Annotated in this window: 57 protein-coding genes (2 of these 57 cut by a window edge); 33 read left to right on the top strand and 24 right to left on the bottom strand. The window is 60.2% G+C overall.

What is annotated here, in order from left to right; translation table 11 throughout:
- A protein-coding gene (locus Q1B27_RS20695; protein WP_299850665.1) for a multicopper oxidase family protein crosses the window boundary here: on the top strand, positions 1–184 show its 3' portion. The gene continues 1,193 nt to the left of window position 1, outside the view; 184 of the gene's 1,377 nt are visible here — the last part of the coding sequence; its start codon lies beyond the left edge, outside the window; its stop codon occupies positions 182–184.
- A 67-nt stretch (positions 185–251) separates the two neighbouring features.
- Positions 252–614: an STAS/SEC14 domain-containing protein gene (locus Q1B27_RS20700; protein WP_299850667.1), complete on the top strand. Its 363-nt coding sequence runs from the start codon at positions 252–254 to the stop codon at positions 612–614.
- Here the strand turns inward: Q1B27_RS20700 and Q1B27_RS20705 are convergent.
- Genes Q1B27_RS20705 through Q1B27_RS20715 form a run of 3 tightly spaced genes read right to left on the bottom strand, consistent with a single transcriptional unit; the run spans position 611 to position 2,693 of the window.
- Positions 611–1,339, bottom strand: a complete 729-nt coding sequence (locus tag Q1B27_RS20705) for a VOC family protein (protein ID WP_299850669.1) — start codon at positions 1,337–1,339, stop codon at positions 611–613. The two genes, Q1B27_RS20700 and Q1B27_RS20705, sit on opposite strands and share 4 nt — an antisense overlap.
- Entirely contained in the window at positions 1,339–1,947 is a 609-nt protein-coding gene (locus Q1B27_RS20710; protein ID WP_299850671.1) for an enoyl-CoA hydratase/isomerase family protein, read from the bottom strand. Before Q1B27_RS20710 ends, Q1B27_RS20705 begins: the two co-directional genes overlap by 1 nt.
- Positions 1,944–2,693, bottom strand: coding sequence for an SDR family oxidoreductase (locus Q1B27_RS20715; protein WP_299850673.1), 750 nt, complete (start codon positions 2,691–2,693; stop codon positions 1,944–1,946). Before Q1B27_RS20715 ends, Q1B27_RS20710 begins: the two co-directional genes overlap by 4 nt.
- Positions 2,694–2,821: 128 nt before the next feature.
- On the opposite strand from Q1B27_RS20715, the gene Q1B27_RS20720 reads away from it, so the two are divergent.
- The 5 genes from Q1B27_RS20720 (at position 2,822) to Q1B27_RS20740 (ending at position 10,457) form a co-directional block, all read left to right on the top strand.
- Complete coding sequence (locus tag Q1B27_RS20720) at positions 2,822–4,345, top strand: DUF2125 domain-containing protein (RefSeq protein ID WP_299850675.1); 1,524 nt, start codon at positions 2,822–2,824, stop codon at positions 4,343–4,345.
- 104 nt (positions 4,346–4,449) lie between these two features.
- Positions 4,450–5,979 (top strand): DUF2125 domain-containing protein, encoded by a 1,530-nt coding sequence (locus Q1B27_RS20725; protein ID WP_299850676.1) that lies wholly within the window; start codon positions 4,450–4,452, stop codon positions 5,977–5,979.
- Positions 5,980–6,060: 81 nt separating this feature from the next.
- A complete protein-coding gene (locus Q1B27_RS20730) occupies positions 6,061–7,407 on the top strand; it encodes a TldD/PmbA family protein (protein ID WP_299850677.1) in 1,347 nt (448 codons plus the stop codon).
- Positions 7,394–8,173 carry a 3'(2'),5'-bisphosphate nucleotidase CysQ gene (locus tag Q1B27_RS20735; RefSeq protein ID WP_299850678.1) on the top strand — a complete coding sequence of 260 codons (780 nt, stop codon included), beginning with the start codon at positions 7,394–7,396 and terminating at the stop codon, positions 8,171–8,173. The genes Q1B27_RS20730 and Q1B27_RS20735 overlap by 14 nt, the downstream gene beginning before the upstream one ends.
- Before the next feature lie 256 nt (positions 8,174–8,429).
- Entirely contained in the window at positions 8,430–10,457 is a 2,028-nt protein-coding gene (locus Q1B27_RS20740) for an NADPH-dependent 2,4-dienoyl-CoA reductase (RefSeq protein WP_299850679.1), read from the top strand.
- 50 nt (positions 10,458–10,507) lie between these two features.
- Here the strand turns inward: Q1B27_RS20740 and Q1B27_RS20745 are convergent, their stop codons facing one another.
- Entirely contained in the window at positions 10,508–10,948 is a 441-nt protein-coding gene (locus Q1B27_RS20745; protein ID WP_299850680.1) for a DUF4399 domain-containing protein, read from the bottom strand.
- Between the two features lie 108 nt (positions 10,949–11,056).
- On the opposite strand from Q1B27_RS20745, the gene Q1B27_RS20750 reads away from it, so the two are divergent.
- From Q1B27_RS20750 to Q1B27_RS20765, 4 genes are all read left to right on the top strand, one after another.
- Positions 11,057–11,548 carry an RNA polymerase sigma factor gene (locus Q1B27_RS20750; RefSeq protein ID WP_299850681.1) on the top strand — a complete coding sequence of 164 codons (492 nt, stop codon included), beginning with the start codon at positions 11,057–11,059 and terminating at the stop codon, positions 11,546–11,548.
- Positions 11,545–12,297 carry a hypothetical protein gene (locus tag Q1B27_RS20755; RefSeq protein ID WP_299850682.1) on the top strand — a complete coding sequence of 251 codons (753 nt, stop codon included), beginning with the start codon at positions 11,545–11,547 and terminating at the stop codon, positions 12,295–12,297. The genes Q1B27_RS20750 and Q1B27_RS20755 overlap by 4 nt, the downstream gene beginning before the upstream one ends.
- A 137-nt stretch (positions 12,298–12,434) precedes the next feature.
- Entirely contained in the window at positions 12,435–13,340 is a 906-nt protein-coding gene (locus Q1B27_RS20760) for a LysR family transcriptional regulator (protein ID WP_299850683.1), read from the top strand.
- A 355-nt stretch (positions 13,341–13,695) separates the two neighbouring features.
- Positions 13,696–14,244, top strand: coding sequence for an NADPH-dependent FMN reductase (locus Q1B27_RS20765; protein WP_299850685.1), 549 nt, complete (start codon positions 13,696–13,698; stop codon positions 14,242–14,244).
- Here the strand turns inward: Q1B27_RS20765 and Q1B27_RS20770 are convergent.
- Positions 14,235–14,633, bottom strand: a complete 399-nt coding sequence (locus Q1B27_RS20770) for a VOC family protein (protein WP_299850687.1) — start codon at positions 14,631–14,633, stop codon at positions 14,235–14,237. The two genes, Q1B27_RS20765 and Q1B27_RS20770, sit on opposite strands and share 10 nt — an antisense overlap.
- A gap of 42 nt (positions 14,634–14,675) precedes the next feature.
- Here Q1B27_RS20770 and Q1B27_RS20775 point away from each other — a divergent pair, with 42 nt between their 5' ends.
- Positions 14,676–15,470, top strand: coding sequence for a MaoC family dehydratase N-terminal domain-containing protein (locus tag Q1B27_RS20775; RefSeq protein WP_299850689.1), 795 nt, complete (start codon positions 14,676–14,678; stop codon positions 15,468–15,470).
- A gap of 463 nt (positions 15,471–15,933) precedes the next feature.
- Here Q1B27_RS20775 and Q1B27_RS20780 read toward each other — a convergent pair whose 3' ends face one another.
- Entirely contained in the window at positions 15,934–16,965 is a 1,032-nt protein-coding gene (locus Q1B27_RS20780) for an FAD-binding oxidoreductase (protein ID WP_299850691.1), read from the bottom strand.
- A 64-nt stretch (positions 16,966–17,029) separates the two neighbouring features.
- On the opposite strand from Q1B27_RS20780, the gene mnmD reads away from it, so the two are divergent.
- Positions 17,030–17,710: a tRNA (5-methylaminomethyl-2-thiouridine)(34)-methyltransferase MnmD gene (gene mnmD / locus Q1B27_RS20785; protein WP_299850693.1), complete on the top strand. Its 681-nt coding sequence runs from the start codon at positions 17,030–17,032 to the stop codon at positions 17,708–17,710.
- A complete protein-coding gene (locus Q1B27_RS20790) occupies positions 17,707–18,582 on the top strand; it encodes a DMT family transporter (RefSeq protein WP_299850695.1) in 876 nt (291 codons plus the stop codon). The genes mnmD and Q1B27_RS20790 overlap by 4 nt, the downstream gene beginning before the upstream one ends.
- Before the next feature lie 12 nt (positions 18,583–18,594).
- Here the strand turns inward: Q1B27_RS20790 and Q1B27_RS20795 are convergent, their stop codons facing one another.
- Positions 18,595–20,571, bottom strand: coding sequence for a lytic transglycosylase domain-containing protein (locus Q1B27_RS20795; protein ID WP_299850697.1), 1,977 nt, complete (start codon positions 20,569–20,571; stop codon positions 18,595–18,597).
- 165 nt (positions 20,572–20,736) lie between these two features.
- On the opposite strand from Q1B27_RS20795, the gene dapA reads away from it, so the two are divergent.
- The gene (gene dapA / locus Q1B27_RS20800; RefSeq protein ID WP_299850699.1) at positions 20,737–21,612 is read left to right on the top strand and encodes a 4-hydroxy-tetrahydrodipicolinate synthase; all 876 of its coding nucleotides are present in this window, start codon (positions 20,737–20,739) and stop codon (positions 21,610–21,612) included.
- 72 nt (positions 21,613–21,684) lie between these two features.
- Here dapA and Q1B27_RS20805 read toward each other — a convergent pair whose 3' ends face one another.
- On the bottom strand, positions 21,685–23,118 hold the full coding sequence (locus Q1B27_RS20805) for a sodium:alanine symporter family protein (protein ID WP_299850701.1): 1,434 nt from the start codon (positions 23,116–23,118) through the stop codon (positions 21,685–21,687).
- 180 nt (positions 23,119–23,298) lie between these two features.
- On the opposite strand from Q1B27_RS20805, the gene Q1B27_RS20810 reads away from it, so the two are divergent.
- Positions 23,299–23,706 carry a VOC family protein gene (locus Q1B27_RS20810; protein ID WP_299850704.1) on the top strand — a complete coding sequence of 136 codons (408 nt, stop codon included), beginning with the start codon at positions 23,299–23,301 and terminating at the stop codon, positions 23,704–23,706.
- Between the two features lie 4 nt (positions 23,707–23,710).
- Here the strand turns inward: Q1B27_RS20810 and Q1B27_RS20815 are convergent, their stop codons facing one another.
- Positions 23,711–24,184, bottom strand: coding sequence for an Lrp/AsnC family transcriptional regulator (locus Q1B27_RS20815; protein ID WP_299850706.1), 474 nt, complete (start codon positions 24,182–24,184; stop codon positions 23,711–23,713).
- 88 nt (positions 24,185–24,272) lie between these two features.
- Between Q1B27_RS20815 and Q1B27_RS20820 the strand changes: the two genes are divergently transcribed.
- The gene (locus tag Q1B27_RS20820) at positions 24,273–24,953 is read left to right on the top strand and encodes an AzlC family ABC transporter permease (protein ID WP_299850708.1); all 681 of its coding nucleotides are present in this window, start codon (positions 24,273–24,275) and stop codon (positions 24,951–24,953) included.
- Complete coding sequence (locus tag Q1B27_RS20825; protein ID WP_299850710.1) at positions 24,950–25,252, top strand: AzlD domain-containing protein; 303 nt, start codon at positions 24,950–24,952, stop codon at positions 25,250–25,252. Before Q1B27_RS20820 ends, Q1B27_RS20825 begins: the two co-directional genes overlap by 4 nt.
- On the opposite strand, the gene yghU is transcribed toward Q1B27_RS20825, so the two are convergent.
- The gene (gene yghU / locus Q1B27_RS20830) at positions 25,249–26,121 is read right to left on the bottom strand and encodes a glutathione-dependent disulfide-bond oxidoreductase (RefSeq protein ID WP_299850712.1); all 873 of its coding nucleotides are present in this window, start codon (positions 26,119–26,121) and stop codon (positions 25,249–25,251) included. The genes Q1B27_RS20825 and yghU overlap by 4 nt on opposite strands.
- 263 nt (positions 26,122–26,384) lie before the next feature.
- Here yghU and Q1B27_RS20835 point away from each other — a divergent pair, with 263 nt between their 5' ends.
- Positions 26,385–26,732 (top strand): hypothetical protein, encoded by a 348-nt coding sequence (locus Q1B27_RS20835; protein ID WP_299850714.1) that lies wholly within the window; start codon positions 26,385–26,387, stop codon positions 26,730–26,732.
- Positions 26,733–26,828: 96 nt separating this feature from the next.
- Here Q1B27_RS20835 and Q1B27_RS20840 read toward each other — a convergent pair whose 3' ends face one another.
- Entirely contained in the window at positions 26,829–27,941 is a 1,113-nt protein-coding gene (locus Q1B27_RS20840) for an S-(hydroxymethyl)glutathione dehydrogenase/class III alcohol dehydrogenase (RefSeq protein WP_299850716.1), read from the bottom strand.
- Positions 27,942–28,076: 135 nt separating this feature from the next.
- Between Q1B27_RS20840 and Q1B27_RS20845 the strand changes: the two genes are divergently transcribed.
- A complete protein-coding gene (locus Q1B27_RS20845) occupies positions 28,077–28,349 on the top strand; it encodes an I78 family peptidase inhibitor (protein ID WP_299850719.1) in 273 nt (90 codons plus the stop codon).
- Between the two features lie 27 nt (positions 28,350–28,376).
- Here the strand turns inward: Q1B27_RS20845 and Q1B27_RS20850 are convergent, their stop codons facing one another.
- On the bottom strand, positions 28,377–28,973 hold the full coding sequence (locus Q1B27_RS20850) for a VPLPA-CTERM sorting domain-containing protein (protein WP_299850721.1): 597 nt from the start codon (positions 28,971–28,973) through the stop codon (positions 28,377–28,379).
- Between the two features lie 177 nt (positions 28,974–29,150).
- The gene (gene mazG / locus Q1B27_RS20855) at positions 29,151–29,966 is read right to left on the bottom strand and encodes a nucleoside triphosphate pyrophosphohydrolase (protein WP_299850723.1); all 816 of its coding nucleotides are present in this window, start codon (positions 29,964–29,966) and stop codon (positions 29,151–29,153) included.
- A 63-nt stretch (positions 29,967–30,029) separates the two neighbouring features.
- Here mazG and Q1B27_RS20860 point away from each other — a divergent pair, with 63 nt between their 5' ends.
- Genes Q1B27_RS20860 through Q1B27_RS20870 form a run of 3 tightly spaced genes read left to right on the top strand, consistent with a single transcriptional unit; the run spans position 30,030 to position 32,654 of the window.
- On the top strand, positions 30,030–31,193 hold the full coding sequence (locus Q1B27_RS20860) for a M20 aminoacylase family protein (RefSeq protein WP_299850725.1): 1,164 nt from the start codon (positions 30,030–30,032) through the stop codon (positions 31,191–31,193).
- 54 nt (positions 31,194–31,247) lie between these two features.
- On the top strand, positions 31,248–32,207 hold the full coding sequence (gene speB / locus Q1B27_RS20865) for an agmatinase (RefSeq protein ID WP_299850727.1): 960 nt from the start codon (positions 31,248–31,250) through the stop codon (positions 32,205–32,207).
- 24 nt (positions 32,208–32,231) lie between these two features.
- Entirely contained in the window at positions 32,232–32,654 is a 423-nt protein-coding gene (locus tag Q1B27_RS20870; protein WP_299850729.1) for a DUF1499 domain-containing protein, read from the top strand.
- Here the strand turns inward: Q1B27_RS20870 and Q1B27_RS20875 are convergent.
- Positions 32,589–32,873: a hypothetical protein gene (locus Q1B27_RS20875; RefSeq protein WP_299850731.1), complete on the bottom strand. Its 285-nt coding sequence runs from the start codon at positions 32,871–32,873 to the stop codon at positions 32,589–32,591. The two genes, Q1B27_RS20870 and Q1B27_RS20875, sit on opposite strands and share 66 nt — an antisense overlap.
- A gap of 63 nt (positions 32,874–32,936) precedes the next feature.
- Here Q1B27_RS20875 and prfA point away from each other — a divergent pair, with 63 nt between their 5' ends.
- The 4 genes from prfA to Q1B27_RS20895 all read left to right on the top strand — a co-directional run bounded on the left by prfA (position 32,937) and on the right by Q1B27_RS20895 (position 36,314).
- Complete coding sequence (prfA, locus tag Q1B27_RS20880; RefSeq protein ID WP_299850733.1) at positions 32,937–33,983, top strand: peptide chain release factor 1; 1,047 nt, start codon at positions 32,937–32,939, stop codon at positions 33,981–33,983.
- Between the two features lie 2 nt (positions 33,984–33,985).
- Positions 33,986–34,816 (top strand): peptide chain release factor N(5)-glutamine methyltransferase, encoded by an 831-nt coding sequence (gene prmC, locus Q1B27_RS20885; RefSeq protein ID WP_299850776.1) that lies wholly within the window; start codon positions 33,986–33,988, stop codon positions 34,814–34,816.
- Between the two features lie 240 nt (positions 34,817–35,056).
- Positions 35,057–35,626 carry a DUF4167 domain-containing protein gene (locus Q1B27_RS20890; protein ID WP_299850735.1) on the top strand — a complete coding sequence of 190 codons (570 nt, stop codon included), beginning with the start codon at positions 35,057–35,059 and terminating at the stop codon, positions 35,624–35,626.
- 136 nt (positions 35,627–35,762) lie between these two features.
- Positions 35,763–36,314 carry a hypothetical protein gene (locus tag Q1B27_RS20895; protein WP_299850737.1) on the top strand — a complete coding sequence of 184 codons (552 nt, stop codon included), beginning with the start codon at positions 35,763–35,765 and terminating at the stop codon, positions 36,312–36,314.
- 42 nt (positions 36,315–36,356) lie between these two features.
- On the opposite strand, the gene rsmA is transcribed toward Q1B27_RS20895, so the two are convergent.
- From rsmA to lptF, 6 genes are read right to left on the bottom strand one after another with little or no spacing between them, the layout of a single operon-like run.
- Complete coding sequence (rsmA, locus tag Q1B27_RS20900) at positions 36,357–37,193, bottom strand: 16S rRNA (adenine(1518)-N(6)/adenine(1519)-N(6))-dimethyltransferase RsmA (RefSeq protein WP_299850739.1); 837 nt, start codon at positions 37,191–37,193, stop codon at positions 36,357–36,359.
- Entirely contained in the window at positions 37,190–38,161 is a 972-nt protein-coding gene (pdxA, locus tag Q1B27_RS20905) for a 4-hydroxythreonine-4-phosphate dehydrogenase PdxA (RefSeq protein ID WP_299850741.1), read from the bottom strand. The genes rsmA and pdxA overlap by 4 nt, the downstream gene beginning before the upstream one ends.
- A complete protein-coding gene (locus tag Q1B27_RS20910; RefSeq protein ID WP_299850742.1) occupies positions 38,158–39,399 on the bottom strand; it encodes a peptidylprolyl isomerase in 1,242 nt (413 codons plus the stop codon). Before Q1B27_RS20910 ends, pdxA begins: the two co-directional genes overlap by 4 nt.
- 5 nt (positions 39,400–39,404) lie before the next feature.
- Positions 39,405–41,585 (bottom strand): LPS assembly protein LptD, encoded by a 2,181-nt coding sequence (locus Q1B27_RS20915; protein WP_299850744.1) that lies wholly within the window; start codon positions 41,583–41,585, stop codon positions 39,405–39,407.
- The gene (gene lptG / locus Q1B27_RS20920; RefSeq protein ID WP_299850746.1) at positions 41,582–42,673 is read right to left on the bottom strand and encodes an LPS export ABC transporter permease LptG; all 1,092 of its coding nucleotides are present in this window, start codon (positions 42,671–42,673) and stop codon (positions 41,582–41,584) included. The genes Q1B27_RS20915 and lptG overlap by 4 nt, the downstream gene beginning before the upstream one ends.
- Positions 42,670–43,809, bottom strand: coding sequence for an LPS export ABC transporter permease LptF (gene lptF / locus Q1B27_RS20925; RefSeq protein WP_367181376.1), 1,140 nt, complete (start codon positions 43,807–43,809; stop codon positions 42,670–42,672). Before lptF ends, lptG begins: the two co-directional genes overlap by 4 nt.
- A gap of 127 nt (positions 43,810–43,936) precedes the next feature.
- On the opposite strand from lptF, the gene Q1B27_RS20930 reads away from it, so the two are divergent.
- Both Q1B27_RS20930 and Q1B27_RS20935 read left to right on the top strand, forming a co-directional pair.
- A complete protein-coding gene (locus tag Q1B27_RS20930; protein WP_299850748.1) occupies positions 43,937–45,409 on the top strand; it encodes a leucyl aminopeptidase in 1,473 nt (490 codons plus the stop codon).
- Position 45,410: 1 nt separating this feature from the next.
- Positions 45,411–45,869, top strand: a complete 459-nt coding sequence (locus Q1B27_RS20935) for a DNA polymerase III subunit chi (RefSeq protein WP_299850750.1) — start codon at positions 45,411–45,413, stop codon at positions 45,867–45,869.
- A 180-nt stretch (positions 45,870–46,049) separates the two neighbouring features.
- Here the strand turns inward: Q1B27_RS20935 and Q1B27_RS20940 are convergent, their stop codons facing one another.
- Positions 46,050–47,021: an asparaginase gene (locus Q1B27_RS20940; RefSeq protein ID WP_299850752.1), complete on the bottom strand. Its 972-nt coding sequence runs from the start codon at positions 47,019–47,021 to the stop codon at positions 46,050–46,052.
- A gap of 352 nt (positions 47,022–47,373) precedes the next feature.
- Here Q1B27_RS20940 and pnp point away from each other — a divergent pair, with 352 nt between their 5' ends.
- Both pnp and Q1B27_RS20950 read left to right on the top strand, forming a co-directional pair.
- Positions 47,374–49,515, top strand: coding sequence for a polyribonucleotide nucleotidyltransferase (pnp, locus tag Q1B27_RS20945; RefSeq protein ID WP_299850754.1), 2,142 nt, complete (start codon positions 47,374–47,376; stop codon positions 49,513–49,515).
- Between the two features lie 140 nt (positions 49,516–49,655).
- A complete protein-coding gene (locus Q1B27_RS20950; RefSeq protein WP_299850756.1) occupies positions 49,656–50,687 on the top strand; it encodes an SGNH/GDSL hydrolase family protein in 1,032 nt (343 codons plus the stop codon).
- Positions 50,688–50,963: 276 nt separating this feature from the next.
- Here the strand turns inward: Q1B27_RS20950 and Q1B27_RS20955 are convergent, their stop codons facing one another.
- A complete protein-coding gene (locus Q1B27_RS20955) occupies positions 50,964–51,422 on the bottom strand; it encodes an Lrp/AsnC family transcriptional regulator (protein ID WP_299850758.1) in 459 nt (152 codons plus the stop codon).
- A 140-nt stretch (positions 51,423–51,562) separates the two neighbouring features.
- On the opposite strand from Q1B27_RS20955, the gene ald reads away from it, so the two are divergent.
- Positions 51,563–52,681 (top strand): alanine dehydrogenase, encoded by a 1,119-nt coding sequence (gene ald, locus Q1B27_RS20960; RefSeq protein ID WP_299850760.1) that lies wholly within the window; start codon positions 51,563–51,565, stop codon positions 52,679–52,681.
- Positions 52,682–52,684: 3 nt separating this feature from the next.
- Here ald and Q1B27_RS20965 read toward each other — a convergent pair whose 3' ends face one another.
- Both Q1B27_RS20965 and Q1B27_RS20970 read right to left on the bottom strand, forming a co-directional pair.
- On the bottom strand, positions 52,685–54,226 hold the full coding sequence (locus Q1B27_RS20965; protein WP_299850762.1) for a trimethylamine methyltransferase family protein: 1,542 nt from the start codon (positions 54,224–54,226) through the stop codon (positions 52,685–52,687).
- On the bottom strand, positions 54,223–54,867 hold the full coding sequence (locus tag Q1B27_RS20970; protein ID WP_299850764.1) for a TetR/AcrR family transcriptional regulator: 645 nt from the start codon (positions 54,865–54,867) through the stop codon (positions 54,223–54,225). Before Q1B27_RS20970 ends, Q1B27_RS20965 begins: the two co-directional genes overlap by 4 nt.
- A 77-nt stretch (positions 54,868–54,944) precedes the next feature.
- Here Q1B27_RS20970 and Q1B27_RS20975 point away from each other — a divergent pair, with 77 nt between their 5' ends.
- Positions 54,945–55,261 carry the 5' portion of an ethanolamine utilization protein EutQ gene (locus Q1B27_RS20975; RefSeq protein ID WP_299850766.1) on the top strand. The gene runs 37 nt beyond the window's last position, so only the first 317 of its 354 coding nucleotides appear in the window; the start codon lies at positions 54,945–54,947; the stop codon falls past the right edge of the window.

Consider the following 55,261-nt stretch of genomic DNA (forward strand, 5'->3'; position numbering starts at 1 on the left):
CACGCATTTCCGCGAGGTTCTGCCGGGCGGCGGAATGGGACCGTGGCGCGATACGCTGCTGGTCAATCTTGGTGAGAGCCGCGAGATTGCCTTTGCTGCGGAAAACCCCGGCGACTGGATGTTCCATTGTCATATGCCAGCGCATCAGATGTCTGGGATGATGAACTGGATCCGCGTGGTGTAACCATTGATCCAGACCGTTGCCGCACCCATCTGAAAAGGGACGCGCTGCAATGAACGGAGGGGCAGAGATGGCCATCACCTATGCAGAAGACGACGACACCAAAACCTTTGAAATCGCGGTATCCGGCAAGATCACCAAGGACGATTACGACACGGTGATCGGGCCGATTCAGGCTTTCATTGATCGACATGACACGGTGAAATTGATCGAGGTGGTCGAAAGTTTCGAGTGGTTCGAGCCGTCGGTTCTGTGGCCGGGAATCAAGTTCGACATCCAGAATCTGCGCCATATCAGCCATGTGGCGATTGTGTCGGATATTGGCTGGATCAGCCCGATTTCCAAGGCCGCAGGCGCGATCATGTCTACCAAGCTGCGCACCTTCGAGATGGCCGATCTTGAGGCCGCAAGAGCGTGGACCAAGGCGGTTTAGAGACTGATTTCGTCGCGATCACCATTGGTAAGCCCCGCAATCTCAAGCCCGGCATAGCCCGGGTTCCGGGTTGGTGTCAGATCGTCGACATGTTGGATTTCAAGCGTGGTATAGGGCCGTTTCCAAAGCCATTCGCGGTTTTCAACGGCGAGAAGGTCGCGAACCGGCGGGCGATCTTCGGTGAAGGCCCAGAAATAGAGGGTGAAGCCGAAATCCGCGACCGGCTGGATTGAAAGGAGTCGCATTCCAAGCGCATCGATGCGTTTGCTGATGGCCGCGACATCGCCGCAGCGCAATGTGATCTGCCCGATGCGGGCACCGCCGCCCAGGGGTTTGTCCGGATCGCCAGCGTCAGGAGGCCGGTTACCCGCGAAATCCTGTTGCAGAAGCTCAATCTGGAAACCTTCGGGGTCGCTGAGATGGCACATGTAACCGATATCGCGGAACTGATGGGGCTTGTTGACCGCGATACCCGCGGCGCAGAGCTGCGCATAAGCGATATCGACATTGGGCAGGGTGATGCCGATTTTCCAGTACCGATCACTGCGGGCGGCGCGATACGTCCCACCGCCCGGTTGCAGCAGGATATCGGCGTCACTGCCGGTATATCCGACGCGGCAGCCCTCGGGCGTCTCAGCGGCCGTCATGCCAAGATGCGTCATGTAGAAATCGGCAAGTTCAGCAGGATTAGAGACGGATAAGCGTAGTCCGGACAGGCGGGGCATCAGCGGCAAAGCTCCTTGATGCCTGATACATGTTCCTTGGTTGCGCCAAGCGTGTCGGCAGCCATGTCCCGGGCGGTTTGCAGAAGTGTGTCGGGTGTGACCACGCGGTCGAAAAGACCCCAGGCCAGTGCGTCATCCGTGGAAATCTTTTGCCCGGCCATCAGGATCAGTTTAGCGCGGGAAGGGCCAACAAGGCGTGTCAGGCGCGCAGGGTCTGACGGTTGCGGCAGGAAGCCCAGCTTCATCACCGGATAGAACGCTTTGGCGCCCGGTACGGCGATGCGCAGATCGCAAGCCAGCACCATGCCCATCGCGCCGCCCGCCACGGTGCCGTTCAGCGCCGCTATGCTGAGGCCCGGCAGCGCGGCGATGGCCGACGAGAGCCGTTCCCATACGGGAGACGTAGGCAGGCCGGATTTCGCTGCCTCAAGATCCATGCCAGCGCTGAAGGCGCGGCCCGCGCCGGTCAGGATCAGCACGCGCGCCTCCTGTGCCGCCTCGGCGATTTCGGCAAGTTCGGTCAGCATTGCTTCGGTCAGCGAATTGGCCTTTTCCGGTCGGTTCAGGGTCGCAATCCAGAGGCCGCCGTCCTTTTCCAGCTGGATCATACGAGGCCTACGCGCTTGCGGATATCTTCGTTACGCAAGGAGATTTCCTGACCGACAAATTCATCCGCTTCGGGGCTGCACATCCACAGCAGGGTCCTGGCGGGCCATTCCGGCGGGATGTGATCGGACCAGTCAAGCTGCGCCACGGGGTTCATGCCGCTGGCCTTGATCTCGCGCTGCATCTGGGTGGCGACGGTGCCCGGGGACAGGCCCATGACACGAAGCCCATGTTCGCGGCCTTCCTTGTCGGCGCACATGGTCAGCATCGCCGCCCCGGCTTTTGAGGCGCAATAATGGCTCCAGCCTTCGAGCGCGCTGTGCGCGGCACCGGAACTGATGGTGATGATCGTGCCACCACCCGCCGCCTGCATCACCGGCATGGCCGCGCGCATCCCGTAGAACACGCCTTTGAGGTTGATGTCGATTACATGGCCCCAGGCGTCGGGATCAGCCTTGGAGAGATGGGAAATAGGCTCTAACGCACCGGCATTGCCGATCAGAACGTCCAGCCCGCCAAATTCGCTGACGGCGGTTTGAAGTGCCTTCTCAACCTCCCAATAGCGGCTGACGTCACAAGGTATGGCGATGGCCTTTTCACCGATTTCGGCGGCCAGATCACCGATTGCATCGGAATTACGCGCAAGAAGCGCCACTTTGGCGCCCGCGCCTGCGAATTCACGGGCGCTTGCGGCGCCGATGCCGCGACTTGCACCTGTGATTACCACGGTCTTGCCTTGTAAGTTCATAATCTCGCCCTTTTATTGATAGAGAAGTCGTAGCTGCCCACGGGGCGCGGGTCCAGTCAGATCACCACTTGACCGCGTCTGAGCATGGGCAGAAGTTAGTGCCGAATTTCAAATCGAGAGGGCTTATAATGGCGCAGTGGAAAACCGCCGCAACATCGGCGGCAGCCATCAGCATTTTCATGACGGGATCGGCGGCCTATGCCGATGTGACCGCCGAACAGGTGTGGCAGGACTGGCAGGATTACATGGCCGGTTTCGGCTATCAGATGGCGGCTGACGAAAGCGTGTCGGGCGATGTCCTGAAGGTCGATAATCTGGTGATGACGCTGGAAGCCCCGGACAATCAGGGCACGATTACCATGTCGCTGGGGCAGTTCAGCTTTACCGATATGGGTGACGGCACGGTGTCGATGTCGATCCCGTCCGAGATGCCGCTGATGCTGAGCATGGACCCGGCTGAGGGTGAGGCGGTCGATGCCAAGATCGACTATAACACCACCGGTTATTCGGTCATCATTTCGGGCGACCCCGATGACATGACGTATAATTATGCGGTCGCGCAGATGGAAATTGCGCTGGCCGAGCTGGTAGTTGACGGTGAAAAGGTAGATCTGGGACAGATTGATCTGGCGATTGCCGATATCACCGGGTCATCGAACATCAAGGGTGGTGACCTGCGTACCACCAAGCAGCGTTTGAATTCGGGTCCGGTGACGTTCAATCTGAATGTGGCCAATCCCGAAGATGACAACAAGGCGAATATCAGTGGCAACTATGACAGCCTGAGCTTCGAGGGTAGCGGCAGTTTTCCGAAAGATATGGACACCAACCAGATGGCCGAGATGCTGAAGGCGGGTTTTGCCTTTGACGGAACGTTCAATCTGGGCAAGGGCGGTGCGGATTTCAGTTTTGACGAGGCCGGCCAAGTGGTTCAGGGCAACAGTCTGACCGGAGGCGGCACGTTTGATATGGCGTTGAATGACGGTCAGATGAAATATACCGGGGCGGCCCGGGATTATCAGATCAACATTTCCGGTGGAGAGCTGCCCTTTCCGGTCGAAATGGCGATGCAGGCGGCTGGGTTCAACCTGATGATCCCGGTGTCGAGCAGCGATGAAGAACAGGATTTCGCTTTTGGCCTCAACCTGGGTGATTTCGAGATGTCTGACATGATCTGGGGCATTTTTGATCCCGGCGCGCAGTTGCCGCGTGACCCGGCAACGATCGCACTTGATCTGAGCGGGAAGGTCAAGATGCTGATCGATCTGATGGACTTCGACGCGAGGGAAGCCGTCAAACGCGGCGAGACCGTGCCTGGAGAACTGAACGCGCTTGACCTCAATTCACTCAGGATCAACTTGGCGGGAACCGAGCTTACCGGCGAAGGCGGCTTTACCTTCGACAATACCGACACCGCGACTTTCGGCGGCATGCCTGCACCTACGGGTGGGGTCGATTTGAAACTGGTCGGCGGCAATGGCTTGCTGGACAAGCTGGTCGCCATGGGTCTGCTGCCCGAGGATCAGGCCATGAGTGCCCGGATGATGATGGGCGTGTTTGCCGTGCCCGGTCAGGAAGAAGACACGCTGACCTCGAAGATCGAGGTGACGGGCGATGGTCAGGTCAAGGCCAACGGTCAACGCATTCGCTAGGCGTTTTAGATAAATATCACGGGGGTCGCGGGTTTTGCCTGTGGCCCTTTTCTTTTGCGTCATGATAGATGTTGGGCGCACACATTTTGCTAAAGGTTTCCGATATGTCGATCTCTCCAAGGCTTTCTCTGGTTGCAGCTCTGATGCTGTCTGTTGCGGGTTCTCCCGCGCTTGCCGATTTGACGGTTGATGATGCATGGAATGTCTGGAAATCGCAGATCGGGGCGTTGGGCCTGACGATTGATGCGGAAGAGGCCCGCGATGGCGACGCGCTGCAAATCGGTCCGATCAATATGTCGTTTAACCTGCCGATGGAAGCGGGCGTCTTCACTGGCAGCTTTCCCGGCCCAAGGTTTGAGCCGTTGGGTGATGGGACGGTGCGGGTCAGCTATCCCGAAGAAAGCCAGTTCGTCTTTGGTGGAGAGATCGAGGGCGAGGCCAGCATGAACGTGGTTGTGGATGCCACGCTTGAGGGGCAGGACATGGTGATGTCCGGCATTCCGGACCGCGTGGTCAGCACCGGTGGCTATGATGCAGTACGGATGCGCCTGGCCGACCTGACGATTGATGGTGAAAAGCTGGGGCAGGCCGAGGGTACGATGACGGTTCTGGGCGGTCAGTATGAGCTGACGTCGACCCTTGGCGGTGATCTGATCACGATTGACGGCACGAACGCCTATGATCGCTATGACCTGTCCTATGGTTTCGAGATCGGCGAGGACGAGGCGCAGACCGGAGTTGCGGTCAGCGGGTTTGCCGAAGACGTGAAGATGACCCAGAGGATCGCGCTTCCGGCGGCGGGCTTGGATTTGCTGAACCTGCACACACAGTTGCGCGAGGGCATGACGATGTCGGTCTTGGCGCATTCCGCCCGCTATGGCAGCAGCGAAGAAACCACGCAGAATGGCGAAGTGCTGGCGCTGCAGAAATCCGAGATCAACGATTATGATGTCTCCTTCGTTCTGGACACCAAGGGGCTGTCTTCCGAAATCGGCACCGGGCCTTTTACCGGCGACATCCAGATTGCCGAGCTTCCCTTTCCGATTTCGCTGGCCTCGACCAAGGGCGCAGGCCGGTTCGTTGTACCGCTGTTGTCGACCGGCGCGCCGCAGCCCGGGCAAGTCATGATGGATATGCAGGGGCTGACCCTGAATGAAGACCTTTGGGCGCTGGCCGACCCCGAGGGACAATTGCCGCGCGATCCGATCGCGTTGCGTTTTGATCTGACTGGCGAGGTTGATGTGACCTTCGATCTGCTGGATATCAACAGGCTGATCGAAGGTGGGGCGCCAAATCCGTTTGTGCCGGTTTCTGCCAATCTTAAGGGGCTGTTCCTGTCGATGGTCGGGGCCGAGTTGACCGGTGATGGTGCGTTTACCTTTGATGCGGAAGACACCGAGACCTTCCCCGGCCTGCCACGCCCGGAGGGAACACTTGATCTGAATCTGACCGGCGCAAATGCGTTGATCGACCGGTTGGTCGCGATGGGGTTGATCCCTGAAGAACAGGCGATGGGCGCGCGCATGATGATGGGGATGTTTGCGGTTCCGGGTGAGGGTGAGGATACGCTGACATCTCAAATCGAGATCAACGAACAGGGTCACGTGCTTGCCAATGGTCAACGCCTGAGGTGACATTGATGCAGGGCGGGCCACGGCTTGCCCTTGCGCCCTCTGGCTGCACGCTCTACCTGTTTCCTCAACAGGAGACCGAGCATGTCGCATAATCTGCAAGATCTGACACAGGCGTTGTTGGAGGCTGCCCGTACGGCGGGAGCCGAGGCGGCGGATGCGATGGCGGTGCAGGGCACGTCGCTGTCGATAGATGTGCGGGGCGGCAAGCTGGAACAGGCCGAACGGTCTGAGGGTGTGGATATCGGGTTGCGGGTGTTGCTGGGGCAGCGGCAGGCCAATGTCTCGGCCTCGGATACACGTCCGGCAACCCTGACAGCGCTGGCCGAACGGGCGGTTGCGATGGCGCGTGAAGCGCCCGAAGATCCGCATATCGGGTTGGCGGACCCGGGCGAACTGGCGCAAAGCTGGGATGTTGCGGCGCTTGAATTGTCCGACCCGACGGCCGAGCCATCCCCCGCCGATCTGCAACGCGACGCAGAGGCGGCCGAAGCGGCAGCATTAGATGTTGCGGGGGTCAGCCAGGTGCAGGCGTCCTCGGCCGGATATAGCAGCAGGCATATCCATATCGCGGCCAGCAACGGTTTTTCGGGTGGTTACGCGCGCACCGATCGCGGCCTTTCCTGCGTGGCGATTGTCGGGGAAGGCACTGGGATGGAGCGTGATTACGATGGTGACAGCCGCATCTTTCAGTCCGATTTACGCGATCCGCAGGAGATCGGACAGCGTGCCGGCGAACGGGCGGTCGAGCGCGTGGGCGCACAAAAGCCGCCCACGGGTACTTACCCGGTGCTCTTTGATGAGCGTATCTCCTCCACGCTGCTTGGGCATCTGCTGGCGGCGGCGAACGGCATGTCGGTGGCGCGCGGGTCATCCTGGCTTTTGGGCAAGCTGGGTGAACAGGTATTGCCCGAAGGGCTGTCGGTGACCGAAGACCCGCATCGCGCGCGGGTGCCCGGATCGCGCCCTTTCGATGCCGAAGGGCTGCCGACGCGAACACGCCATATTGTCGAAAACGGTGTGCTGACCGGCTGGACCCTTGATCTGGCAACGGCGCGCAAGCTGGACATGGCTTCGACCGCGAATGCGAAACGTGGAACGTCAGGCCCGCCTTCGCCCGGGGTATGGAATACGGCGCTGACCCAAGGCGAGGCGACGCGGGATGATTTGCTGGCGCAGATGGGGACAGGGCTGTTGGTCACGTCGATGATTGGGTCAACGATCAACCCCAATACCGGCGATTATTCTCGGGGGGCGGCGGGGTTCTGGGTGGAGAACGGCCAGATCAGCCATCCGGTCAATGAATGCACCATCGCCGGATCGCTGCCGGAAATGCTGCGCCGGATCGTGCCGGCGAATGATGCGCGGCTGCACCTGTCTCGGGTGGTGCCGTCGCTGCTGGTCGAAGGGATGACCCTTGCCGGAAACTGATCTGGAACTTCTGATCCGGGCGGCACGATCGGCGGGCGAAATTGCCACCGGTTTCAGCGGTCAGACCGCGCGACGCTGGGACAAGGAAGGCGGGGCCGGTCCGGTGACCGAGGCCGATCTGGCGGTCAACGAGATGCTGGAGAGTGAGCTGCGCGCGGCCCGGCCGGACTATGGCTGGTTGTCAGAAGAGACCGAAGATGACCCGGTGCGCCTGGACTGCGATAGGGTCTTTATTGTCGATCCGATCGACGGCACACGCAGCTTTATCGAAGGGTCGCGCACCTGGGCGCATGCGCTGGCGGTGGCGCATAAAGGTGTGGTGACGGCGGCAGTGGTCTATCTGCCCCAGCGCAACAAGCTTTATGCGGCGGCTGCGGGCAAGGGCGCGCATCTGAACGATGCCCCGATCCGCGTGACCGGACGGGAGGATCTGTCCGGGTCATCGATGTTGGCGGCAAAGCCGAACTATGCGCCAGAACATTGGCGCGGCACCGTGCCGGATGTGTCACGGGTGTACCGACCATCACTGGCCTATCGTACCTCGTTGGTGGCCGAGGGCCGGTTTGACGCGATGCTGACCCTCAGGCCGACATGGGAATGGGATGTGGCCGCCGGGGACCTGATCCTGCGCGAGGCCGGGGCGATGACATCAGACCGGGCGGCACGGGCGTTGCGGTTCAACAACCCGGTGCCGCAGCTCAATGGTATTCTGGCGGCCAATCCGGTTCTGCACCATGAAATCGCCGCGGCGCTGTTACCGGAATGAGTGCGCTGGCGCGCACGCTTTATCTCTCGTCATTCGCGCTCCGCGCTGCTTCCTCGGGCCGCCTGCGTCCAGTGTTGCGATCCCGGTGAGGGTGGGGCTTGGGGGCATCCCCAAGGGCTGCGTGCCCTGAACGCGAACTGAAATGCGTGAGCGAAGCGAACTCCTTTTGGCAACCGCGCCCTCGTAACGCAGCGTTCCGGGGTGACATTCCGTTGCACGCGCGGCATTTTGGGCAGGGATTTTCCGGAGATTTGCCATGACCAATTACCCGCACCTGCTGGCCCCGCTCGATCTGGGCCATGTGACCTTGCCCAACCGGGTATTGATGGGCTCGATGCATACCGGGCTGGAGGAGACCAAGGACTGGAACCGGGTGGCCGAATTCTATGCCGCGCGGGCGCGCGGCGGCGTTGGCCTGATGGTCACCGGCGGGATGGCGCCCAATCGCGAGGGTGGGGTGTTTCCCGGTGCGGCGGGTCTGTTCAACGATCAGGACATTGCCAACCACAGGGTGATCACCGACCGCGTGCATGACGCGGGCGGGCGGATCGCCATGCAAATCCTGCATGCGGGCCGCTATGCCTACGGGCCTGAATGCGTCAGCGCCTCGCCGATCAAATCACCGATTTCACCGTTTCCGCCAAAGGAGCTGGACGAGGACGGGATCGAAAAGCAGATCGCCGACATCGTCACCTCGGCCACGCGTGCCCGCGAGGCGGGCTATGACGGGGTCGAGATCATGGGCAGCGAGGGGTATTTCATCAACCAGTTCCTGGTGACCCATACCAACAAGCGCGAGGACCGCTGGGGCGGCTCTTATGAAAACCGGATGCGGTTGGCCATCGAGATCGTGCGGCGCACGCGCGCGGCTGTGGGCGATGATTTTATCATCATCTATCGTCTCAGCATGATTGATCTGGTGCCGGGTGGATCGACCTTTGACGAGGTGATCCAACTGGCGCAGGAGATTGAGACCGCCGGGGCCAGCATCATCAATACCGGCATCGGCTGGCACGAGGCGCGGATTCCGACGATTGCCACCTCGGTGCCGCGTGCGGCCTTTGCCTGGGTCACGAAAAAGCTGATGGGCAAGGTGGGCATCCCGGTCATCACCTCGAACCGGATCAACACGCCGGAGGTGGCTGAGGATGTGCTGGCCTCCGGCGCGGCGGATATGGTCAGCATGGCGCGGCCGTTCCTGGCGGATGCGGATTTCGTGCGCAAGGCGGCCGAGGGCAAGGCCGAGACGATTGCGCCCTGCATTGCCTGCAATCAGGCCTGTCTGGACCACACGTTCAACGGCAAGATCAGCACCTGTCTGGTCAATCCGCGGGCCTGCCACGAGACCGAGCTGACAATCACCCCGACCGAGGCGGCCAAATCCATTGCCGTTGTCGGCGCGGGCCCGGCGGGCCTGTCGGCGGCGATGACAGCGGCAGAGCGCGGACATAAGGTGACGCTTTTCGACCGAGCGGAACAGATTGGCGGTCAGCTTAACATGGCGCGGGTGATCCCCGGTAAAGAAGAGTTTCATGGGCTGGTGGATTGGTTCGGAACCCGGGTGGGCGATCTTGATATCGCGCTGGAACTGGGCCGCGACGTTTCTGCCGATGATCTTGGAGAATTCGACGAGGTGATTATCGCAACCGGTGTGGTGCCGCGCGATCCGGGCATTCCCGGTCAGGAGGGTTCCAATGTACTAAACTATATCGACGTGCTGCGCGGCAAGGCGCCGGTTGGGGAGCGCGTGGCCGTCATTGGTGCTGGCGGGATCGGGTTCGACGTGGCGGAATATCTGGTGCATCAGGGCGAAAGCCCGACCGAAAACCTGGATCTCTGGCGTGAGGAATGGGGGATTGGCGATCCGGCGGAAACCCGCGGCGGCCTGGCGCCCGAGGGGCCGCAGCCCGAAGCCCCGGCACGTCAGATCACCCTGTTGCAGCGCAAATCCGAGGCCCCCGGCAAGCGCTTGGGCAAGACCACCGGTTGGATCCACCGCGCGGCGTTACGGATGAAAGATGTCAAAATGATGGGCGGCGTGAATTATGAGCGGATTGATGCCAGAGGCATTCATATCAGCCAGGGCGAAGCGCGTGAAAACCCGACGCTGATCGAGGTTGACACCGTGGTTCTGTGCGCCGGGCAGTTGCCCGAACGCTCGCTGGCCGATGCGCTAGAGGCCAGGGGAATAACGCCCCATGTCATCGGGGGGGCAGATGTCGCGGCAGAGCTGGATGCCAAACGGGCCATAAACCAGGGCACCCGGCTTGCCGCGACGTTGTGAAAAAAGCAGGGCGCATAAGCGCCCCGATACTCGTTACCGTACCAAACAGGTTATTCGACGGTGATGGTGATCACCTCTGACATGACTGGCTCGTCATGCGGAGCGTGGTTGAGATCGCCAAGCAGCAGCTGCAACGTGTGTTCCCCCGCGCCCAGATCGACGGTGGTTTCGGTCTGGCCCTTGCCAAAATGCACGTGGTTATCATCGGCGTAGATGCCGTATTCCAACATTTCGGTATCATCCGCCCCTTCGCCAAAGGGTGCGCGGTTGATCAGCAGGTGATGGTGGCCGGTATTTTCGGCCTCGGTGCCAGCGGGGGCCACGCCCATGCCTGAGAGGCCAAACACCACCTTGACCGGTCCCTTGACCGTATCGCCATCCTCAATATTCACAAAATAAACCGCTGCGCCGGGGGCAGAAGGTGTCTCACCCGCGATCAAAGGTCCTGAAATTGCCGTGAGGACCGCCAGTGCTGCAATGGTTTTTTTCATTTCCGTCTCCTATCGTTTATCAATGCGCAGCTTAGGCCGCGATATTTGGGAAACACGGTTGGGGGTGGATCTATTCGGATCTTTGCGAAAAAAAGTTCAGACAGGGCGGTGCGTGAGGGGCTGCCCGAGTGCTTCCCCCGGCTGTGGCGGTTTTGCCTTTCACTGACCGGGCGGCGCGATGCGGCGGATGATCTGGCGCAGATGACCTGCGCGAGGGCGATAGAGAAGGCGCAGCATTTTGAGCCAGGCACGCATCTGGATCGTTGGCTGTTTGTCATGGCCCGTCGTTTGTGGCTGAATGAGCTGCGCCGGGATTCGATCCGTGGATCGGCGGGTTTCGTATCTGCGGACGAAATCGAAATTTCTGATAATTCTGCACCGATGGAGACGAATATTTTCGCGCGTCAGGTGTTAAGTGAGTTGAACAGGCTTCCGGAAGCGCAGCGCGTTGCCGCATTGCTTGTGTTTGTTGAGGGTTGCAAATATGCGGAGGCGGCTGAAATTCTGGAAATACCGATTGGCACAGTGATGAGCCGCATTTCCGCTGCACGTGTTACATTGGCGCGGCGGGTGGCCCAGGCGACAGGAACCAACGAATGACGGATCGCAACGTTTTTTCGGATCAGGACCTGAGCTGTTATCTTGACGGCGAAACCTCTGGCCCGATGTCAGAGGCGATTGACCGTGCCTTGGCCACGGACCCGGCGCTCAGGCAGCGCTTGGCGGAATTGAAGGCCGGCGAAGAGGCGTTTGCAGCGGCGATGGTTGCCGCAGCGCAAGCGGCCCCTGCCATGCCCGAGATTGCACAATCCTTGCCCGTCCCGGCCAATAGGCCGTTGCGTGCCGGTCTGGCCGGGGTTGCGGTTGGTGCCGTGGCGGCGATCGGTCTGGCCTGGAACCTGTGGCAGACACCAGAGGCGGATTGGCATGATGTGGTGGCCAACTATCAGTCGCTTTATGTCACCGAGACACTGGCGCAGGTTGATCTGTCACCAGCGGCGCAGAAGGCCGATCTGGACCGGCTGTCCAAAGGATTGGGCATAGACCTGACGGTGTTGCCGCAGGTGGCGGGCCTGTCGTTCAAGCGCGCGCAGCAACTGGGCTATCGTGGGAAGCCGCTGGCGCAGCTGACCTTTCTGACTGCCGATGGCGGGCCGGTGGCGTTATGTATTATCGAAACCGGGTCCGAGACCAGCGACGCGATCAATGCCGCGGTGCTGAGCGGGCTGGACACGTATAGCTGGACCGATAACGGTTTTGGCGTGCTGCTGGTGGGCCCCAAGGGTCAAAAGGGTCTGGAAAATGCGGCAGAAATGTTTCGATCCGCGCTGAAAGATGCGGCTGTTTAGCCAAGGAAACAGGCGTTTCGCTGTTTACGTGACATCAACGATCCGTGAGAAAACCAAGATATTGTCCGTCATGCGCCGCAGTTGTGCCCGAATTGTCCCCGATAACGTTTGGAGATTTTGAAGCACGAGGTATGAGTATGGACCGCTTGACGGAAATGGAAGCCTTTGCCACGGTAGTGGATCAGGGAGGCTTCACAGATGCCGCCCGCAAAATGGGGATTTCCAAATCCGCTGTGTCCAAACACGTGTCCTCGCTTGAGGCGCGTCTGGGCGCGCGTCTGCTGAACCGTACAACCCGTCGTGTCAGCCCCACGGAGATCGGTCTGGCCTATTACGACCGTGCCTTGCGGGTGCTGAATGATGCGGGCGAGGCGGATGCGCTTGTCAGCTCGATGCAATCCGATCCGTCTGGCCTGTTGCGCATATCGGTCGCGACCGATTTCGGGGTCAATCACCTGAGCCCAGTTCTGGGCGAATTTCTTGATGAATTTCCGGACATTACGGTCAACATGGTGCTCAATAACCGCTATGTCGAACTGATCTCTGAAGGGTTCGATATGGCGATCCGCATTGGTGAGCTGGAAGACAGCACGCTGCGCGCCCGCAAGCTGACCGAGACCACCAAGCGCATGATCGCCAGCCCGGCCTATATCGACAAACATGGCCGACCGATGAAGATCGACGACCTGAACGATCACAAGCTTCTGCATTATTCCAGCCAGGCCAATGGTTCGGTCTGGAAACTGACCGCACCGTCGGGAGAAAAGCGCCAGGTGCGCACGGCCGGGGGACTGTCTGTCAATGACGGGCAGTCGCTATTGAATGCGGCCATCTCGGGGCTGGGTATCGCCTATCTGCCCAGCTTCCTTTACGCTAAAGCCCTTGAAGATGGGCAGGTCGTGGACGTGATCCCCGATCTGCCGGTCGAAACCCAGGGCATCTACGCAGTTTACCCTCCGGGCCGGTTCACCCAGCCCAAGGTTCGCGCTTTTATCGATTTTCTGGTCCACGCCTTCGCCGAGAAAGGGCCAACGGACTGGTAATGTTTTCCCCCTCAGCCTGAACAGGCTACTTGCCCCGGATGCGCCAATCATCCGGGGTTTTTCTTTGGCCTTTGCCGGGCCGTCGATGCGTGTCGGTGCAAAAAACGCGATTCGAGGGTTAACGCGCTGAAAAAAATGAAAAATACCAGTCGGTAAAACGTCGGTATTACGTCGGTATTTTGTCGGTGCGAGGATCGGTACCTAGCCGGATTAACGGGGCGTACGGATATGGAAAACGGCATTTTCGCACGTTCTGGAAAAATTGCGCATGATCTGTGCGCCCACGCATATTGCCAGAACCTGTCAACAGAACCAGATTACCGGCAACGGAATTTGGATTTGAAAGGTAGATCATATGTCCACGCCGAAACTGCTGACGATTTCAGGATCTTTGCGCAAAGGATCGTTCAACCGGATGCTTCTGAAAGAGGCGGTCAAGGCCTTTGGCGATGCCGAGGTGGCCGAGGCCGATCTGAACCTGCCACTATATGATGGCGATCTGGAAGCGGCCGAGGGCATCCCGGCATCGGTCCAGACCCTTGCCGACCAGATCAAGGCGGCGGATGGTATCGTGATCTCGTCCCCGGAATACAACAAGGGCATCCCCGGCGTGCTGAAAAACGCGCTGGACTGGATCAGCCGGGTTGACGGCGCGGTGCTGAAGGGCAAGCCGACGGTTGTCGTCTCGGCGGCGGCGGGCCGCACCGGCGGGGAAACGGCACAGTTCATGGTCGGGCATTGCCTGACGCAGTTGCAGGTGCACCTGCTGCCCGGCCCCTCGGTTCTGGTGGCATCGGCGGGTAATGAGTTTGACGATAATGGCAATCTGGACAATGAGATTTACCAGAAAGCGCTAGCCGCGCGGATGAACGGGCTGCGCAGTTTCCTGACCCGCTACGCCTGATTGGCGATCTCGATCAGGTTGCCATCGGGATCACGGATATAGATCGAATTGAGCGGCCCGGTGGCACCTGTGCGTCCCACCGGGCCTTCTTCGATCGCAATATCGTTGCCGTCCAGATGGCGTGCCCAGTCCACCAGCGGCGTATCGCTGAGAAAACACAGATCGGCGGAACCGGGCCGGGGGAGAGCCGCTTTCGGGTCAAATTCGGCCCCTTTCTGGTGCAGGTTGATCTTCTGCGCGCCGAACTTGAGCGCCAAGCGGGGAGTGCCGCCCGCAGGTGTGAAACGGATCGCGCGCATGCCCAGCACCGTTTCATAAAAGCCCACCGTCTTGTCGATATCTGCGACGGTCAGGACCAGGTGATCAAGCGCATTGATGGTCGGGGTCATTTCAGGATTGTCCCTAGATTGGCTTGCGACTAGCGTGCCCGCATGGCCGAGAATGTGCAAATCCTGAATGACGTGATGGACCCGGCACGCGCCCGCGCGACGCAGGTGATGCTGGGCTGTGTGGGGACGATTGCGGCTGGGGATCCTCTGCCGCCGTTCTTCCACCAGCTTTATTTCTGGGACCCGCAACGGCCCGAGCGTCTGGGCCGGGATGGACACCCGAAGCTGGGTGGACTCATCCCTGATATGGGTCTGCCGCGCCGGATGTGGGCCGGGGGGCGGCTGGAATTCGCAGCGCCATTGCGGGCCGGGCTGGACGCTGAGCGACACACGGTTCTGGAACAGGCCGAACGCAAGGACGGGCGCACCGGGCCGCTGGCTTTTGTCACCCTGCGGCATGAAATCTGGCAGGGCAGGCAGCTATGCCTTACCGATTGGCAGGATCTGGTCTATCGCGAAGATCCTGACGCAACCGCCCCGGAGCCCGTTCCGCCCGAGGCGCGGCGCGACGAGGCCGTGAGCGAACAGGCGTCGTTCAATTCCACGTTGCTTTTTCGGTACTCGGCGCTGACCTTCAATGGCCACCGGATACATTATGACAGCGAATATGCACGAACGGTCGAAGGCTATAACGGTTTGGTGGTGCATGGCCCGCTTTTGGCGCAACGCCTGATTTTACTGGCCGAAGCCCAGTTGGGCAGCGTGAAAAATTTTGCCTTTCGAGCCACCGCGCCGCTTCTGCATAGCGAAGTGGCCACGTTCTGCTGGCAAGACGGCACTGCGTGGGTACGTGGTCCGGATGGACGCCAATGCATGATCGCAACCGCCAGTAACTGACCGGGATGAATGTCGGCTGGTAGCGGACCATTGAAAGGGTCTGGCCTAAGTCGGTTCGCGTTTCAGTGTGGCCGCGCGCCTCGCAAAGCCCGCTGTCGATCATCAGTTTGCTGGCTGTCTGTTTCTTTCTTGTGCAATCGACATATTCACCCGAGCCGGTAGGCATGATCCGGCAGGTAATGTGCCGGTTGTTTCTGCTGCCCCCCATAAAGGTGTTCAGCAGCGCCTTCGCCTGACGCCCGTTGTCGGTATCCGGCGCAGGGCAAACCACGCCATGCAGGCGATAGGTCTGACCGTCAAGTTCCACCTTGTCCCCGGATATTGCCCGCCAGACGCGGGGAATGTTGTCGCGGGCGGGGGCCGAGGGGTCGGCGGCCTGCGCGGCAGGAATGCCGACCGCAAAAGTGGCGACGAGCAGAATCAGTAGGAAAGGGTGGCATCGGGCAGGCATAGGGCGAGTGTATCAGAAAGAGGCCTCGGGGCGGAAATCACAAGGGATCGTGTCGATGTCATCAAGGATGAGATCGGCCATGACCTGCCCGACCTTTGGCGCCATGCCGAACCCGATCTTGAAGCCACCATTGGCGATGAAGTGATTTTTGTGCAGCGGATGAGCCCCCAGCATCGGCGCGCGTGAGCGGGTGCGCGGGCGCAGCCCGGACCAGCGTTCGACCACTCGCGCGCCGTGCAGGACCGGCACCGCCTGCATGGCCTTTTCGATCACCGCGTCAAGCTGTTCGTCGGTGCTGGTGGGATCGTCATAGTCGCGTTCACTGGTCGATCCGATGGCCACGGTGCCGTCGGCATGGGGCACGATATGCACCGTGTCGGCGAAGAGTTGCGGCAGGTCGCGGGCGTCGAAATGCAAGAGCGCGCCCTGACCCTTGACGCCATTGCCGACGGTGCGGGTGTGGCTGGCGGTCAGCTCCTCAAGCCCGGCGACGCCGGTGGCGTGGATCACCTGGCCTTGTGGCGTGCCCTCGGCCCGGATCTCACCGCCGCGGGTGGTGATTGCGCCCGCCAGCGCGGCGCAGGCGCGGCGCGGGTGGATGCGGGCGCTGAGCGTGTCATGGATCAGGTAGCCCGTGGGCGTGATCGGCGCCCAGCCGTGATCTGCGGCAGCGGTGACGTTCCAGCTGGCGTTGTCTTGCCAGAGTTCTTTGGCGGCTTCGGCCCGTGCCCGCGCCAATGCCAGCGCTGCGGCGTCCGGGACCGGTTGCAGGCGGCCCAGCCGGGCATAGCCGGGTGAGATGCCCGAAACCGCCTCGACCTCGTGCCAGAAGCTTTCGGCCATCAGCAGGCTGTCGAGTTGAAAGGCCTTCTTATCGTTCCAGTTTTCCGGCACATGCGGGGCCAGTGCGCCAACCACCCCGCCCGAGGCCCCGGCGCCCGGACCGCCGGGGTCGATTACCTGCACCTTTGCGCCGCGCCTCTGGCAGGCCCAGGCAACGGACAGCCCGAAAATGCCAGCGCCCAGAACGGTGATATCAGCCATTGCCAAAGCGATGCCTCCTCTGCATGGTCGGCGCGTTCCGAAACCCTTCCTAAAGGATGCCGCGATGCAGGACCAGCGGGCCGAGATTGACTGGCAGGCCGGTGATGTGCCGGTTTCGACCCGGTTTGACGATCCGTATTTCAGCCTTGAGAACGGGCTGGAAGAAACGCGTTACGTGTTTCTGGATGGCAACGGGCTACCGGGGCGGTTTGCGGATGGATTTCACGTGGCCGAACTGGGGTTTGGCACCGGGCTGAATTTTCTGACGACGGTGCTGGCGTGGCGCGCGTCGGGGGTGAGGGGCAAGTTGCGGTTCACCAGTTTTGAGGCCTATCCGATGGGCGCCGGTGATATGGCGCAGGCGCTGACGGCATTTCCGGACGTGTCGGACGTGGCGGCGCCGCTGATCGAGGCATGGAAAGCGGGGCAGCGCGAGATTGCCTTTGCCGACGGCATTTCACTAGAGGTCATCGGCGGCGATGCGCGGGTCACTTTGCCCGCATGGGATGGCCGGGCCGATGCCTGGTATCTGGACGGGTTTTCCCCGGCCAAGAACCCCGAGCTCTGGGGCGCAGACCTGTTGGCCGCGTTGGGCAGACATACCGCGCCGGGTGGCACGGCGGCGACCTACACGGCGGCGGGGTTCGTGCGACGGGGGTTGGACGCGGCGGGCTTTGACGTCACCCGCAGACCGGGATATGGGCGCAAGCGACATATGAGCGTTGCGGTGCTGAGGGCGACATGAGCGAAGAAAATACCCGGCTGGGCATCCTGTTGATGATCGCCACGACCTTTGTTTTCGCCGTACAGGACGGTATCTCGCGACATCTGGCCGGAGAGTACAACGTCTACATGGTGGTGATGATCCGCTACTGGTTCTTTGCCGCATTCGTGATCACCATCGCGGCGCGCAAGGCAGGGGGCGTGCGGGCGGCGGCGGCGACAAATCAACCGCTGGTACAGGGGTTCCGGTCGCTTTTGCTGGTGACGGAAATCTGCGTGATGATCCTGGCATTCACGCTGTTGGGTCTGGTCGAAAGCCACGCGGTTTTTGCCTGCTATCCGTTGCTGGTCGCGGCCCTGTCGGGGCCGGTGCTGGGCGAACATGTGGGCTGGCGTCGCTGGGCGGCGATTGGCGTGGGGTTCATCGGTGTGATCATCATCCTTGAACCCGGCTTTGGCGTCTTCAAACCGCAGGCGGTGGTGCCCCTTGCCGCCGCGCTGATGTTTGCGCTTTACGGGCTTTTGACCCGCTATGTGGCGCGCAAGGACAATGCCGCCACCAGCTTTTTCTGGACCGGCACCGTGGGGTCGGTGGCGATGACGGCGGTGGGCATCTGGTTCTGGGAGCCGATGACCGGCCCCGACTGGGGCTGGATGGCGGCGCTGTGCGTGACCGGTGCGCTGGGGCACTGGACGCTGATCAAATGCTACGAAGTGGCCGAGGCCAGCGCGGTGCAACCCTTTGCCTATCTGCAACTTGGCTTTGTCAGCATCATCGGGATTTTCGTGTTCAGCGAGACCATTCGGGTGAATGTGGCGCTTGGTGTGGCGTTGATCGTGTCGGCGGGTCTGTTCACGCTGTGGCGTCAACACAAGCTGGATAGTCGCAGCTAAGAAAGGTGCATGTCAGTCGCTGACGATGGTGCGCCAATCGGCCTTGATGGTGGCGCCTTTCAACTCTTCGCTGAAGGGGATTGGCAGCGGATCCTTGCCCAGACGGGCGCGGTAAATCGGCAGGCTTTCCGAGACGCGCATCACGTAATTCCGGGTTTCACGGAAGGGGATATGTTCGATCCAGTCGATGACGTCCACATCGGCGCTGCGCGGGTCGCCCGCGCTTTCGATCCATTGCCGCGCCCGGCCCGGCCCGGCGTTATAGCCTGCTGACATCAGTACCAGATTGCCATCCAGCCAATCCGCCAGCTGTGCCAGATAGGTGGACCCAAGCCGCACATTATAGCGCCAGTCCCTGAGAACCTTGCTGCGGTCATGCGGCAGGCCCAGATCGCCGGCAACCTCTTTGGCGGTGCCGGGCATAAGTTGCATCAGCCCCTGTGCGCCCGCGCCACTGACGACACCCAGGTCAAATTCGCTTTCGCGGCGGGCGATGGTCAGCGCCAGTTCGGTGGGCACGGCCATTTTCTGTTTCGCCATCGGATGCAGGGCGTAATAGGCGGCGGGCAGCACAAGCGCGCGTCGGGCGGCGGCCTTGCCCACCATCACCTGCAAATGTGGCTGTTCCAGTTCTTGCAGCATTTGCGCCAGCTGACCCAGCTGATCGCGGTTCAGAGAATTGGAAAGGTGTACAAAGAAGGTCTCGGCCAGGTTGAGATTGCCGGTGGCCAGCGCCAGAACACCCGCCTGCGCGACTGTGGATTTGGCGAAAGCGGCGTCGCGCCACGGGGCGAATTCCTCGTTTCCGGCGAGGGTGGGATCAATCTCGATACCGCCACGTTCGGCCGCCAGCAGGCCATAGAAACTGGTCTGGTGCAACGCGCCGCGGCCATAGGCGATCTGTGCCGCCTCGTCATCGCCAAGCGCCTCTTGCGCCCGTCCGATCCAGTATCCGGCGCGACCCAGTGAAATCGGCGTTTCGACCGCCGAGCGGAAGCGTTGGAAATGATCCAGTGCCAGGTCGGGCGCATCGAGGAACCGCAGCGCCAGATAGCCCGAGAGCCATTCCAGATCGGCGTATTTGTAGCCTTCGGAAAGCTGATGGCTGGACGCCAGATCATAGGCCAGTTGATGATTGCCCTGCCGCATCTGCGCCCGCGATAGTGAGCGGCGGTTGTTGCCCCAGCGATCCGGCTCGCCCAAGCCGCCCTCGATCCCGCTTTGGCGCAGCATCAGCTTGATCGCCTTGTCGGTCTTGCGCTTGCTCATCAGGTGGTTGAATTCGGCATAGGCGACATGGGCATCGCGGCGCAGCTTTTTGGGCAGATCGGCGATCCACTTGTCCAGCGCCTCGCGCCCGTTTTCGATGGTCTGCCGGGTTTCCACGCGTTTGCGCAGATCGGCCGAGACCAGCGGAAGCATCTTTTTGACATCCTTCAGCCCGCGCCAGAGCGCCATGTGCATCCGCGCCTCGTGATGCGGTTTCAGAAGGTCGGCATAGGCTGCGATGAACGCGTCATGTTCATCATTTGTCAGGTCCATGCTGCGCCAGGCCATGACGATTGTCGCCTCGGCCTCACCGGTCTGGCCGGCGGCGATCTGGGCACTGGCATAGGTCAGTGCGCCGATGCCGGTTTGCGGGGCGTGGGTTTCGTAGAATTTCAGGATGCCGTCGTCCCCGGCGGTGATCATCCGCACCTCGTTCCGGCGACGCAGATAATCAAGGCCAGGCCAGTCGGGGTTGCGGTCGAGAAAAACGAGGATGTCTTCTGGTGTGCCACGGCCCGAGCGTAGGCGGTACCATTCGATCAGAGTGGCGGCGGCAGGTCCGTCGCGTTCGGCAAGCCGCGCTGCGACCTCCCACCGGTCGGCCTTCATCGCGTGCAGGGCACTGGCCAGCGGGCGCGGGGCTATGCGCACGTCTTCCGCCGCCCAACCCGGCAGGGTCAGGGCGATCAGAGCCATAATTTGGGCCACCAAACGTGACATCTCTTGCATTTCCCTCTCTGGCGAAGGATAGACAGCGCCAACCTAAGCACGTGTAGCAAACCCGTCCATGCACAAACTTGGCACCCGGGCGGCATCCCGCTAACCTAGCGTGCGTTTTATGATCAGCCAGTTAAGGCTAAATTAGAAATGTGGAAGGAGCGTGGCATGTTTAAGGGATCTTTTCCTGCACTGGTGACGCCGTTTAAGAACGGTGAACTGGACATTGATACGCTCAAACACCTTGTAGAGTGGCATATTTCCGAGGGAAGTCACGGTCTGGTGCCGGTTGGCACGACCGGGGAAAGCCCCACGCTGACCCACGAAGAACATGAAATTGTGATCGAAGAGGTGGTGAAAGCCGCCAATGGCCGTGTGCCGGTGATTGCGGGCGCGGGCAGCAACAACACTGCCGAATCGGTTCGGTTCATGCAGCATGCGCACCGTGTGGGGGCCAATGCGGCGCTGGTGGTGACGCCCTATTACAACAAGCCCACCCAACGCGGGTTGATCGCGCATTACACCGCGCTGCATGAGTGCTGTGAGCTGCCGATCTTTATCTACAACATTCCCGGCCGGTCTGTGGTGGACATGTCGCCCGAGACGATGGGCGAACTGGCCAAGCTGCCGCGCATCATCGGGGTCAAGGATGCGACCGCCGATATGGCGCGTGTCAGTGATCAGCGCCGCACCTGTGGCACGGAATTTCTGCAATTCTCGGCTGAGGATCCATCGGCGCTGGGTTTCAACGCGCATGGTGGCATTGGCTGCATTTCCGTGACTGCCAACGTGGCCCCGAAACTGTGTTCCGAGTTCCAGGAGGCGACGCTGGCGGGCGATTTCGCCAAGGGCCTGGACTATCAGGACCGGCTGATGCCGCTGCACCGCGCAATCTTTACCGAGCCCGGTCTGGTCGGCGCGAAATACGCCATGTCGCGGCTGGGTCTTTGCAGTGACGAGGTCCGCTCGCCCCTGACAGGCCTGACCGATGAGACCAAGGCGCTGGTCGATGCAGCGATGCGGCACGCGGGTCTGATGAATTAAGACCACGATCAGAGGTTTGAAAATGCAAACGGGCGCCAGAATTGGGCGCCCGTTTCTTGTTGTTGTGCTCGTTTACTCGGCCGGTACCTTTCCGGTCCAGGCGGTGCGGTCCAGATCCAGATCGCTAAAGTCATCCGGGTTCAGCACGGGCCGGGCGACGCCGGCGGCCAGCTGCGCGCGGAAATCCTTGAGCAGCCGCAGGCAGGTTGGCAGCAGCATCATCAGCACCACGAGGTTGACCACCGCCAGGATGCCCATCATCGGATCCGAGAAGAAGAAGACCGATGTCGCACCCGGTGCCGTGGCCCCGAGGAAGACGATGCCGATGATCACGACCCGGAGCACGTTCAGCGCCGCGGGGCTTTTGGTGATCACCGTCAGGGCGTTTTCACCGAGATAGTAGTTGTAGATGATCGAGCTGAAGGCAAAGAGCAGGATCATCAGCGACAGGAAGTATTGCGCCCATTCGCCCAGATGCGAGACCAGCGATTGCTGGGTCAGTGCGATCCCGTCGACGCCTTCGGCGCCCGGCACATAGATATCGCCCAGCAGGATCACGAAGGCGGTGCAGCTACAGATGAAGATCGTATCGATGAAGACCGAAAAGCTTTGCGTGATGCCCTGGCTGATCGGGTGGCGCACATCCGCCGTGGCCGCCACGTTCGGGGCCGAGCCCAGACCGGCCTCGTTCGAGAAGAGCCCCCGGCGCAGGCCCTGTGCGATGGCCGCGCCCATGCCGCCGCCCACGGCCTCTTCCAGACCGAAAGCATTAGCGAAGATCGAGCTGATGACGCCGGGCAACGACCCGATATTCATCACAATGATGACAAGGGCCATCAGGATGTAGCCGATTGCCATGACGGGCACGACCACATCGGCGGCCTTGGCGATGCGGTGGATGCCGCCAAAGACGATGAAACCGGCGATCACGGCCAGAACCGCACCGGTCACAAAGCGGCTGATGCCCATGCTGTCTTCCATTGCGCCGGCAACGGTATTGCCCTGGAACGCGTTGAAGCCCAGACCGAAGGCCGCGATCAGGCAGACCGCGTAGATTACCGCCAACCATTTGAATTCATGCCCTAAACCATGAATGATCGACCGGGCCGGGCCGCCGCGGAACGTGCCGTCGGACTGACGTTCCTTGTAAAGCTGCGCCAGCGAACATTCGACAAGGCTGGTGGCCATGCCGACAAGTGCAATCGCCCACATCCAGAACACCGCGCCGGGCCCGCCCAGCGTGATTGCCACCGCCACACCGGCGATATTACCACCGCCGACGCGCCCTCCGACCGAGATCAGCAGCGCCTCGCGCGCGGAAATCGCGTTGGGGTCACCCGACTGGTTCTTCGAGGACAAGACGCGGAACATCCGCTTGAAAAACCTGAACTGAACAAATCCGGTGAGGGCGGTGATGAAAAGCCCAAAGATCACCAGAAGCGGGATCAGGGACCAACCCCAGGTCAAATCGCCAATCAGGCCGAAAAAACTTTCGATTGTAGACATGCCGCGCGTCCTTTCAAATTGGTTAATAACGAAAACGTTACAGGTTTGATCCATGATGTAAACGACCTGTGGTTGTTTATTGCGTGTCAACACAGTCGTAGGTCGCGGTGCGATTGACATGCGGCACATGCGTGATCACGCTGCCTTGTGGGTCTGGCCGACCACCCCGGAGGAATTTGCATGAAACTCAAGCTGCATCATATCAACCTGAGCACCGAGGACGTGCCGCGAATGGATGCGTTCTACCGCGATGTGCTGGGGCTGGCGCCGCCGACGCGTGATCTGCCGACGCTGGAGAAGAAAGAGGGGTATGCGGGCGATGTTGCCTTTGTTTCAGACGGCGATATCCAGGTGCATCTGGCGCAGAAAGACATCGGCGCGGGGTTCAGGACCGGGCAGATCGTCAACCCCGTGGCGCGGGGTCATATCGCCTATCGCACCGATGATCTGGCGGCGTTCCGGGCGCATCTTGAGGTGCAGAACATCCCCTATTCGGATTGGGGCAATGCTGCCGTTGCCGGTTGGCACCAGATTTTCTTTTACGATCCCGATGGCAATGTGATCGAGGTACATCAGGCGCAGAACTAGGCGCTTATGCCTCCAGCGGCAGGGCCAGCGTGGATTTTTCCCGCGCGACGGCGATAGAGGTGCGGAACTTGCGCACATTCTTGTCGGCAAAGAAAAACCGGTGGGTGAACTGTTCGTAATCCGCCATATCGCGGGCCACGACGACGATGATGAAATCCGCCTCGCCCGCCACGCAGTAGAAATGTTGCACATTGGGGTCGGCCCGCGCCTTGCGCTTGAAGGCATCAATCTGGTCCAGCCGGTCCCGCTCCAGATCGACCGAGACAACCGCCGTGATGCCAAAGCCAAGCCGCACCGGATCAAGCTGTGCCGCCTCGCACAGGATCACGCCGTTTTCGCGCAACCGCCGGAGCCGCCGCTGCACTGAGGCGGTCGAGGCCCCGGCCAGGGCGGCAAGTTCGGCGATGGGGCGGCGCGAATCCTTCTGGATGGCCGACAGTATTTTTCGATCTACCGCATCTAAATCTGCTTCATTCATACGGTATCTCCGATAATATGATGTTATTCGATCATGGCCTGTAGCAGAATGATCTATCGAGATCATGATAATTTCATACAGTCGGGGCATGAAACAGGGTTTTCTTTCCATTCTTCCGCTGGCGGCCGGTGCGGCGCTTTATGGGTTTGCCTTTGGGGTGCTGGCGGCCCAGATCGGGTTTCCGTGGTGGGGTGTGGCGCTGATGAGCGGCGTTGTGCATGCCGGGTCCAGCCAGATCGTGGCAGTAGAGCAATTCGGCAGTCATGGTTTCGTGCTGGGTGCCGTGTTGGCGGGTGCGGCGCTGAACCTGCGGTATCTGGGGATCATCGCGTCGCTTTCGGAGGTGCTGCGCGACGTGCCCTTGCGGGTGAAACTGCTGGCGATTCACATCACCGGCGATGAAAACTGGGCGCTGACCATGGCGCGCCGCGCGCACGATCCGGCCATCGGTGCGCCGTTCCTGATCGGGTCCGGGCTGACGATGATAACGGTCTGGGTCACCTCGACCAGTGCCGGGGCGCTGATCGGTGGCGCGATCCCCGATCTGGAGGGCTATGGGCTTGGCTTTGCCTTTACCGCAGCCTTTATCGCCATGGCCCGGGCGATGTGGCGGGGGCAGCGCATGGTGCTGCCCTGGGCGGTCACATTTGTGGTCACGCTGGGGCTGGTGCAGGCCGGGATGGGGGCGGCCTATGCCATCGTTCTGGGCAGTCTTGTCGGTGTCTTGATGGCCCAGATGCGCCGGGCGCATAGGGGGGAAACCGCATGAGCAGCGCCGAGTGGTTGTTGATCGGATTATTGGCCGTTGCGTCCTACGGCGTGCGGCTGGCGGGCCTGATCGGAGGCCGGGCCATTGCCGTTAACCCGCGGCTGAAACCGTTTCTGGATGACCTGCCGGGATGCCTGGTGGTGGGGCTGGTCGCATCGTCCCTGGCGGGGGCGCCGATGGTGACCTGGCTGGCGGCAATGGTGGCGCTTGCCGTGGCGATCGCCAGCAACAACGTGGTGGTGACGATGGCAGCCGGGCTGGCCGCCATCGTCCTTGGGCACTATCTGGCGGGCCTTTAGGCGTCTTCGCTGATCTTGTCCTGCGTCATGGTTTCGAAATCGCTGGCTTCATGGCGCTCATGTAACTGTTCATGCGGCTCGCCACTGGTTTTGTTGACCATGCGGCCGCGCTGCACCGCCGGGCGGGCGTCGATCTTTTCGGCCCAGGCCAGAACATGCTTGTAGCTTTTCGTATCGAGGAACGTACCGGCCTCACCATAGGCGCGGCCAAGGGTCAGGTTGCCGTACCAGGGCCAGATCGCCATGTCGGCGATGGAATAATCCTCGCCCGCGATATAGGGCCGGTCGGCCAGTTGCCGGTCCAGCACGTCAAGCTGGCGTTTGACCTCCATCGCGAAACGGTCAATCGGGTATTTCCAGTGCTGCGGCGCATAGAAATAGAAATGCCCGAAGCCACCGCCCAGGTAAGGCGCGCTGCCCATCTGCCACATCAGCCAGTTGATCACCTCGGTCCGTTCAGGCCCCGAAGCGGGCAGGAAGGCGCCGAATTTCTCGGCCAGATGCATCAGGATCGAACCGGATTCGAAGACCCGCACCGGGGTGTCGCCGCTGCGATCCACCAGCGCCGGAATTTTCGAGTTCGGGTTGATCTCGGTAAAGCCGCTGCCGAACTGGTCGCCATCGCCGATGCGGATCAGCCAGGCGTCGTATTCGGCATCGTGGCCGGCGGCCAGCAGCTCTTCGAACATGATGTTGACCTTGACGCCGTTGGGCGTGGCCAGCGAATAAAGCTGGAACGGGTGTTTGCCGACAGGTAGTTCCTTGTCATGGGTGGCCCCGGCGATGGGCCGGTTGGTCGAGGCGAATTCGCCGCCGTTTTCCTCTTCCCAGGTCCAGATTTCGGGTGGGGTGTAGCTGTCATCGGTCATCTGCGCGTCCTTTGATCTGAATTCATCCACAAGAAGTAAGCAAATAGAGGAGTGACGCAAGTCACACCATTGCACAGATCATTGTGCACTGTTGCTGGCATTTGCGATGGTTCGGATCACCGGGAAATCACGACCAATTTATGCCGGGCCGCCCGGCATACACGTTTGCGCCAGACGGGGTAGGAGGGTGCGCGTTGCGGATTACCTCGGTGGCATGAGCGCCGGAACTTCATCCGGGGCAGCAATCGGGAAAGGATTATCAGATGATCCGCAAACATTTCATCGCCGGTCTTTCAGCCCTTGCAATCGGGAGTGTCGGTCTGACCGCCGCGCCCGCGCAGGCAAGTGACGATACCGCCAAGATCGTCACAGGGGTGGCTGCGCTGGCCCTTCTGGGGACAGTGATCGCGAAATCGGGCCAGAAGGATCGCCGTGATCATGCGTTGAGCCGAAGCCATTCGCGCACATATTATGGGCATGGCACATACCGGCCCCACAGGTACAAATCTGCCAGGGGGCATCACCGATACAAATCCCGGAAAGGGCACCACGCGTATAGATACAAGCACCACCGCAAACATGGCGGGTATCGGTACAAGAAACGCTATTAGGAATTGCCGGTGGCACAATCGACCTGCGGGTCTTTGATTACAGGCAGGTGCGATGCAGGAGCCCGGTCCAGGCCAGGCTCCTGATTTGTCAAAAGATCAGAATTCCACGACGGCGCGGATGGATTTACCCGCATGCATCAGATCAAAACCTTCGTTGATCTGATCCAGCGTCAGTTTGTGGGTGATCATCGGGTCGATTTCGATCTTGCCGTCCATGTACCAGTCGACGATCTTGGGTACGTCCGTGCGCCCCGAGGCACCGCCAAACGCCGTGCCGCGCCAGCTGCGTCCGGTGACAAGCTGGAACGGCCGCGTCGAGATCTCGGCCCCGGCAGGGGCCACGCCGATGATGATCGATTCGCCCCAGCCTTTATGCGCCGCCTCCAGCGCGGTGCGCATCACGCCGACATTGCCGGTGGCATCAAAGGTGTAATCCGCGCCGCCGCCGGTCACTTCGACCAGATGCGCCACCAGATCACCGTCGACCTTCGACGGATTGACGAAATCGGTCATGCCGAAACGGGTTGCCATCTCGACCTTGCCGTCATTGAGATCAACGCCGACGATCTGGTCCGCACCGGCAAGGCGCAGGCCCTGGATGACGTTCAACCCAATGCCGCCCAGGCCGAACACGATGCCCCTGGAGCCGATCTCGACCTTGGCGGTGTTGATCACCGCGCCGATGCCGGTGGTGACGCCGCAGCCGATGTAACAGATCTTGTCGAACGGTGCGTCCTTGCGGACCTTGGCCAGCGCAATCTCGGGCACGACGGTGTGGTTGGCGAAAGTCGAACAGCCCATATAGTGGTGGATGGGCGTACCGTCGAGCATGCTGAACCGGGTAGAGCCATCCGGCAACAGGCCGGCACCTTGCGTCGAGCGGATCGATTGGCAAAGGTTGGTCTTGGGGTTCAGACAGTATTCGCATTCGCGACACTCGGGTGTGTAGAGCGGGATGACGTGATCACCCACTTCCAGGCTGGTGACGCCTTCGCCCACCTCAATCACAACGCCCGCGCCCTCATGGCCCAGAATGGCCGGGAAAATGCCTTCGGGGTCGTCGCCGGACCGGGTGAATTCATCCGTATGGCACAGGCCCGTCGCCTTGATCTCAACCAAGACCTCGCCCGCCTTCGGGCCTTCAAGGTTCACTTCCATGACTTCCAATGGTTTGCCCGCTTCCAAGGCAACTGCCGCTCTTGTGCGCATGATGTTTGTCCCTCCAATTGTTTGCGGGGAACTTTGAGCGAAACATGGCGGGTTTTCAATGCCGTCACGTCACCTAACTTGCATGTCTTGGGTATTTTCCTCAGGCTTTGCCGCAAACGGAAAGGAATTTGGCGGATGCGTATTACTGTTCTTGCACTTCTGGGCTTGCCGGCCTGCGTGGCGCAACAGGCAGAGCCGATCAACAGGCTGTTGCCCGAAGATACCTGTGGTGCCGCCAAGGTACAGCAGCATGTGGGGCAGGCCTATGAGGCGCAGAATTTCGAGGGTGCGGCGCGAAAAGTGCGTGTTGTGCCGCCCGGATCGGTGATGACGATGGATCATCTTGCGGATCGGCTGAACGTCGATCTGGACGAGACCGGGGTGGTCACCCGCCTTTGGTGCGGGTGACGACGAAATCTGTTTAAAACAGGTGTGTCAGGTGTTTTTGCGCTGCCGGGACAGTCTTGCGCCCCCGATCAAACCGCCAAAAGCCGTGATCATCAGCAAGGCCGAAGCAGGCAGTGGCACGACCGTGGCTGGTTGCGGGTTCTCTGAGGAGAGCGTCCAGCGGGCATAGGTTTCGAGGTCATTGGACAGGTCGGTGTCAGCCCGCACGCAGCAAGAGAAATAGGACCCGTCGGAATCATCCTCGCTTTGGATGTAATTCTCGATCCGGGCGGTCTTGACCCGGCCATCCACGGTGAATTCCGCATACGGGTTGACGATCTGGCAGTTTTCCCGCTGGCGGGTTTCAGAGCAGCCGGTGATGCTGATATCGGCGTCAATGTCGGGTGTATTGTTGATCAAGGTCTCAAGCGCAAACACGGCGGCAAAGATCGACGTCGCATCCAGTCCGAAATCAGAAGCGTCATCGCAGCCGCTGAAAATGGCCGCACAGGTGCCGGTCAGAAATTCGACATTATAGAACGTTCCGCTCACGTTCACATCGGTCGCGCCGGTCCTGGTGAGGGTGGCAGCGGATGCGGAAAGCGGGAGGAGGAGGAAGGAAAGTGCAACAAGCAACCTGAACATTTATTTATCCAATCTGAAAGCGTAACCGACTCGTACGATATTAAGACTATATTAAGTTTCGTTAATTTTTCAAAGTGTTATGATTGGCCAAGTAGCGATGCCAACCTGAAATCATTTAAGGCATAGCTGCGCGACAATGCAACCCCTGCGATACTTGGTTGCCTCTTTTCGGGGGTCTCAGGCGCGCTCTTCCCGCTTGGCCTGATCCCAGAGCGCGTCCATTTCGGCCAGATCGGACTGATCCGGGGATTTGCCGCGTTCCTTCAGAAGGGCCTCGATTCGTTCAAAACGGCGGGTGAATTTGGCGTTGGCGGCGCGCAGGGCGGCTTCGGGGTCGACCTTCATGTGACGGGCGAGATTGGCCATGACAAACAACAGATCGCCGAATTCCTCCTCGATCTTTTCGTGCGGCAGGCTTTTGGCGGCCTCGGTCAGTTCGGCCGCTTCTTCGGTGATCTTGTCCAATACATGCGACGCATCGGGCCAGTCAAACCCGACCCGCGCGGCGCGTTTTTGCAGTTTGACGGCACGTATAAGGGCGGGCAGGCCCACGGCGACACCGTCCAGCGTGCCGGTCTGCGCCTTGGCCGCGCGTTCGGCGGCCTTGACGGTTTCCCAGTCGCGGGTCTGCTGTTCGACGGATTTGTCGCGCGATTCATCGCCGAAGACATGCGGATGTCGGTCGACCATCTTGTCGGCGATGGCATTGGCCACGTCCCCGAACTGGAAAAGGCCCTTGTCGTCGGCGATCTGGGCGTGAAAGACGACCTGTAAAAGCAGGTCGCCCAGCTCGCCGCGTAATTCCTCCCACGCGTTGCGTTCGATCGCGTCGGCGACCTCGTACGCCTCTTCGATCGTGTAGGGGGCGATGGTGGCGAAATCCTGTTCGATATCCCAGGGGCAGCCGTTCTGCGGGTCGCGCAGGCGACGCATGATCTCGATCAGGCGGGGCATGGCCTGACTGGCGTCGTGGATCAGGGCGTCATCTGGCATTGCGGTTCCATCCTCTTTCGGGTTGAGTGGACCGTGACAAGCAATTGGGGCGGAGTCCAGACCATGGCGGTGATCAATCGTATTGCCGGATTTGCCGAGGAAATGACCGCGTGGCGGCGGCATCTGCATGCGCATCCCGAACTGGGGTTCGAATGCCATGAGACGGCGGCTTATGTGGTCGAGCGGCTGCGCGAATTCGGGATTACCGAGATCGAGACCGGAATTGCCACCTCGGGCGTGGTGGCGGTGATCGACGGGCAGGGGGAAGGACCGACGATCGGGTTGCGCGCTGACATGGATGCGCTGCCGATCGACGAGGCGACCGGTGCGATCTGGGCGTCGGAAACCCCCGGTGCGATGCATGCCTGCGGCCATGACGGGCACACGACCATGCTGTTGGGGGCAGCGAAATACCTGGCCGAGACGCGCAATTTCAAGGGCCGTGTCGCGCTGATCTTTCAGCCCGCCGAAGAGGGGCCGGGCGGTGGGCGCGTGATGGTCGAGGAGGGCATTCTGGACCGTTATGATATTTCCGAGGTCTATGCCCTGCACACGCTGCCGGGGGTCGAGGCGGGTGGGTTCTTCACCTGTCCGGGGCCGATCATGGCGGCGGTGGACACGTTTCACATCGACATTCAGGGCTGTGGCGGGCACGGCGCCTACCCGCAGGATACAAGCGATCCGGTGGTGGCCGCCGCAGGCATGGTGCAGGCGATCCAGACGATCGTAAGCCGGAACCATTATGCGCTGGACGAACTGGTGGTGTCGGTGACGCAGATCCATACCGGCAGTGCGGAAAATATCATCCCCGACACGGCCTATATCAACGGCACGATCCGCAGTTTTGACAAGGATGTGCAACAGATGGTCTGGGCGCGGCTGCGCGAGATCGTGGACGGTCAAGCGGCATCCTATGGTGTCAGCGCCGAGCTGCGGATTGATCAGGGTTATCCGGCCACGGTGAATGATCCGGGACGCGTGACGTTTGCCGCTGAAGTGGCGCGAGATGTGGCGGGCGAGGCGCCGGTGGTGACAGACCGCAGCCGCGAGATGGGGGCCGAGGATTTTTCCTATTTGCTGAATGAGCGCCCCGGCGCCTATCTGTTTCTGGGCCAGGGGGATGCGGCGGGGCTGCATCATCCGGGTTTTGACTTCAACGATGCGGTGGCGCCTGTTGGCGCGTCGTTCTTTGCCCGGCTGGTAGAGCGGGCGCAACCGGTGGCCTGATGCCTTTCAGAGCGTCGCCCACCCACCCTCCCCGCCACTCTGAAAGGCATCATCATGGCACTTGAAGACGCGAAAAATCAGGTGGATCACGCATTCACCCGCGAAGACACCCGTGGTCTGAGCAATGAGAACACGTTTGGGGGCGCGACCTCGTTCCTGCGGCGGCGCTATACCAAGGATCTGTCGGGCGTGGATATCGCGGTGACCGGCATCCCGTTTGATCAGGCGGTGACCAACCGCACAGGAACCCGGCTGGGACCGCGCGCCATTCGCGAGGCCAGCAGCCTGCAAAGCCCGGATGCGCCCTATGGCTGGGGGTATGATCCGCTGAGCGAGCTGAGCATTGTCGATTACGGCGATCTGGCGTTTGACTATGCTATGGTGCCGGATTTTCCGGATGCGCTGACGGCGCATATCAGGGGCATTCTGGCGGCGGGGGCGGCGAGCATCTGTCTGGGCGGGGATCATTATATCTCGTTCCCGATCCTCAAGGCCTATGCCGAGAAGTTCGGGCCGCTGTCATTGCTGCAATTCGATGCCCATTCCGACACCTGGGCGGATGACAACATGGATCGTATCGACCACGGCACGATGTTCTACAAGGCGGTGAAACTGGGCCTGATCGACCCGGCGCGGTCGGTTCAGGTGGGGATCAGGACCAACAATCCCGACACGATGGGCTTCAACATCATCGACGCGCGCGAGGTACATGAAACCGGGCCGGTGGCGGTGGCGCAGAAAATCAAATCCATTCTGGGCGATCACCCGACCTACGTGACCTTTGACATCGACGGGTTGGACCCGGCCTATGCACCCGGCACGGGCACCCCGGTCTGGGGTGGGCTGACCAGCGCGCAGGCGTCGATCATGCTGCGCGACATCGCCGGTATCAACATGGTTGGCGGGGATGTGGTCGAGGTGTCACCGCCCTTCGACACCACCGGGGCCACCGCCATTGCCGGGGCGCATGTGGCGACGGAGCTGATCTGCCTTTTGGGGTGGACGCGGCGATAGCCGGTCAGGAGGGTCTGGAGAAAGATGAAGATGTGGGTCGTGACCATATTGCTGGGCGTTGCGCTATGTCTGGTCGCGGCAATCGCCTGGGTGCGTCTGGCCCCTACGGACGTTGCGCGCTGGCATCAGATGCACGCCGATGTGCAGGTCACCGACCTTGGCAATGGTGCGATGCGGGTGGTTGAGGCGGGGACAGACGATCTGGCGCGGCTGCATGCCATCATCCGCGACACGGCCCGGACGCAGGTTCTGGCGGGGTCGGTGGAGGCGGGGATGATCACCTATGTCACCCGGTCTGCCGTCATCGGCTTTCCCGATTACACGACCCTTCGTCTGTCAGGTGACAAGATCGAAATCTTTGGCCGGGCGCGGTTCGGGGTTTCAGATCTGGGGGTCAATGCCGCCCGCATCGACGGCTGGCTTGACGCTTTGGCGCAGAGAGGATGACAGGCAACCCTCGGAAATCTCGCGCCACATCGGGACATTCAGCGACATCTGGCATTGGGCCATGAACATGCGCCCATCGACCTGCAGGCAGGTCATATCACCGAGTTCGACACGTTCGCCCTGACGATCGGTGCAATAGCAGTCAATCGTCTTGCCCTTGTTTTTCACATCGGCCAGCGCCGGGCTGGCGGCGGTCAGGAATACGCATAACCATCTCATATCGCAATTATATCACGTTCTGCGCCCTTGACCAAACCCCAAGGATGGGGGACATGGTCGGCCATGATACCTTTGGACCGCCTTCAGCAGATCACCCAGCGTTTCGAGTTTATCGAGGCGCAGATGGCCGAGAGTGCGGGCGATATTGCCAAGCTGGGCAAGGAATATTCCGATCTGCGCCCGGTGGTCGAGGAAATCCGCGCCTATCGCCAGCTTCTGGACGATGTCGAGACCGCGAAAGCCATGCTGGACGACCCCGAAATGCGCGAATTGGCGGCCGATGAACTGGCCGAGCTGGAAGCGCGCCAGCCCGATATGGAACAGGCGTTGCAACTGGCGCTTCTGCCCAGGGACGAGGCCGACAAGCGGCCCGCAATCGTGGAAATTCGCCCCGGCACTGGCGGCGATGAAGCGGCCCTTTTCGCCGGGGATCTGTTGCGCATGTACCAGCGTTATGCCGAGGCGCATGGCTGGAAATTCGAGCTGATCGAAGAACAGCAGAGTGAGCTGGGCGGCATCAAGGAAGCCGTGGCGCATGTGAAGGGTGAAAACGTCTTTGCCCGGCTGAAGTTCGAGTCTGGTGTGCACCGGGTACAACGGGTGCCGGAAACTGAATCGGGCGGACGTATTCACACCAGCGCCGCGACGGTGGCGGTGCTGCCCGAGGCTGAGGATGTGGATATTCATGTCGACGCGAATGACCTGCGGATCGACACGATGCGCAGCTCGGGCGCGGGTGGGCAGCATGTGAACACGACCGATTCGGCGGTGCGCATTACGCATATTCCATCGGGTATCGTGGTGACGAGTTCCGAGAAGTCCCAGCACCGCAACCGCGAGATTGCCATGCAGGTGCTGAAGACCCGGCTTTATGATCTGGAACGGCAGCGGGTCGACAGTGAGCGCAGCGCGGACCGCGCGGCGCAGGTCGGGTCAGGAGATCGGTCTGAGCGCATCCGCACCTATAATTTCCCGCAAGGTCGCATGACCGACCACCGCATCAATCTGACGCTTTACAAGCTGGACCAGGTGATGGCTGGTGATCTGGATGAGGTGATCGACGCCCTGACCGCCGATGCGCAGGCCACGATGCTGGCCGAGATGTCGTGAAAATCCGCGCGGCGCTGGCCGATGCCACCAGGGCGCTGGAAGGTGCCGGGATTGAGGGTGCAGGCCGTGATGCGCGGGTGCTGTTGGCTTTCGCGCTGGATATTCCGCGTGACCGGGTGACGCTTTGCCTTGAAGATCAGCTTTGCGCCGCCGCCAAATCGCGACTGGATGACGTCATTGATCGTCGGATCGCGCGTGAGCCGGTTTCGAAAATCACCGGTTCGCGGGAATTCTGGGGGCGCCGGTTTGAGGTGACGGCGGATGTGCTGGACCCGCGACCCGAGACCGAAAGCCTGATCGTCGCCGCCCTTCAACGGCCCGCTGCGACGCGGCTTTTGGACCTTGGAACCGGTAGCGGCATTCTGGCCATCACCTTATTGTCTGAATGGCCCGGGGCGACCGGTATCGCCACAGACCTGTCGCCGGACGCCCTGGATGTTGCTGCCCGCAATGCAAACGCTCTGGCTGTGGCTGACCGGCTTGATCTGGTGCGGTCGGATTGGTTTCAGAATATTCGCGGAAAGTTTGATCTGATCGTGTCGAACCCGCCCTATATTGCCGCGGTCGAAATGCCGGCGCTGAGCCCCGAAGTGCGCGATTTCGATCCGGAAATGGCGCTGAGCGACGGGGCTGATGGTCTGAGCGCCTATCGGGAGATCACCACGGGCGCTGCAAATCACCTGCAACCCGGTGGATGTCTGATGGTCGAAATCGGCTGGACCCAGGGCGCGCAGGTGGCTGACTTCTTCCGCGCTGCGGGCTTCAGCGACGTTGAGATTCTGCCGGATATGGGCGGGCGTGACCGTGCAGTTCGCGGATTTTTGCACGGGTAAACCTGCAAAAACCTGCCAGATTCTGGCTCAAAACCGCACAAAACGGTTAAATTCAGCGCTTTCTACTTGTGCCATCCGTTTCGCCGTGCTTATTGGTATTCAGATCAAGACGGAGGATGCCCCAGGCGGTCCCGCTTGATTTCAAGCCAAGACATGTCGGATTCGGTTTCATTTTATCGGCGCAAGGGGCGCCAGTCGGGTCAACGGACAATTTGAGCATAGGGCTGAACAGCAAGTAACATGAGATCACAGAAGTCACGTTCGCGGAATAAATCCAACCGCAACAACCGGTCGGTTGGAAATGTCGTAAACCGGGTTTTCGACAGCTCAGGGCCTGAGGGCAAAGTGCGCGGCACCCCCCAGCAAATCATTGAGAAATACAATCAGCTTGCGCGTGATGCGCAACTGTCGGGCGACCGGGTCGCCACTGAAAACTTCCAGCAGCATGCCGAACATTACCTGCGCCTTTTGGGGGTTGCCCAGAAAGAACAGGATGCCCGTCGCGAGCAGCAGGAACGCGAGAATCGCGAGCGTCAGCAGGAACGTGATCGCGAGCGCGCCAAGCGGCAGGAACGCGAATCGAACGGCCCCGGCGATGATCCGGCCGAGGCACCCCAGCCCGACGTGCTGGAACAGCCCGAGGTCGGTGACAGCGGGCTGGTGGAAACACCCGAAAGCCAGCAACCGCCGAAACCCAAGCGCACCCGCAAACCCAAAGCCCCCAAGCCAGTCGCGGACGCCCCGGCAGAAAATACAGCCGAGGAGCAGCCCAAGGGCGACGCGCCGGATGCCCCGGAAGCCGCAGAATAAGCGCGACTTCGACGATTTCGGACAAGGCGCTGCTTCTTGGGGGGCGGCGCCTTTTCTCGTTTTCAGGGTGGTCCCTGGTTTTGACGCGCAACTTTCTTGGCGCTAGGGTCAATCGACGGTCTTGGCGAGTGATTTAATGGCGACCACCTGGAAAATTCTGTTCGTTGTTCTGGCTGCTGCCGGTGCGATGGCTCAGGCAGCGGATGCGCCACCGGACGGCTCTGTTCTTACCTACCAGATCGTTGATACCGAACGCGGTTACAGTACCTGGCATGGGGTTGTGCGGGACGGTGAATTGCAGATCGCGGATGATGAGAAGCGATCGCTTTATCCCGGCTGCCTTCTTTATTGCGATGCCGCATCGCATCCGATTTCTCTGGAAGAATATCGCACTCTTTTCCCGTTGGAGGTTGGCAAGACCGCTGACTATTCGCGCCAACACGCCGACGGCGACAAGGCGTGGACGCATCGCGCGATCGTGCATGACCGCAAAACGATCAACACGGCAATGGGCAGTCTGGATGTCATTCAGATTGTTACCTATCAGGATGGCGATGGACATGAATTTAGCGGGAAAACGATCAGCTACTGGTCGCCCGAGCTCAACGCGACGGTGTATGAGTTCAACAATGATCTGAACGGAAGCTGGAAAAGCACGATCACGCTGATCGACTATGTTGTTCCCTGAGAGTTCAGGATGCTCGTCAGGCGGCGTGTAAATTACCTGATGCTAGGCCTTGAACGACCGGGCCAGGGCGCAGAACTGCTCTAACCCAACGGTTTCTGCGCGGTCGGTGGGCTTGATACCTGCGGCGATCAGGCGATCCTCGATATCCGGTGCCAATCCTTTCAGCGCGGCGCGCAGCATTTTGCGGCGCTGGTTGAAGGCACGCGCCACGACCATCTGCAACGTCTGGGGATCCGCCGGGTAGCGTGGTTCAGGCAGCGCCGTCAGGTGCACCACGGCGCTTGAGATTTTGGGGGGTGGGGTGAACGCCTCGGGCGGTAAGGTCATGACGATGCGCGCATCACTGCGCCATTGCGACAGAACCGCAAGGCGCCCATAGGTCTTGCTGCCCGGTTTGGCCACGATCCGTTCCGCCACCTCGCGCTGGAACATCAGTGTCAGGCTTTGCCAGAAGGGCGGCCATTCAGGCGGCGTCAGCCAGCGCACCAGAAGTTCGGTGCCGATATTATAGGGCAGGTTTGCGGCCACGCGGATGGGCGGGGTCAGATGTTCCAGCGGGTCCAGTTCCAGCGCGTCGGCATTGATCACCTGCAACCGCCCCGGTGCGGCCTGTGCAATCTGGTCAAGCGCGGGCAGGCAACGCGCGTCTTTTTCCACCGCAAGCACGCGCCGGGCCCCTTCGGACAGCAGACCACGGGTCAACCCGCCGGGACCGGGACCGATTTCCAGCACATCGCATTCCTTCAGGTCGCCCGCCTGCCGGGCGATCTTGGCGGTCAGGTTAAGATCCAGCAAGAAATTCTGCCCCAGCGATTTGCGCGCGGCCAGTTCATGCTCGGCAATGACCTGACGCAAGGGAGGCAGCGCATCGACATTCATGCGCGCCGCGACGCCCCCATCCGGGCGGCCATTTTCAAGGCTTCGATCAGCGAGGTCGGATTGGCCACACCTTGACCCGCTATATCAAGTGCGGTGCCGTGATCGGGCGAGGTGCGGATGAACGGCAAACCGAGGGTGATATTCACCCCACGGTCGAAATCCAGCGTCTTGATCGGGATGAGTGCCTGATCGTGATACATGCAGATGGCGGCGTCATAGCTTTTGCGTGCGGTGCCATGAAACATCGTATCTGCCGACATCGGCCCCCGCAGATCAAATCCCTCAAGGCGCAAGCGTTCCAGAACCGGCGTGATCACCTCGATCTCTTCGCGGCCCATCTTGCCGCCCTCACCCGCATGAGGGTTCAGCCCCGCAACTGCCAGCCGGGGGGCGGGGATGCCGAAATCGCGGATCAGCGCGGCATGGGTGATGCGGAGGGTTTCTTCCAGCAGATCATCGGTCAGGTGGCGCGCCACATCTGTCAGCGGGATATGGATGGTCGTCGGGACAACGCGCAGCTGGTCACTTGCCAGCATCATTACCACCCGATCCACACCTGCCAGTGCCGCCAGATATTCAGTGTGGCCAGGATAGGCGAACCCGGCGCCGTTCTGTAGCGCCTGTTTGTGAATGGGCGCGGTACACAGCGCTGAGGCAGCACCGCTTTGCACCAGATCGACACCACGCGCGATCACATCAATCACGCCTTGTGCATGAGACGGGTTGGGGGTGCCAAGGGTCAGCGGGTCATCGAAATCGTGCCGCAACACCGGCAGGCCGGACCCACTGGCCCGCGTGGCTTCTGTTGGCTCCTGGATTTCAACCACCGGCACGTCACCGGGCAGGTGCGTGGGATCCCCGATCAGAAAGAACGGCAGTTCCGTGCCCAATGCTTGCCAGGCGCGGCCCGCAATTTCAGGCCCAACCCCCGCCGGTTCGCCGCAACTGAGCGCGACGGGTGCGATCATTTTTCGATGATCCGCGCCTCGGCCCGCAGCTGTTCCAGATAGCCGTTCGAGAAGGATTCCAGCCGTTGGTTGCGGATGAACCCGGTCAGGTCGGCTTCGGACGGGCCTTCATCGGCCAGTTTTGGTGTGCGCCCGCACAGCATCAGGAATACCAATGTTTGCCCATTCGCGCGTGTCAGCGCGGTCGAAACCTCACCGGGGTCCAGCTTGGACAGTTCAAGCGCGATGTCGGTGGGCAGCTCTTCGGGCGCCTTTGTGCCGCGGTCCAGCACGCTTTCCGGCTGGCCCTGGGCAATACCATAAAGATCATCGCAGGTGTCGGTATCCGCTTTGACCTTCGCGGCACGGGCAAGGGCCTGTTCGCTGCGCCCGCCATCTATGTAGTAGGCGGCGTATTCGATGCCAGAATATTCCGGCGTTGGGGTCTCAAGCTCTTCGATATCACGCAGCTGGAACAGCGCAACCGCCCCTTGGATCGGTAAAGGCTCAGACACTTCTCCGGGGGCAAGGCCCAGAACGATCGACCGCAAGACTGGCGGCAGATCGGTGATGGCTTGCCAATCCAGCCGCCCGCCGCGTTCCCGGCTGGCGGTTGCGGAATATTTGCGCGCCTCGGCGGAAAAGGCAGCCTCGGAGGTGATTTCGGAAATCCGGGTGGCCCGCTGTTCGATGACTTCCGGGTCGGAATCGCCAATCGGCATGATGATCTCGGACAGCAGAACGCGGACGCCGGCCTGACCCGAGACAGCCGCACGGGCGCGTTCCAGATCGGATTCACTGACCGAGATGCGGCGCGCGAACCTTGCCTGCGTCACTTCCCGCCAGCTCACACCGGCGCGGACAAATTCGCGGTAGGTTGGTTCATCGACACCGGCACCGGCCAGCGTGCGGATCATGGTCTCAAGGTCCATGTTCACACGACCGGCGAATTCTTCCATACCGGTCTGAACATCGGTATCTTCCAGCACGATGCCATTGGCCTGTGCGGCATCCAGTTTCAGACGATCCTCGATCAACTGCTCCCGCGCCAGTTCCGTCGGATTGCCCGGCGCCCGGAAAAGCGACAACATGCGCGCCCGCTGTTCGATTTCGTAGCGGGTGATCGATTGATCATTGACGGTGATGACCGTCTCGAAAAGGCCCTGTGCCATCGCGGGCACAGCAGGTGCGGTTGCCAGCCCTGCCACAACGGCAATCGGCGCGAAGGCTGCGAAAAGTTTGACCAATTTACGTCTCATACTGCTTACTTCCTGCATCTCCGGGTATAGGATTTGTCCGCGGTTTTCGTGTTGAACCCCCTGAGCTCGACCGTCAGGCCGATATCGGTTGATTCCTCGCTATTAATCGACGTGGCGAAGCGGCGTAAAGCTGCAAGCTCGATTTCCACGCATTCATTGGTGTATGTCACTCCGACACCTGCCCGGACGCTTCGGTCTGATACAACGTCATAACGCCATTCGGCACTGCCGGTCCAGTGCCGTGCGACCCGGTAACTGCCGTCAAACGCCCATTCAGAGATGGTTTGATTGCGTTCTTCGGCGGGATCATCCTGCAACCAGATGAACGTGGCCGCGATATTCGCCTTGTCGTTGCGCCAATTGGCGCGGGCTTCGGCCTTGGTGGCCTCGAACGCATCGTCGAAAATGCTGCGTGCATAAAGCGACACACCATTGGGAAACTTCAGCTGTCCGGCAATCAGGTAATCCGAGAACTTGGTGCGCAACCCCGAAGAATCGGTAAAGCTGGTCGAGCCGTCGCTTTCGATCAACTGGTCATTGCGGTAAACCTGCCCAACGGTCAGGTTCGATTGCCATCCACCAGGATCATAGCGTGTCCAGTTGACGCCGTAGGCAACGCTGGCGCCACGCTCACGACGGTCCGGCGCCGTGAAGCGTGACAGCGACAGCAAGTTGCCTTCATCAAAATCAATCCGGCTGCTTTCGTCGTTGGGAATGTCGGGATTGCTGCCACCGACCCAGGCCAGTTGCATCATCGGTTCGATGATATGCGTGGCCCCTTTCGCGGTTTTCTTGATCAGGGGCATCCGCATCACAACCGAGGTCGAGGGGGTGATCTCGGTCGCCTCGGACTGCGCCGTGAGGCCCACCTGCTTGATCTGGAACGTGTCAACGTCAAGGCCGGTCTGGACACGGGTGTGAATGCCCTGCGGCAAAATCCAGTTGCGATACCAATTGACCCCGGCGGTAAAGCGGGTCACGTCACGCCCGTCGGCAAACCGGTCGAAATCGCGCCCGTCAATCACCAGGTCCGAACTGCGGTAGTGGGTATGTGCCTCGGTCGAGAAGCGAAGTTCACCCCCAAGCCGGGTGGGGAAATAGCGTTTTTCATACTCGGCATTGCCGACAATCGTGGGCCGTGTCGAATTGCTTTCGGTTTCCCTGAGTGTCTTGAAATGGGTGATCGCACCGCGGATAAATTCATCACGCCGGGCGCGGGTGATCGACACTTCGCTGTCCAGCCGGTTCTTGGCGGTGATGCCATAATCATCAAGGTATTCGTCGTCGTTCACCAGTTCGAGATCGAAGGCCAGCTTGAAATCACGCGGCAGGTTGAACCTGCCATCGGCAAACAGATAGGCGCGGGTTGACCGATCGCCGGCCTCATCATCGGAAACAGAGCCGTTGATCTCGATATCGCCCTTGCGAAAGGCCTGACGATACCGGAATGCCAGCGTGGTCGACTTGGTTGCCAGAAACGGTGTCAGCGTCAGGTCGCGATGATCGCCGAGACGGATGAAATACGGAACCTTCACGCCAAATCCCAGCTCGGTGGAATTGACCAGCGTCGGGAATAGAAACCCGGTGGCACGATCCAGCGTAGGATCGGGCAGGCGCAGGCGCGGCAGATAGAAGACCGGCACATCCAGTACATGCAGACGGGCATCATGGAAATAAAGCTGGCGTGTTTCCTTGTCGTGGATCATCCGGCGGGCGCGGATCTGCCACAGGGGCACCTTGCCATCATGGCAGATGCGGCATGACGTGACCGATGCCTTGTAAAGCTGTGTGTAACGCCCTTCGACGCGATCCATCCGGTGCGAGGAGATCTGCACCTGATCATCCAGCACAATGCGCGCGCCGCGCAGAATGCCATTGTGCAAATTCTTGTCCAGTTCACCTGAATCGGCCAGCACCAGCGTCGACTGGCCGTCGTCCAGCATCAGGGGACCGGTGATCTCAAGCGTTTCGGTGGTCCGGTCGTAGGTGATGGATTTCGCCTGCAGGCGCTGGCCCTGATAGACCGCCTCGACATTGCCTTCGGCGATCAGCTTGTTGTCACCGGTGATATAGACCTCATCCGCTACCAGCAGCGCGCCCAGATCCGGCTCTTCCTGCGACAGGGCTGAAACGGGCAGCGCCAGCAGGGTGATCAGGGCAGTGGCAAGGCGGATAAAGCGGCTCATCCGTCCTCCATATGCAGCACGATGCCCAGTGCCAAGAGGAACGAAGCCACTGGCGGCGCCCAGGCTGCCAAAAGAATGGGAATCTGGCCGTTTTCCCCCAGTATCTGGGCGAAATTTCGAACGTAATGCAGGCTGAAGCCCAGCAGCACGGCGGTGAGCACGGAAACACCGGTATTGCCTGTCCGGCTATGCTGCATCGTAAAGGCCGCGGCCACCAGCACCAGCGCGGTCAGAAACAGTGGTCGCGCAAGCTCCATCTGGAACCACATCGAATAGCGCCGAGCGGAGAACCCGGCATGTTCCAACTGCCTGATGAACCTTGGTAAATCCCATATCGGGATATATTCAGGCTTGCCGAAACTGTCGATGATCCCGGCTTGGGTCAGTGACGAGGGGATTGTCATTTTCGGCATGACAACGGCCTCGAATTCGGGATTGCTGCCGCGTTCTAAATACCATTGTTTTGCCTGCGTCAGAATCCATTCGCCATCCCCCAGCTTCGCCTGCCGTGCGGCAATGCGGCTTTGAGGCTGGCCATCAGTCGAAAAGGACACGAATGTCGCGTCATAAAGCACGCCCACATCCGAACTGGCACGCGCGGCGTGGATCACGGTCTGACCGTCCGAGGTGCCCTGCCGCAGCCAGAGCCCTTCGGCTGTGATCGCCAACACGTTCGAGCCAAAGCCGATATAGGTGTTGATCAGATCGTGATAGCGCTTGGACGAGGCCGCAACGATCGGGTTGAGCATGGTCACCGACAGGATTCCGATCATCGCGGCGACGGTCAGCGGTGCCAACAGGCTGACCATTGCCGATCGCCCGGCGGCCCGCACCACCACAAGCTCGGAACTGCGCGCAACCCTCAGGAAAAGGGCAACCGATGTCAGGATGATGATCAACGGCAGGATCTCGTAATTTGCCTGTGGCAGGTTCAGCAGAACGATCTCCAGCACATCACCGAACGCCAGATCCGGGAAATCCTGCAATTCGTCGACCAGATCAATCAGGCCCAGCAGCACCACAAATACGAAAAAGATGCTCAGGAACGTCACCAGGAACCTGCGGGCGAAATAGAAATGCAGGATCATGATGCACCCCCGGTCGATTGCCGTCGTCGAAACCAGCGAGAAAAGCCCGGATTGGCCGAGATGCGAAGCAGGACCGCCGTCAACACCGTACCGACAAGCACGGGGACATACATCAACGGCCACAGATCCGCATATTTCAGAACCGGACCCGACACCGCCCCTTCGATCAGCTTGATCGACACCAAAAGCAGAAAGGCAACGACCACCTGCCACCAGACCCCGAAGCGGCTGTAAGTGCCCAGAAGCAGCGTCGCAAATCCAACGGTTGCCGCCACAATGCACATCAGCGCCTGCGCTATCCGGTTATGCGCTTCATAGGTCACTTCGCCCAGCCGAACCCCGGCGCGGTCGGCAACCTCTTCGGGGTGAAACAGCAGGTTGGCTGTTTTGGCAAACCCAACCTCGTTGAACGTGACGGAATCCCCGGAAACAAGCGAGCTGATGTCATAGGAGAAATCGTCGAAATGCGTGGTGAAGAGCCGGTTCTCCAGGCGGTTCAATGTCTGTGACAACCCGTTGACCATGACAAGTTTGGTGCTGCCGCCCTCTGGCACCAGATAGGCGGTGTTCGACGTGTAGGTTACCGGGTCTTCCGGGGAGCGCCGATCTGACAGAAAGACGTCCTGCAATTCGCCCAGCGGGGTGATGTGACGGATATAGACCGTGATGCCCGGGGCCGGATGCAGAAACTCGCCCGGCGTCAGCAGCTTGGCCGTGATGTTCTGGTTGATCTCGGCGCGCCGCTGTTTCAGCTGTGACAGGCTTGATGGGATCAGGAAATGGGTGAGGATCGACATCATTAACGCCACGATGATCCCGTAAACCACCACGGGCCGGATCAGGCGGTAGGGTGAATACCCAGTGGCCTGCATCACCGTCAGCTCGCTTTCCGTGCTCAGCCGGTTGGTCACATAAACCGCGCCGGCAAAGGACGCGATTGGCAGCACGATCCCGATCACGCCGGGCAGCGTCAGGGCAGTGAATTCAAGGAATACCCATGCAGGTTGACCATCCGCGATCAGCCTGTCGAACATGCGCACCGCCTTGTTGATCCAGAAGATCGCAACCAGCACCAGCGCAAAGAAACCGAAAAGCACCATGAATTGCGACAGCATGTATCTGTCGAATCTGGTCACACTCATCCCCCATCAATCAGGCCTGTCCCGCGCAGATTAGCGGAATTGATCGCGCGGGAAAACTGCAATCTGGCCAAGTCGGCAAAGGCGCGCTAGGACTCGGGGAACTCAGAATAGGAGCAGACCCATGACAAGCCCGGTTTCGGTGAATTTCCAGGACTTAGATATTGATAAGATCGCCGGGGCCGAGGGCCGCGTTGCCGTGATCGTGACCCCCGATGGCAAGCTTGATGCCGCCGCGCGCCGGGCCAACAAGCTGACCAAAGGCGCACTGGCACGGCTGGTGGAAAGCGAGGCCTGGGAGAAGAAAAAGGCGGGCGATCTGGTCACCATCGCCTGGCCCACCGGCATGGCCGCCGAGGCGCTTGATGTCATTTGCCTGCCGCGCTCTGCGAAACCGGATGAGGTCCGCAAAGCCGGTGTTGCATTGGGTAAGGCCAAGGGCAAATCTGCTTTGCTTGTCCTCGCGGGGCAAGTGCGCCGCCCGGTCGACCTGACCCTTGGGATCGTATTGCGCGCTTACGAATTCACGACGCACAAGACCGCCGATAAAAAAGAAGATGGCGACGTGACGCTGATGGTTGCCAAACCCGGCGAGATCAAATCAGAGGCCGCCGCCGCGCTGGCCGTCGCGGAGGGCGTGTTCTTCACCCGCGATCTGGTCAGCGAACCCGCCAACCACCTGACCACGACCGAATTCGCCAATCGCATCGCCGCGATGAAGGATCTGGGCCTCAAGATCACCATCCTTGAAGAAGATGAGTTGAAAAAGAAGGGCATGGATCTGCTGTTGTCCGTGGGTCACGGCAGCGCAAGCCCATCCAAGGTGGCGGTGATGGAATGGAAAGGCGGCAAGAAGGGCGATGCGCCCCTTGCGCTTATTGGCAAGGGCGTCGTGTTCGATACGGGCGGCATCAGCCTGAAACCGGCCGCCGGCATGGAAGACATGACCATGGACATGGGCGGTGCTGGTGTTGTTGCCGGGGCGATGCGGGCAATTGCCCTGCGCAAGGCCAAGGCCAATGTCGTTGGTCTGGTCGGCTTGGTTGAAAACATGCCCTCGGACCGTGCCACGCGCCCCGGCGATGTGGTGACGTCGATGAAGGGTGACACCGTCGAGATCATCAATACCGATGCCGAAGGTCGTTTGGTGCTGGCCGATGTCCTGTGGTACGCGCAGGAAAGATACAAGCCCTCGGGCATGATCAACCTGGCCACGCTCACCGGTGCCATCATCGTCGCGCTGGGGCATGAGAATGCGGGGGTATTCTCAAACGATGACACGATCTCTCGCAATTTCATCAAGGCGGCCGAATCCGAGGGCGAAGGCGCCTGGCGCATGCCGATGGGCAAAGCCTATGACGATATGCTCAAAAGCCAGATCGCCGACATGAAAAACGTTGGTGGACGGTCCGGCGGGTCGATCACCGCCGCGCAATTCCTGCAACGTTTCGTTAAGGAAGATTGCCCGTGGATTCATCTTGATATCGCGGGCGTGGCCTCGGTCAAGGCTGACACGAAATACGCGCCCAAAGGTGCCACTGGCTGGGGCGTGATGGCGCTCAATCGTCTGGTGGCGGATTGCTACGAGGACGGCTGATTTGGGCGCTGCCTATTTCTATCACCTGACACGCGGCCCGGTCGAGGTGACCCTGCCGATGCTTCTGGGCAAGGCGATGGGCGCAGGCTGGCGCGTGGCGGTGCGCGGGCGCGACGATCAGCGCATGGCGTGGCTGGATGAAAAGCTATGGCTGGGCCCCGATGACGGTTTCCTGCCGCACGGGCGAGCCGGTCAGCCGCATGAGGCGGATCAGCCGGTCTTGCTGACCACCGGACCGGACATTCCCAATGGCGCCACCTGCCTGATGAGCGTCGATGGCGCCGATGTGTCCCCGGAAGAGGTCACTGCGCTCGACCGGGTTTGCGTGCTGTTCGATGGCAACGATCCCGACGCGCTTGACGTGGCGCGCGGTCAATGGAAGGCGCTGACCGACGCAGGGTGTTCGGCGCAATACTGGTCCGAAGAAAGCGGCCGTTGGGAGAAGAAGGCCGAAAAGTAAGGTTCAACGCCGCCATGCGTAGCGACGTATCGGCGGACCGGGCGGATGCATGGGTTTCACTCTTCCTGCGCTTACGATGAGCGGCAGCCTTGTCATCAGGGCTTATTCTGTACGCGATGCCACCCCATGAATGGCTATTCGCCTGTTGTCTTCAAGGGCGATGCGCGTGCCCACCAATGTTCACTTCTCGGGCAGGCTAAGCTCGCCACAAAGCGGTTCCGCCAGAAAGCTGCGATGGGTGGCCACATCTCCCCCATCACTCAAAGCCAGAACCATCTTCACATAGGCCGCTTCTACGGTCATGTCGCGCCCGTCAACGGCGTTGTACCGGGTCAGAATGGCACCGGCGGCATAGGTGCCAAGCGCGATACCGCCCTCGGGGCATTGGCTAACGGCCAGCACCGGGATGTCCCGGTCTTCGGCGATGCGCAGCGCTTCCTCGGTGTTGGGAGTGTTGGGGATCGTGCCCGAGCCGAAACAGCGCAGGACGATCCCGTCGCTGTTCTGTGCAGCATGCAGCAACAGCTTACCTGCCCCGCCAGGGACCACGGGCAAGACGGCCACATCGGGGGTGCCGTACTCGTGACGTATCAGGCCTGGCCCGCCAGGGCGTTGTGGCGCGTGATCCGCAGGTTCGGCGGCGAAGGCATCGAAGAAATGTGAATGGGTCTTTCGAATTCGTCCGCCGTGCAGCAACCGGCCAGCGAATTGAACCCAGACGCCGGGCGCGGCCGATCCGATGGCGCGCAGCGTCTCTGACAGATTGCGATGACCGTCATTCTCAGGCTCGCTCAATGGTAACATCGACCCGGTCAGGATCACTGGTTTTTCCAAACCCTGAAGTGCCATCGTCAGGGCCGCTGCGGTAAATGCCAACGTGTCGGTGCCGTGGGTGATGACAAACCCGTCGAAGGTCGCGTAGTTGGCGGTGATCGTCCGGGTGATCCGGTTCCAGTCACGCGGGGTGGCGTTGGCGCTGTCGATCAACGGCTCAAGTACGGCAATCTCGATCGACAGGTCCAGCTCTTTGGTGTTCAGCAGGCGCGTCACCTCATCCTCGACCACACCGCGTTTGGGGGCAAAACCATCTCCTGATCGGACCATGCCAATGGTCCCGCCGGTATGGATCAGCAATATGCGTTTGTCGGCCATCCGGTCCTCGTCCCGCGTTCGGTTCTGCTCATGGATACACAAGCACGTCCCGGCTCACCAGCCGTAACGCCGCGCGCTGGTTGCGCTGTCATCTGCGCAATCACGGAGTTCACACAATCCGCGTACACAATTGCAACTGTTTACACATTGGCCGGGACTACCTGTGATTGCGCCTGGCGGTACCGAAATGGGTTTCAATGGGGGGCAAACTCCTGTATGGCCCCGTCCATCTGAGACGTGATGCCTTGTGACCCCGGGCGCATGGAAATGATTGGGGTCGGCGGCAATGGGGCCGCCAACGAAACGGGAGACCCGGGATACGCCTGGGAGTGCTCTCAACTAGGATGTACAAATGTTTGATATCACAACGAAATCAATACAGTGGGGCGAAGAGACGCTGACACTGGAAACGGGCAAGGTTGCCCGTCAGGCAGATGGTTCGGTCATCGCGACACTGGGCGAAACCAGCGTCATGGCCAACGTGACCTTTGCCAAGGCACCGAAACCGGGAATGGATTTCTTTCCCCTGACGGTTCACTACCAGGAAAAATACTACGCCGCGGGCAAGGTCCCCGGCGGTTTCTTCAAGCGCGAAGCACGCCCAACCGAAAAAGAAACCCTGACCGCCCGCCTGATCGACCGGCCCATCCGGCCGCTGTTCGTACCGGGCTTCAAGAACGAAGTTCTTGTTATGTGTACGGTACTTAGCCACGATCTGGTCAACGATCCCGACATGGTTGCGATGATCGCGGCCTCGGCTGCTCTGACCATTTCCGGCGCGCCTTTCCGTGGTCCGATCGCCGGCTGCCGCGTTGGTCTGGAAGATGGCGAATACGTGCTGAACCCGACCGTCGACGACATGCACGAGCTGCGCAACAACCCCGATCAGCGCCTTGATCTGGTGGTTGCGGGCACCAAAGACGCCGTGATGATGGTCGAATCCGAAGCCTACGAGCTGACCGAAGATGAAATGCTGGGCGCTGTGACCTTTGCGCATGAGCAGATCCAGCCGGTGATCGACCTGATCATCGCCCTGGCCGAAGACGCCGCGAAAGAGCCGTTCGACTTCCAGCCACCGGATTATTCCGAGCTTTATGAAGCAGTTAAGGCCGCTGGCGAAAAGCAGATGCGCGATGCATTTGCCATCACCGACAAGCAGGAACGCACAACCGCCGTTGCCGCCGCCCGTGACGCAATCAAGGAAGCGCTGAACGAAGAGCAACTGGAAGACGCCAACCTCGGCTCGGCCATGAAAAAACTCGAAGCCGGCATTCTGCGCGGTGATGTCGTGAAGACCGGCAAGCGGATTGATGGTCGCGCGTTGGATACGGTTCGTCCGATCGTCAGCGAAACCGGGCTGCTGCCCCGTACCCATGGTTCTGCCCTGTTTACACGCGGTGAAACACAAGGTCTGGTCGTGACTACGCTGGGCACCGGCGATGATGAACAATTCATCGACGCTTTACATGGCAATTTCAAATCGAACTTCCTGCTGCATTATAATTTCCCTCCCTACTCGGTTGGCGAAGCTGGTCGCGTGGGCCCTCCGGGCCGCCGTGAAATCGGCCACGGTAAACTGGCATGGCGCGCGCTGCAGGCAGTTCTGCCTGCGGCAACCGACTTCCCCTATACCGTGCGGGTGGTGAGTGAGATCACCGAGTCGAACGGTTCCAGCTCGATGGCATCGGTCTGTGGTGGATCGCTTTCGATGATGGACGCGGGTGTACCGTTGAAAGCACCGGTTGCCGGTGTTGCGATGGGCCTGATCCTTGAAGACGATGGCGAATATGCCGTTCTGACTGACATTCTGGGTGACGAAGATCACCTGGGTGACATGGACTTCAAGGTGGCTGGTACCGAAAAAGGTATCACGTCTTTGCAGATGGACATCAAGGTCGCGGGCATCACGCCCGAGATCATGAAAACCGCACTGGCACAGGCCAAGGAAGGCCGTATGCACATCCTGGGCGAAATGTCCAAGGCACTGACCGAAGCGGGAGACTTCTCGGTTCACGCGCCGCGGATCGAAACCATGCAGATCCCCACCGACAAGATCCGTGAAGTCATCGGATCGGGCGGCAAGGTGATCCGTGAGATCGTCGAAGTGTCGGGTGCCAAGGTCGACATCAACGACGAAGGCACGATCAAGATCGCATCGCCCAACGGTGATTCAATCCAGAAAGCCTATGACATGATCCATGCGATCGTGGCCGAACCCGAAGAAGGTGCAATCTATACCGGTACTGTCGTGAAGATCGTCGATTTCGGCGCCTTCGTGAATTTCTTTGGCAAGCGCGACGGGCTGGTCCATGTGAGCCAGATCGAAAACCGCCGCCTGAACCACCCGTCGGACGTTCTGAAGGAAGGCCAGGAAGTGAAGGTCAAGCTGCTAGGCTTTGATGATCGCGGCAAGGTGCGCCTGTCGATGAAAGTCGTCGATCAGGAGACCGGTGAAGAGGTGAAGGCCGAGAAGAAAGAAAAAGACGACGCCTGATCGCCTTCTTTTTTGAATAGAAGGGCTCCGGTGGATCAACCGGGGCCCTTTTTTGTTGACGTAACGTTTTTAGTGATCGCGGTTCGCAATGCGCTATCTCCTTTGGCAATCATAAAAAACCGACGAACAGGGAGAGGAAAATGAGAAAGATTTTTGGTGCAGCAGCCATTGCTTGCAGCCTGACTACAGCGGTGCAGGCGGCCAGCTTTACCGACGTTTACACCAGTTTTTACAGTTTCGGTGACAGCCTGAGCGATGACGGGAAGTTCACCCAGCTGGACCCGCCAAGCTTTGGTGGTCGTTTTAGCAACGGGCTGGTCTGGGCAGAACATATCGAGGATCAATTTGTCGCCGCGCGCAGGGACACTGGTAATCTGGCGCTTGGCGGTGCCACGGCGGGGGATGTAAACCTGCGCCCCAGCGGGCCGTTGTCGACGTTTAAAGGGCAGGTGGCAGTCTTCGCAAACTCGCTGCGAACAGGCTTGGGCCTGCCCACGCGCGTCCTGCCGAGTGTGGAAGTCAAATCGACTGGACCACAGCCTGGTGCAAACCCCCTGTTATCTGTCTGGTTCGGCGCAAATGATATCTTCCAGGGTTTCAATCCGATCTCCGCCGCTGATGCGGTCGCAGATGGTATCCGGTTGCTGAATTCGATCGACAAGAACGTGTTTGACGACTTTCTTGTCGTCGCCTTGCCTGACCTGGGCAAGACACCTGCCTTTGCTGGGGCGGATTCAGCAGGTGCTACGTTTGCCTCCAACCTGTTCAACGCGCAATTGGCGAGGCATCTTCGTGCGCTCAGGATTGAAGGTTTGAACATTGTCGGCTTTGATCCTGGCACGGTGGTCCAGCAAATTCTCGATAGCATCGACGCGGGCACATTCAATTTTGGCATCTTGGACGCCGAAAACCCGTGCACGCTTAGCGTTGGCGCGTTTCTTGATCCAAACGTCACCAATCCGGGTAGCTGTCTGGACCTTGGGATCGACCCTGATCGGCTGTTGTTCGTAGACGGGGTGCACCCGAACGCTGTTGCCCACAAACTTTTTGCCGAAGAGGTGGGGCGTTCGATTGATGCAAACATTGCAGCGGTTCCTGTCCCGGCGACCCTTCCGCTGATGCTTGTTGTGCTTGCGGGCTTTGGCATGATCGCACGGCGCCGTTCAGCCTGAATTCAATCCAATCTGCTAATCAGAGCTCCGGTGGAAACGCCGGAGCTTTTTCGTTTCGCCTGCGCAACGGATCAAATTCGCAAAAGGTATGGTTTTCCTTACGGGGCGGTTTCGTGGTTTTTTCCCCATGAAACACACCGCCTCCTTGGTCATATTCAGGGTGTAACAAGTTGGGGGCTAACAAGCCTTTGGGGGTAACAGTTTCTGGTGCACGCCACTACTCACGGAATGTCTGTGCATCAGGGCCTCGGTGGAAACGCCGGGGCCATCTGCTTTTCAGATCGGTAAGGCTGTTGTCTTGAAAACCGTCCGCAGGGCGAAGCTGGATTGCATCTTGGCCACCCCCGGTAGCCGCGTCAGGTACTGACGGTGGATGCGGGCAAAATCCTCGGTATCTTCGGCAACGACCTTAAGGATGTAGTCGGCGGCACCAGCAGTCAGGTGGCATTCCAGTACGTCGGGAATGCGCTGAACCGCTTTTTCGAATGCTTCCAACACCTCATCCGCTTGGGTCGATAACGTGATTTCGACAAAGATCGTCGCCGGCACGCCCATTTTGCGCGCATCGAGCAGGGCAACGTAATCGCGGATATACCCCTCAACCTCCAATCGTTGCACGCGCCGGTGGCAGGCGCTTGCCGACAGATTCACCTTGTCGGCCAGGTCGGCATTTGAAATCCGCCCCTTGCGTTGTAATTCACTAAGCAGGCGACGATCAGTCGGGTCCAGGGACATTTGCGCAAGGTCTTTCGTATAATGTGGACATTCGTCGAATATTATTCACATTAATCGCTGGCTGACGAGGGTAATTTCAATCCAATTGCGCGCGTCTTGCGACACTATGGGCCAAATTCAGGAATGAAGAGGAGACTTCCATGAAGATCGGATGCCCGACCGAAATCAAACCACAGGAATTCCGTGTAGGCATGACGCCCAATGCTGCGCAGGAGGCGGTTGCGCATGGCCATGAGGTCATCATTCAGGCCGGTGCTGGTAGAGGTGCTGGATTCGAGGATGAGGATTACGTTGCTGCTGGTGCCGCGATCATTGACACCGCCGAAGAGATTTTCGCCTCGGCCGATATGATCGTGAAGGTGAAGGAACCGCAGGCCATCGAACGCAAGATGCTGCGCGAAGGCCAGCTGCTGTTCACCTACCTGCACCTGGCGCCCGATCCCGAGCAAACCAAGGACCTGCTGGAAAGCGGCTGCACCGCGATTGCCTATGAGACCGTGACCGATGATCGTGGTGGCCTGCCACTGCTGGCCCCGATGTCCGAGGTTGCTGGCCGTCTTGCGCCTCAAGTTGGTGCGTGGACATTGCAAAAAGCCAATGGTGGGCGTGGCGTTTTGATGGGCGGCGTACCGGGCGTTGGTCCGGCGCGCGTTGTCGTCATCGGGGGTGGTGTCGTTGGCACCCACGCGGCCAAGATCGCGGCAGGCATGGGCGCGGATGTGACGGTTCTTGACCGTTCGTTGCCCCGACTTCGGTATCTGGATGATGTCTTTGGCGGTACTTTCCGCACCGGATATTCGTCGGCAGGCCTGCTGGCCGAACACCTGACCCAGGCGGACATGGTGATTGGTGCGGTTCTGATCCCCGGGGCCGAAGCCCCCAAGCTGGTGCGCCGCGAACAATTCCCCAGCATGAAGCCCGGCTCCGTACTGGTGGACGTTGCCATCGACCAGGGTGGCTGCTTTGAAACCTCCAAGGCCACGACCCATGCTGATCCGATCTACGAGGTGGACGGTATCATGCATTACTGTGTGGCCAACATGCCGGGGGCGGTTGCGCGCACCTCGACTATCGCGCTTGGCAATGCCACCATGCCATTCATGCTGTCGTTGGCCGACAAGGGTTGGAAACAGGCCTGCGCCGACGACAAACACCTGCTGAATGGTCTGAACGTGCATGCCGGTCAACTGACCTATTATGCGGTCGGCAAGGCGCTTGGCATCGACGTCATTTCGCCCGAGAAGGTGATCAAAAGCTAGAATCTATTGTGAGATATCGGCACCGCCCTCAGCGGTGCGCCGGGCGATGAAATCGTCCATCTCTTCCAGCCGCGCGGGGTCAAACCCGGGCGGCTGATATGCGTTCAGAGTCTCGTGCCAGATCTGATTGGCGCGGGTGGTCGTATCGACTGCTCCGCGTTCGCTCCAGTTCTCAAAATTGCTCCAATCCGACAGCAGGGGCGAATAGAACGCTGTCTCGAACCTCTCAAGCGTATGCTGCGTGCCAAAGAAGTGGCCGCCATGGCCGACATCGGCAATCGCCTCGAGCCCCAGTGTGGCGTCGCTTACTTCAAGCGGTTTGAAGAGTTCTGCAAACATCTGCAGCACTTCGACATCAATGATGAATTTCTCGGCTGAAATTGTCAGACCGCCCTCCAGCCAGCCCGCACCGTGCAGCAGCAGGTTGGTGCCACCCATCAGCGCGCCCCAAAGTGACATCTGGCTTTCATAGGCCGCCTGGGCGTCGGGCGCGTTCGACGCCGTGGGCGCCGAAGACCGGAGCGGCAGGTTGTACCGTCGTGCCAGCTGTCCCGAGGCAAAGGCGGCCTTCACGTATTCCGGCGTGCCAAAGGCAGGGGCGCCAGTCTTCATGTCCACGTTGCTAGTGAAACTGCCATAGCAGACGGGGGCGCCGGGGCGGACAATCTGACTAAGGCAGAGCCCGGCCAGCGCCTCGGCATTCTGCATGACAAGGGCGCCCGCGATGGTGACCGGTGCCATTGCACCTGCAAGCGTAAAGGGGGTCAGAACCATCATTTGCCCCGCGCGGGCACTGTCAATAATGCCTCGGCACATCAACTCGTCCAGTTGCAGTGGGGAGTTCGAGTTTGCGACCGAATAACAGGTTGGCGTATTCAGGAATTCGTCGTGGGTCAGGCCGTTCGCGATGCGCAGGATCTCGTAACTGTCTGCGATCGCTTGCTGCCCCCGGAAGTAGACGAAGGGGATTTTCTCGGTCAGCGTCATGACGGAACGCGCCATGGTGAGATGGCGCAGATTGATCGGTACATCCTGCGGTTCGACCACGGGGCCAAACAAATGGATCACGTCAAAACTCTGCGCTACCTTACAGAATTTATCGAAATCCGCCTGTGTGCCGGGGCGGCGACCGCCCTGTAGATCAGAGCAATTGGGAGAGCCCGCCGAAGTCGTGATACCCACATTGCGTCCACCGATGATGACATTGCGATCACTCGCCCGGCTTTTGAGTGTCACGGCAGAAGGAGCCTGCCCGATCAAATCCATCACAAGATCGGGGTCGAAATGGATCACGTTATCTGCGCCCGACGTCATGCCCGCGTTGAGATAATGGGCGCGCGCCGGATCGCTGAGAACCCTGATGCCTGTGTCCCGCAGCACTTTGAGTGACGCAAGATGAATTTCCTCAATCTGGTCGGCACTGAATTGTTCAATGGGGGGATAGGGGTTGACCCATTGCCGCCAGGCTTTGTCGAATTGCTTGACTGCCTCGCTTTGACGTTTGGCTGCTCGTCCGCGACGTCCACCGCTGCGCTGGCCCGTCATTTCGGCATGTCCTTTTCCAGAAATTTCTCGATCTGGCGCGCCGCAATATCGGCATTGATCTCGCGTCCGGTAAAGCTGAGAAAATAGGCCGAGAGATAGCTTAACCGATCGGCCATCGGCTCTTGCACATTCAGCGCGTAGTAACTGAGTTGGGTGAAATAGATGATCCGAGCACGAATGAACGCTTCGGTCGGGTCATAGTGGTGACGCTGAAAGAAGTCGGAGATTGCGGCGACACGTGCGTCATCTTCGGCCTGCAGGGACGCGCGCAAATCATCGTCGTGGCGCGCCCAATCGCGGATGGCCTGATCAAGCTGCGGGTCGAATCGTGTGTGATCCGTCCAGACGGAAAACAACGCCAGAATGCCATCATCCAGTGTCTCAGTGTCGGCGATGGCTTCGACCATGACGCCGGTATTGCGTGAGCGCCACTCTTTCAGCAGGGCATCCAAAAGCGCCTCGCGGCTGTCAAAGTGCCAGTAAAAGCTACCACGCGTGACATTCATTTTTCGTGCCAAAACCGTGATCTGTATCGCCTCGATTCCGTCTGAAATCAGCATTTCAAGGGCGGTCTGAATCCAGTCATCGCCAGTCAGGCGTATTTGACGATCAGGCTGAGGGCGTCGCGAATGCAAGGTCACGGGCGTTTTCCATACAGGGTTGCATGGATCAATACAGGGCTGTATGTTCCGCGTCAATATCTTTGCGAGGACATACGATGGCCGACAAAGCTCCTGCGCGCGTTACATCTCTTTCAGCGGCAAAATTCATGCCGCGGTTTGAATATGGCCACATGGCCCAGGCCTCGGTCGTGACGGGAACCGGCGAAGATGGCACCCGTCTTGGCAGCGGGTTCGTGCGGATGAAAGACGCCTCGATCCCCTGGACCGTTCAATATGATGAGGTGATTTTGGTGCTGGAAGGTGAATTGACCGTGCGCACCCGTGACGGCGACCTTAGGGCTGGACCGATGGACTGCATCTGGTTGCCCAATGGAACCGAGCTGACCTATGTCGCCGTGTCTGCGTTGATGTT

The sequence above is a fragment of the uncultured Roseovarius sp. genome, assembly GCF_947489715.1.
Lineage (GTDB): Bacteria > Pseudomonadota > Alphaproteobacteria > Rhodobacterales > Rhodobacteraceae > Roseovarius.

Excerpts from the sequence above, each read along its gene's own strand:
- Q1B27_RS20700 (WP_299850667.1), top strand. The coding sequence starts at position 252 with ATGGCCATCACCTATGCAGAAGACGACGACACCAAAACCTTTGAAATC.
- Q1B27_RS20705 (WP_299850669.1), bottom strand. The coding sequence starts at position 1,339 with ATGCCCCGCCTGTCCGGACTACGCTTATCCGTCTCTAATCCTGCTGAA.
- Q1B27_RS20710 (WP_299850671.1), bottom strand. The coding sequence starts at position 1,947 with ATGATCCAGCTGGAAAAGGACGGCGGCCTCTGGATTGCGACCCTGAAC.
- Q1B27_RS20715 (WP_299850673.1), bottom strand. The coding sequence starts at position 2,693 with ATGAACTTACAAGGCAAGACCGTGGTAATCACAGGTGCAAGTCGCGGC.
- Q1B27_RS20720 (WP_299850675.1), top strand. The coding sequence starts at position 2,822 with ATGGCGCAGTGGAAAACCGCCGCAACATCGGCGGCAGCCATCAGCATT.
- Q1B27_RS20725 (WP_299850676.1), top strand. The coding sequence starts at position 4,450 with ATGTCGATCTCTCCAAGGCTTTCTCTGGTTGCAGCTCTGATGCTGTCT.
- Q1B27_RS20730 (WP_299850677.1), top strand. The coding sequence starts at position 6,061 with ATGTCGCATAATCTGCAAGATCTGACACAGGCGTTGTTGGAGGCTGCC.
- Q1B27_RS20740 (WP_299850679.1), top strand. The coding sequence starts at position 8,430 with ATGACCAATTACCCGCACCTGCTGGCCCCGCTCGATCTGGGCCATGTG.
- Q1B27_RS20745 (WP_299850680.1), bottom strand. The coding sequence starts at position 10,948 with ATGAAAAAAACCATTGCAGCACTGGCGGTCCTCACGGCAATTTCAGGA.
- Q1B27_RS20755 (WP_299850682.1), top strand. The coding sequence starts at position 11,545 with ATGACGGATCGCAACGTTTTTTCGGATCAGGACCTGAGCTGTTATCTT.
- Q1B27_RS20760 (WP_299850683.1), top strand. The coding sequence starts at position 12,435 with ATGGACCGCTTGACGGAAATGGAAGCCTTTGCCACGGTAGTGGATCAG.
- Q1B27_RS20765 (WP_299850685.1), top strand. The coding sequence starts at position 13,696 with ATGTCCACGCCGAAACTGCTGACGATTTCAGGATCTTTGCGCAAAGGA.
- Q1B27_RS20770 (WP_299850687.1), bottom strand. The coding sequence starts at position 14,633 with ATGACCCCGACCATCAATGCGCTTGATCACCTGGTCCTGACCGTCGCA.
- Q1B27_RS20775 (WP_299850689.1), top strand. The coding sequence starts at position 14,676 with ATGGCCGAGAATGTGCAAATCCTGAATGACGTGATGGACCCGGCACGC.
- Q1B27_RS20780 (WP_299850691.1), bottom strand. The coding sequence starts at position 16,965 with ATGGCTGATATCACCGTTCTGGGCGCTGGCATTTTCGGGCTGTCCGTT.
- mnmD (WP_299850693.1), top strand. The coding sequence starts at position 17,030 with ATGCAGGACCAGCGGGCCGAGATTGACTGGCAGGCCGGTGATGTGCCG.
- Q1B27_RS20790 (WP_299850695.1), top strand. The coding sequence starts at position 17,707 with ATGAGCGAAGAAAATACCCGGCTGGGCATCCTGTTGATGATCGCCACG.
- Q1B27_RS20795 (WP_299850697.1), bottom strand. The coding sequence starts at position 20,571 with ATGTCACGTTTGGTGGCCCAAATTATGGCTCTGATCGCCCTGACCCTG.
- dapA (WP_299850699.1), top strand. The coding sequence starts at position 20,737 with ATGTTTAAGGGATCTTTTCCTGCACTGGTGACGCCGTTTAAGAACGGT.
- Q1B27_RS20805 (WP_299850701.1), bottom strand. The coding sequence starts at position 23,118 with ATGTCTACAATCGAAAGTTTTTTCGGCCTGATTGGCGATTTGACCTGG.
- Q1B27_RS20810 (WP_299850704.1), top strand. The coding sequence starts at position 23,299 with ATGAAACTCAAGCTGCATCATATCAACCTGAGCACCGAGGACGTGCCG.
- Q1B27_RS20815 (WP_299850706.1), bottom strand. The coding sequence starts at position 24,184 with ATGAATGAAGCAGATTTAGATGCGGTAGATCGAAAAATACTGTCGGCC.
- Q1B27_RS20820 (WP_299850708.1), top strand. The coding sequence starts at position 24,273 with ATGAAACAGGGTTTTCTTTCCATTCTTCCGCTGGCGGCCGGTGCGGCG.
- Q1B27_RS20825 (WP_299850710.1), top strand. The coding sequence starts at position 24,950 with ATGAGCAGCGCCGAGTGGTTGTTGATCGGATTATTGGCCGTTGCGTCC.
- yghU (WP_299850712.1), bottom strand. The coding sequence starts at position 26,121 with ATGACCGATGACAGCTACACCCCACCCGAAATCTGGACCTGGGAAGAG.
- Q1B27_RS20835 (WP_299850714.1), top strand. The coding sequence starts at position 26,385 with ATGATCCGCAAACATTTCATCGCCGGTCTTTCAGCCCTTGCAATCGGG.
- Q1B27_RS20840 (WP_299850716.1), bottom strand. The coding sequence starts at position 27,941 with ATGCGCACAAGAGCGGCAGTTGCCTTGGAAGCGGGCAAACCATTGGAA.
- Q1B27_RS20845 (WP_299850719.1), top strand. The coding sequence starts at position 28,077 with ATGCGTATTACTGTTCTTGCACTTCTGGGCTTGCCGGCCTGCGTGGCG.
- Q1B27_RS20850 (WP_299850721.1), bottom strand. The coding sequence starts at position 28,973 with ATGTTCAGGTTGCTTGTTGCACTTTCCTTCCTCCTCCTCCCGCTTTCC.
- mazG (WP_299850723.1), bottom strand. The coding sequence starts at position 29,966 with ATGCCAGATGACGCCCTGATCCACGACGCCAGTCAGGCCATGCCCCGC.
- Q1B27_RS20860 (WP_299850725.1), top strand. The coding sequence starts at position 30,030 with ATGGCGGTGATCAATCGTATTGCCGGATTTGCCGAGGAAATGACCGCG.
- speB (WP_299850727.1), top strand. The coding sequence starts at position 31,248 with ATGGCACTTGAAGACGCGAAAAATCAGGTGGATCACGCATTCACCCGC.
- Q1B27_RS20870 (WP_299850729.1), top strand. The coding sequence starts at position 32,232 with ATGAAGATGTGGGTCGTGACCATATTGCTGGGCGTTGCGCTATGTCTG.
- Q1B27_RS20875 (WP_299850731.1), bottom strand. The coding sequence starts at position 32,873 with ATGAGATGGTTATGCGTATTCCTGACCGCCGCCAGCCCGGCGCTGGCC.
- prfA (WP_299850733.1), top strand. The coding sequence starts at position 32,937 with ATGATACCTTTGGACCGCCTTCAGCAGATCACCCAGCGTTTCGAGTTT.
- Q1B27_RS20890 (WP_299850735.1), top strand. The coding sequence starts at position 35,057 with ATGAGATCACAGAAGTCACGTTCGCGGAATAAATCCAACCGCAACAAC.
- Q1B27_RS20895 (WP_299850737.1), top strand. The coding sequence starts at position 35,763 with ATGGCGACCACCTGGAAAATTCTGTTCGTTGTTCTGGCTGCTGCCGGT.
- rsmA (WP_299850739.1), bottom strand. The coding sequence starts at position 37,193 with ATGAATGTCGATGCGCTGCCTCCCTTGCGTCAGGTCATTGCCGAGCAT.
- pdxA (WP_299850741.1), bottom strand. The coding sequence starts at position 38,161 with ATGATCGCACCCGTCGCGCTCAGTTGCGGCGAACCGGCGGGGGTTGGG.
- Q1B27_RS20910 (WP_299850742.1), bottom strand. The coding sequence starts at position 39,399 with ATGAGACGTAAATTGGTCAAACTTTTCGCAGCCTTCGCGCCGATTGCC.
- Q1B27_RS20915 (WP_299850744.1), bottom strand. The coding sequence starts at position 41,585 with ATGAGCCGCTTTATCCGCCTTGCCACTGCCCTGATCACCCTGCTGGCG.
- lptG (WP_299850746.1), bottom strand. The coding sequence starts at position 42,673 with ATGATCCTGCATTTCTATTTCGCCCGCAGGTTCCTGGTGACGTTCCTG.
- Q1B27_RS20930 (WP_299850748.1), top strand. The coding sequence starts at position 43,937 with ATGACAAGCCCGGTTTCGGTGAATTTCCAGGACTTAGATATTGATAAG.
- Q1B27_RS20940 (WP_299850752.1), bottom strand. The coding sequence starts at position 47,021 with ATGGCCGACAAACGCATATTGCTGATCCATACCGGCGGGACCATTGGC.
- pnp (WP_299850754.1), top strand. The coding sequence starts at position 47,374 with ATGTTTGATATCACAACGAAATCAATACAGTGGGGCGAAGAGACGCTG.
- Q1B27_RS20950 (WP_299850756.1), top strand. The coding sequence starts at position 49,656 with ATGAGAAAGATTTTTGGTGCAGCAGCCATTGCTTGCAGCCTGACTACA.
- Q1B27_RS20955 (WP_299850758.1), bottom strand. The coding sequence starts at position 51,422 with ATGTCCCTGGACCCGACTGATCGTCGCCTGCTTAGTGAATTACAACGC.
- ald (WP_299850760.1), top strand. The coding sequence starts at position 51,563 with ATGAAGATCGGATGCCCGACCGAAATCAAACCACAGGAATTCCGTGTA.
- Q1B27_RS20965 (WP_299850762.1), bottom strand. The coding sequence starts at position 54,226 with ATGACGGGCCAGCGCAGCGGTGGACGTCGCGGACGAGCAGCCAAACGT.